At 38.1% G+C, this 57,243-nt stretch carries 61 protein-coding genes and 1 pseudogene (2 of these 62 running past the window's edge); 33 read left to right on the top strand and 29 right to left on the bottom strand.

The window, feature by feature from the left end; all coding sequences use genetic code 11:
* On the bottom strand, positions 1-577 hold the 5' portion of the coding sequence (locus TH67_RS06215) for an outer membrane protein assembly factor BamD (RefSeq protein ID WP_072594822.1). Its footprint begins 71 nt before the window's first position; 577 of the gene's 648 nt are visible here — the first part of the coding sequence; its start codon is at positions 575-577; the stop codon falls past the left edge of the window.
* Positions 578-689: 112 nt separating this feature from the next.
* On the opposite strand from TH67_RS06215, the gene fliW reads away from it, so the two are divergent.
* From fliW to hpf, 6 genes are all read left to right on the top strand, one after another.
* Positions 690-1,073: a flagellar assembly protein FliW gene (fliW, locus tag TH67_RS06210; RefSeq protein ID WP_054196362.1), complete on the top strand. Its 384-nt coding sequence runs from the start codon at positions 690-692 to the stop codon at positions 1,071-1,073.
* A 60-nt stretch (positions 1,074-1,133) separates the two neighbouring features.
* The gene (locus TH67_RS06205) at positions 1,134-5,351 is read left to right on the top strand and encodes a hypothetical protein (protein WP_072594821.1); all 4,218 of its coding nucleotides are present in this window, start codon (positions 1,134-1,136) and stop codon (positions 5,349-5,351) included.
* Complete coding sequence (locus TH67_RS06200; protein ID WP_072594820.1) at positions 5,345-6,040, top strand: type II secretion system protein; 696 nt, start codon at positions 5,345-5,347, stop codon at positions 6,038-6,040. The genes TH67_RS06205 and TH67_RS06200 overlap by 7 nt, the downstream gene beginning before the upstream one ends.
* Positions 6,037-7,053: a type II secretion system protein gene (locus TH67_RS06195; protein WP_257638055.1), complete on the top strand. Its 1,017-nt coding sequence runs from the start codon at positions 6,037-6,039 to the stop codon at positions 7,051-7,053. The genes TH67_RS06200 and TH67_RS06195 overlap by 4 nt, the downstream gene beginning before the upstream one ends.
* The gene (locus TH67_RS06190) at positions 7,053-7,475 is read left to right on the top strand and encodes a hypothetical protein (RefSeq protein WP_072594818.1); all 423 of its coding nucleotides are present in this window, start codon (positions 7,053-7,055) and stop codon (positions 7,473-7,475) included. The genes TH67_RS06195 and TH67_RS06190 overlap by 1 nt, the downstream gene beginning before the upstream one ends.
* Before the next feature lie 80 nt (positions 7,476-7,555).
* Entirely contained in the window at positions 7,556-8,083 is a 528-nt protein-coding gene (hpf, locus tag TH67_RS06185; RefSeq protein ID WP_072594817.1) for a ribosome hibernation-promoting factor, HPF/YfiA family, read from the top strand.
* 442 nt (positions 8,084-8,525) lie between these two features.
* On the opposite strand, the gene TH67_RS06180 is transcribed toward hpf, so the two are convergent.
* A complete protein-coding gene (locus tag TH67_RS06180) occupies positions 8,526-9,068 on the bottom strand; it encodes a DUF1523 family protein (protein WP_072594816.1) in 543 nt (180 codons plus the stop codon).
* 71 nt (positions 9,069-9,139) lie between these two features.
* On the bottom strand, positions 9,140-11,371 hold the full coding sequence (locus TH67_RS06175) for a nitric-oxide reductase large subunit (protein ID WP_021090748.1): 2,232 nt from the start codon (positions 11,369-11,371) through the stop codon (positions 9,140-9,142).
* Positions 11,372-11,588: 217 nt separating this feature from the next.
* On the opposite strand from TH67_RS06175, the gene TH67_RS06170 reads away from it, so the two are divergent.
* From TH67_RS06170 to TH67_RS06155, 4 genes are all read left to right on the top strand, one after another.
* A complete protein-coding gene (locus TH67_RS06170) occupies positions 11,589-12,644 on the top strand; it encodes an ABC transporter substrate-binding protein (protein ID WP_081370921.1) in 1,056 nt (351 codons plus the stop codon).
* 3 nt (positions 12,645-12,647) lie between these two features.
* Positions 12,648-13,655, top strand: a complete 1,008-nt coding sequence (locus TH67_RS06165) for a FecCD family ABC transporter permease (protein WP_072594815.1) — start codon at positions 12,648-12,650, stop codon at positions 13,653-13,655.
* Positions 13,655-14,428 (top strand): ABC transporter ATP-binding protein, encoded by a 774-nt coding sequence (locus TH67_RS06160; protein ID WP_072594814.1) that lies wholly within the window; start codon positions 13,655-13,657, stop codon positions 14,426-14,428. Before TH67_RS06165 ends, TH67_RS06160 begins: the two co-directional genes overlap by 1 nt.
* A gap of 79 nt (positions 14,429-14,507) precedes the next feature.
* Positions 14,508-14,714, top strand: a complete 207-nt coding sequence (locus TH67_RS06155) for an excalibur calcium-binding domain-containing protein (protein ID WP_072594813.1) — start codon at positions 14,508-14,510, stop codon at positions 14,712-14,714.
* 70 nt (positions 14,715-14,784) lie between these two features.
* Here TH67_RS06155 and recG read toward each other — a convergent pair whose 3' ends face one another.
* The 3 genes and pseudogenes from recG to TH67_RS06140 all read right to left on the bottom strand — a co-directional run bounded on the left by recG (position 14,785) and on the right by TH67_RS06140 (position 18,867).
* On the bottom strand, positions 14,785-16,602 hold the full coding sequence (gene recG, locus TH67_RS06150; protein ID WP_072594812.1) for an ATP-dependent DNA helicase RecG: 1,818 nt from the start codon (positions 16,600-16,602) through the stop codon (positions 14,785-14,787).
* A pseudogene (locus tag TH67_RS10820) lies at positions 16,592-17,754 on the bottom strand (M16 family metallopeptidase). Before TH67_RS10820 ends, recG begins: the two are co-directional and overlap by 11 nt.
* Positions 17,755-17,820: 66 nt before the next feature.
* Positions 17,821-18,867 carry a dehypoxanthine futalosine cyclase gene (locus TH67_RS06140; RefSeq protein WP_072594811.1) on the bottom strand — a complete coding sequence of 349 codons (1,047 nt, stop codon included), beginning with the start codon at positions 18,865-18,867 and terminating at the stop codon, positions 17,821-17,823.
* Between the two features lie 132 nt (positions 18,868-18,999).
* Here TH67_RS06140 and TH67_RS06135 point away from each other — a divergent pair, with 132 nt between their 5' ends.
* The gene (locus TH67_RS06135; protein ID WP_021084729.1) at positions 19,000-19,212 is read left to right on the top strand and encodes a hypothetical protein; all 213 of its coding nucleotides are present in this window, start codon (positions 19,000-19,002) and stop codon (positions 19,210-19,212) included.
* Positions 19,213-19,233: 21 nt separating this feature from the next.
* On the opposite strand, the gene TH67_RS06130 is transcribed toward TH67_RS06135, so the two are convergent.
* On the bottom strand, positions 19,234-19,626 hold the full coding sequence (locus TH67_RS06130) for an NfeD family protein (RefSeq protein WP_072594810.1): 393 nt from the start codon (positions 19,624-19,626) through the stop codon (positions 19,234-19,236).
* A complete protein-coding gene (locus TH67_RS06125) occupies positions 19,623-20,537 on the bottom strand; it encodes an SPFH domain-containing protein (protein ID WP_072594809.1) in 915 nt (304 codons plus the stop codon). The genes TH67_RS06130 and TH67_RS06125 overlap by 4 nt, the downstream gene beginning before the upstream one ends.
* Positions 20,538-20,617: 80 nt before the next feature.
* Between TH67_RS06125 and TH67_RS06120 the strand changes: the two genes are divergently transcribed.
* Genes TH67_RS06120 through TH67_RS06110 form a run of 4 tightly spaced genes read left to right on the top strand, consistent with a single transcriptional unit; the run spans position 20,618 to position 23,494 of the window.
* Positions 20,618-21,046 (top strand): copper resistance protein NlpE, encoded by a 429-nt coding sequence (locus tag TH67_RS06120; protein ID WP_072594808.1) that lies wholly within the window; start codon positions 20,618-20,620, stop codon positions 21,044-21,046.
* A gap of 48 nt (positions 21,047-21,094) precedes the next feature.
* Positions 21,095-21,328 carry a hypothetical protein gene (locus tag TH67_RS10350; protein ID WP_180371735.1) on the top strand — a complete coding sequence of 78 codons (234 nt, stop codon included), beginning with the start codon at positions 21,095-21,097 and terminating at the stop codon, positions 21,326-21,328.
* Positions 21,329-21,363: 35 nt separating this feature from the next.
* Positions 21,364-22,296, top strand: a complete 933-nt coding sequence (locus TH67_RS06115; protein ID WP_257638052.1) for a hypothetical protein — start codon at positions 21,364-21,366, stop codon at positions 22,294-22,296.
* Between the two features lies 1 nt (position 22,297).
* Entirely contained in the window at positions 22,298-23,494 is a 1,197-nt protein-coding gene (locus TH67_RS06110; RefSeq protein ID WP_072594807.1) for an MFS transporter, read from the top strand.
* A gap of 48 nt (positions 23,495-23,542) precedes the next feature.
* Here TH67_RS06110 and TH67_RS06105 read toward each other — a convergent pair whose 3' ends face one another.
* The 9 genes from TH67_RS06105 to TH67_RS10815 form a co-directional block, all read right to left on the bottom strand.
* Positions 23,543-24,367 carry a CheR family methyltransferase gene (locus TH67_RS06105; protein ID WP_081370920.1) on the bottom strand — a complete coding sequence of 275 codons (825 nt, stop codon included), beginning with the start codon at positions 24,365-24,367 and terminating at the stop codon, positions 23,543-23,545.
* On the bottom strand, positions 24,354-24,923 hold the full coding sequence (locus tag TH67_RS06100) for a CheB methylesterase domain-containing protein (protein WP_021090732.1): 570 nt from the start codon (positions 24,921-24,923) through the stop codon (positions 24,354-24,356). The genes TH67_RS06105 and TH67_RS06100 overlap by 14 nt, the downstream gene beginning before the upstream one ends.
* 113 nt (positions 24,924-25,036) lie before the next feature.
* Entirely contained in the window at positions 25,037-25,297 is a 261-nt protein-coding gene (locus TH67_RS06095; protein WP_021090972.1) for a FlhB-like flagellar biosynthesis protein, read from the bottom strand.
* Positions 25,297-26,928, bottom strand: coding sequence for a flagellar hook-length control protein FliK (fliK, locus tag TH67_RS06090; RefSeq protein ID WP_180371733.1), 1,632 nt, complete (start codon positions 26,926-26,928; stop codon positions 25,297-25,299). Before fliK ends, TH67_RS06095 begins: the two co-directional genes overlap by 1 nt.
* A gap of 21 nt (positions 26,929-26,949) precedes the next feature.
* Positions 26,950-28,194 carry an MFS transporter gene (locus tag TH67_RS06085; RefSeq protein WP_072594805.1) on the bottom strand — a complete coding sequence of 415 codons (1,245 nt, stop codon included), beginning with the start codon at positions 28,192-28,194 and terminating at the stop codon, positions 26,950-26,952.
* Positions 28,184-28,702: a hypothetical protein gene (locus tag TH67_RS06080; RefSeq protein WP_257638051.1), complete on the bottom strand. Its 519-nt coding sequence runs from the start codon at positions 28,700-28,702 to the stop codon at positions 28,184-28,186. The genes TH67_RS06085 and TH67_RS06080 overlap by 11 nt, the downstream gene beginning before the upstream one ends.
* The gene (locus TH67_RS06075; RefSeq protein ID WP_072594803.1) at positions 28,689-28,967 is read right to left on the bottom strand and encodes an AtpZ/AtpI family protein; all 279 of its coding nucleotides are present in this window, start codon (positions 28,965-28,967) and stop codon (positions 28,689-28,691) included. The genes TH67_RS06080 and TH67_RS06075 overlap by 14 nt, the downstream gene beginning before the upstream one ends.
* Entirely contained in the window at positions 28,967-30,250 is a 1,284-nt protein-coding gene (gene hemL, locus TH67_RS06070; RefSeq protein WP_072594802.1) for a glutamate-1-semialdehyde 2,1-aminomutase, read from the bottom strand. Before hemL ends, TH67_RS06075 begins: the two co-directional genes overlap by 1 nt.
* Positions 30,247-30,852: a c-type cytochrome gene (locus TH67_RS10815; RefSeq protein WP_072594801.1), complete on the bottom strand. Its 606-nt coding sequence runs from the start codon at positions 30,850-30,852 to the stop codon at positions 30,247-30,249. Before TH67_RS10815 ends, hemL begins: the two co-directional genes overlap by 4 nt.
* Before the next feature lie 83 nt (positions 30,853-30,935).
* Between TH67_RS10815 and folD the strand changes: the two genes are divergently transcribed.
* From folD to TH67_RS06050, 3 genes are read left to right on the top strand one after another with little or no spacing between them, the layout of a single operon-like run.
* Positions 30,936-31,796, top strand: a complete 861-nt coding sequence (gene folD, locus TH67_RS06060) for a bifunctional methylenetetrahydrofolate dehydrogenase/methenyltetrahydrofolate cyclohydrolase FolD (RefSeq protein WP_072594800.1) — start codon at positions 30,936-30,938, stop codon at positions 31,794-31,796.
* Between the two features lie 2 nt (positions 31,797-31,798).
* On the top strand, positions 31,799-32,704 hold the full coding sequence (lepB, locus tag TH67_RS06055) for a signal peptidase I (RefSeq protein WP_072594799.1): 906 nt from the start codon (positions 31,799-31,801) through the stop codon (positions 32,702-32,704).
* Entirely contained in the window at positions 32,691-33,350 is a 660-nt protein-coding gene (locus tag TH67_RS06050; protein WP_072594798.1) for a site-2 protease family protein, read from the top strand. The genes lepB and TH67_RS06050 overlap by 14 nt, the downstream gene beginning before the upstream one ends.
* An 18-nt stretch (positions 33,351-33,368) precedes the next feature.
* On the opposite strand, the gene TH67_RS06045 is transcribed toward TH67_RS06050, so the two are convergent.
* Positions 33,369-34,754: a DUF4139 domain-containing protein gene (locus tag TH67_RS06045; protein ID WP_072594797.1), complete on the bottom strand. Its 1,386-nt coding sequence runs from the start codon at positions 34,752-34,754 to the stop codon at positions 33,369-33,371.
* A gap of 110 nt (positions 34,755-34,864) precedes the next feature.
* Between TH67_RS06045 and rpiB the strand changes: the two genes are divergently transcribed.
* From rpiB to ychF, 6 genes are read left to right on the top strand one after another with little or no spacing between them, the layout of a single operon-like run.
* Positions 34,865-35,308: a ribose 5-phosphate isomerase B gene (rpiB, locus tag TH67_RS06040; RefSeq protein WP_072594987.1), complete on the top strand. Its 444-nt coding sequence runs from the start codon at positions 34,865-34,867 to the stop codon at positions 35,306-35,308.
* A complete protein-coding gene (locus tag TH67_RS06035) occupies positions 35,305-35,637 on the top strand; it encodes a hypothetical protein (protein ID WP_002939538.1) in 333 nt (110 codons plus the stop codon). Before rpiB ends, TH67_RS06035 begins: the two co-directional genes overlap by 4 nt.
* 20 nt (positions 35,638-35,657) lie before the next feature.
* Positions 35,658-36,206, top strand: coding sequence for an adenine phosphoribosyltransferase (gene apt, locus TH67_RS06030; RefSeq protein ID WP_002939787.1), 549 nt, complete (start codon positions 35,658-35,660; stop codon positions 36,204-36,206).
* A 1-nt stretch (position 36,207) separates the two neighbouring features.
* Positions 36,208-36,813, top strand: a complete 606-nt coding sequence (locus TH67_RS06025) for a DedA family protein (RefSeq protein WP_021083652.1) — start codon at positions 36,208-36,210, stop codon at positions 36,811-36,813.
* Positions 36,794-38,245: a leucyl aminopeptidase gene (locus tag TH67_RS06020; protein ID WP_072594796.1), complete on the top strand. Its 1,452-nt coding sequence runs from the start codon at positions 36,794-36,796 to the stop codon at positions 38,243-38,245. Before TH67_RS06025 ends, TH67_RS06020 begins: the two co-directional genes overlap by 20 nt.
* Positions 38,245-39,348 (top strand): redox-regulated ATPase YchF, encoded by a 1,104-nt coding sequence (ychF, locus tag TH67_RS06015; protein WP_072594795.1) that lies wholly within the window; start codon positions 38,245-38,247, stop codon positions 39,346-39,348. The genes TH67_RS06020 and ychF overlap by 1 nt, the downstream gene beginning before the upstream one ends.
* A 426-nt stretch (positions 39,349-39,774) precedes the next feature.
* Here ychF and TH67_RS06010 read toward each other — a convergent pair whose 3' ends face one another.
* From TH67_RS06010 to mscL, 6 genes are all read right to left on the bottom strand, one after another.
* Entirely contained in the window at positions 39,775-40,569 is a 795-nt protein-coding gene (locus tag TH67_RS06010; RefSeq protein WP_072594794.1) for a phosphatidylserine decarboxylase, read from the bottom strand.
* Between the two features lie 18 nt (positions 40,570-40,587).
* Positions 40,588-41,682, bottom strand: a complete 1,095-nt coding sequence (locus TH67_RS06005; protein WP_257638050.1) for a metallophosphoesterase — start codon at positions 41,680-41,682, stop codon at positions 40,588-40,590.
* 221 nt (positions 41,683-41,903) lie between these two features.
* Positions 41,904-43,271: a multiheme c-type cytochrome gene (locus TH67_RS06000; protein ID WP_072594793.1), complete on the bottom strand. Its 1,368-nt coding sequence runs from the start codon at positions 43,269-43,271 to the stop codon at positions 41,904-41,906.
* A gap of 9 nt (positions 43,272-43,280) precedes the next feature.
* Positions 43,281-43,853, bottom strand: a complete 573-nt coding sequence (locus TH67_RS05995) for a cytochrome c3 family protein (RefSeq protein WP_009294580.1) — start codon at positions 43,851-43,853, stop codon at positions 43,281-43,283.
* Positions 43,854-43,973: 120 nt separating this feature from the next.
* On the bottom strand, positions 43,974-44,612 hold the full coding sequence (locus TH67_RS05990) for a Crp/Fnr family transcriptional regulator (protein WP_012001401.1): 639 nt from the start codon (positions 44,610-44,612) through the stop codon (positions 43,974-43,976).
* A gap of 98 nt (positions 44,613-44,710) precedes the next feature.
* On the bottom strand, positions 44,711-45,118 hold the full coding sequence (gene mscL / locus TH67_RS05985; RefSeq protein ID WP_021086457.1) for a large-conductance mechanosensitive channel protein MscL: 408 nt from the start codon (positions 45,116-45,118) through the stop codon (positions 44,711-44,713).
* A gap of 146 nt (positions 45,119-45,264) precedes the next feature.
* Here mscL and gltX point away from each other — a divergent pair, with 146 nt between their 5' ends.
* The 3 genes from gltX to TH67_RS05970 are packed head-to-tail and all read left to right on the top strand — an operon-like array spanning position 45,265 to position 48,477.
* A complete protein-coding gene (gltX, locus tag TH67_RS05980) occupies positions 45,265-46,560 on the top strand; it encodes a glutamate--tRNA ligase (protein WP_072594792.1) in 1,296 nt (431 codons plus the stop codon).
* An 8-nt stretch (positions 46,561-46,568) separates the two neighbouring features.
* Positions 46,569-46,862, top strand: a complete 294-nt coding sequence (locus TH67_RS05975; RefSeq protein WP_072594791.1) for a YggT family protein — start codon at positions 46,569-46,571, stop codon at positions 46,860-46,862.
* A complete protein-coding gene (locus tag TH67_RS05970; RefSeq protein WP_072594790.1) occupies positions 46,840-48,477 on the top strand; it encodes a lytic transglycosylase domain-containing protein in 1,638 nt (545 codons plus the stop codon). Before TH67_RS05975 ends, TH67_RS05970 begins: the two co-directional genes overlap by 23 nt.
* On the opposite strand, the gene TH67_RS05965 is transcribed toward TH67_RS05970, so the two are convergent.
* Positions 48,398-48,877, bottom strand: coding sequence for a hypothetical protein (locus tag TH67_RS05965; RefSeq protein WP_072594789.1), 480 nt, complete (start codon positions 48,875-48,877; stop codon positions 48,398-48,400). The genes TH67_RS05970 and TH67_RS05965 overlap by 80 nt on opposite strands.
* 121 nt (positions 48,878-48,998) lie before the next feature.
* Between TH67_RS05965 and mobB the strand changes: the two genes are divergently transcribed.
* The 5 genes from mobB to TH67_RS05940 are packed head-to-tail and all read left to right on the top strand — an operon-like array spanning position 48,999 to position 53,490.
* Positions 48,999-49,478 (top strand): molybdopterin-guanine dinucleotide biosynthesis protein B, encoded by a 480-nt coding sequence (gene mobB, locus TH67_RS05960; protein ID WP_072594788.1) that lies wholly within the window; start codon positions 48,999-49,001, stop codon positions 49,476-49,478.
* Complete coding sequence (locus TH67_RS05955) at positions 49,478-50,341, top strand: class 1 fructose-bisphosphatase (RefSeq protein WP_257638049.1); 864 nt, start codon at positions 49,478-49,480, stop codon at positions 50,339-50,341. Before mobB ends, TH67_RS05955 begins: the two co-directional genes overlap by 1 nt.
* Positions 50,341-50,559: a hypothetical protein gene (locus TH67_RS05950; RefSeq protein ID WP_002940116.1), complete on the top strand. Its 219-nt coding sequence runs from the start codon at positions 50,341-50,343 to the stop codon at positions 50,557-50,559. The genes TH67_RS05955 and TH67_RS05950 overlap by 1 nt, the downstream gene beginning before the upstream one ends.
* A gap of 15 nt (positions 50,560-50,574) precedes the next feature.
* Complete coding sequence (gene metG, locus TH67_RS05945) at positions 50,575-52,506, top strand: methionine--tRNA ligase (protein ID WP_072594786.1); 1,932 nt, start codon at positions 50,575-50,577, stop codon at positions 52,504-52,506.
* Positions 52,507-53,490 carry a ferrochelatase gene (locus TH67_RS05940; protein ID WP_072594785.1) on the top strand — a complete coding sequence of 328 codons (984 nt, stop codon included), beginning with the start codon at positions 52,507-52,509 and terminating at the stop codon, positions 53,488-53,490.
* Here TH67_RS05940 and ybeY read toward each other — a convergent pair.
* Positions 53,479-53,925, bottom strand: coding sequence for an rRNA maturation RNase YbeY (gene ybeY / locus TH67_RS05935; RefSeq protein WP_072594784.1), 447 nt, complete (start codon positions 53,923-53,925; stop codon positions 53,479-53,481). The two genes, TH67_RS05940 and ybeY, sit on opposite strands and share 12 nt — an antisense overlap.
* Positions 53,926-53,950: 25 nt before the next feature.
* Here ybeY and queC point away from each other — a divergent pair, with 25 nt between their 5' ends.
* Positions 53,951-54,664 (top strand): 7-cyano-7-deazaguanine synthase QueC, encoded by a 714-nt coding sequence (queC, locus tag TH67_RS05930; RefSeq protein ID WP_257638048.1) that lies wholly within the window; start codon positions 53,951-53,953, stop codon positions 54,662-54,664.
* Positions 54,665-54,860: 196 nt separating this feature from the next.
* Here queC and mrdA read toward each other — a convergent pair whose 3' ends face one another.
* The 3 genes in view from mrdA to yihA are tightly spaced (at most 1 nt apart) and all read right to left on the bottom strand, a layout consistent with a single transcriptional unit that may run on beyond the window.
* On the bottom strand, positions 54,861-56,699 hold the full coding sequence (mrdA, locus tag TH67_RS05925) for a penicillin-binding protein 2 (RefSeq protein WP_072594782.1): 1,839 nt from the start codon (positions 56,697-56,699) through the stop codon (positions 54,861-54,863).
* Positions 56,696-57,187 (bottom strand): hypothetical protein, encoded by a 492-nt coding sequence (locus TH67_RS05920; RefSeq protein ID WP_072594986.1) that lies wholly within the window; start codon positions 57,185-57,187, stop codon positions 56,696-56,698. The genes mrdA and TH67_RS05920 overlap by 4 nt, the downstream gene beginning before the upstream one ends.
* A gap of 1 nt (position 57,188) precedes the next feature.
* A protein-coding gene (yihA, locus tag TH67_RS05915; RefSeq protein WP_072594781.1) for a ribosome biogenesis GTP-binding protein YihA/YsxC crosses the window boundary here: on the bottom strand, positions 57,189-57,243 show its 3' portion. It continues 560 nt past the right edge of the window; 55 of the gene's 615 nt are visible here — the last part of the coding sequence; its start codon lies beyond the right edge, outside the window; its stop codon occupies positions 57,189-57,191.

Below are 57,243 nucleotides of genomic sequence, written 5' to 3'. Positions count from 1 at the left end.
CAAGTTTTTGCTCATAAATTTTAGCCGATACATCCCTGCCCGTTCTATTATAAAGATCGGCTATTTGCATATCTAGGAAGTAAAGCGCGAGCTTAAATTTAATAAGCATAGTCTCGATAAGTGGCTTATATTCAGTATTTGGATACATATAAAGAAATTTCTCGATCTCAGTTACGCTATCTTCCATGAGCTTTTGGTTGCGGTTTGGCTGAGTAAATGAGTCAAAATTTGCTTTTATCTTTAGATACTGAGCAAACTCTGTTTTTGGGCCGTTATCGCCGTATCTTTTAATATACTCGTCAAGATAGTGATTTGCCATTAGATACTCTTCATCATTTGCGTGAGCTTGGGCAAGGATAAGTAAAATTTGCTCCAAAAGCGGGCTTGCTACGTGTTCGCTTGCCATTGAGACATAGTGTTTATCGGCCGCTTCAAGATCGCCATCTTTTATATCAGCTATAACCTGAGCATACCACTCATCAGGAGTTAGATTATAAAGCTCGGTATATTTTTCAGCACAACCACTAAAAAGCCCCAAAAGAGCCACAACTGCTAGAAATTTAGAAAATCTTTTCATGCTTTTCCTTAAAAAGTTTAAATCCTCGTATTCTACATTTTTTGCTATTATTTTTGTATAAATTTTTTAAAACTATGATAAAATACGGCAACTTTACAAAATAGGAGTTAGTATGATTTTTAGTGTTAAAAGCCCTATTTTAGGCTTTGAGCATATCAAAACGATGGAGTTAATTGAACTTGATAAATTTTTTGTTAAGCTAGCAAGCAAAGATGATGAGACATCTTTTACAATGATAAATCCTTTTGCATTAAGAAGCTACGAATTCGACATTCCAAGCTATTATGAAGATCTTATGGAGATTAAAGAAAGCTCTCAACTTAGAATTTATAACATTATCGTTGTTGCACTCCCGCTTGAAAAATCAACTGTAAATTTTATAGCTCCTATCGTTTGCAATATGGACAATATGACCTTATCCCAAGTCGTTTTAGACATTGCCAAATATCCTCAGTACGGGCAAGCTGAAATGATAGAAAATTTTATACAAAAATAGTAGCTAAAAGCTTTTAAAAATCTAAGGAGAGATTTTTTATTGTTATTTAGAGGATTTGTTGTGAAGATAGCATACTTACTCTGTTTTATTGTAACGTTTGGTTTTTGTGCACCCAGAGCTTGTACGACAGCAGAAGCAGCATCTATTGGTTGTAGTGGAGCAAACTATTCTTGCTTTATAGACGCTGAAGAGTACCAAGACAACTCTTCTAAAAATATCCCACATTGCATAAGAAAATCTGATAGAACTTGGACGATAGATACCAATAGCTTTTCTTCAGGCTTAGCACAAGACCACTATCATATTTATGTTGAGCAATTTTCTCCATGGAATCAACGATCATTAATAGGTATGTGGGATGATCACTCTAAAGGCTTAAGACAAAGATCAATAAATGGAAATCTAAATACCAGAGTAAATGGAGATATAGCTACCATTGGTGCTACTATTATGATTCCACAATACGCTGGATATAATTTTGTTCCAGATCCATCTAACGTAACAAGAACATCATCTACAGCCGATAGAATATTTTTAGATACTGGTAGTTTTACGTCTAGTAATTACACACTTTGTCAAACAACATATATTTATAATCCTAGCAAGCATCCTTATTGTAAAAATTCATCCTCTTCCACATTTGATTTTAGTGAGAAAAATACCTTTATACAAAATAATTTAAAAGGTAAAAACGTAGTCTATGCCAGGCTTTATTGGGGTGGCTCTCTTTATCAAAACTGGGCAATAAAAAATCTTGGGTCAAATTTATATGTAAATGCCTTAAATTACATAAAAGGATATAGCAGGATTGATTTTAAAGCTCCTGGAAAAAATGTAATCACAATAGATGCTGATCCAAAAGATGTTTTTTGGTTTGGCTCATTTAGTGAGTATAAACCAAAATCAATGACTCTTGAATCATATAATCAAAACGAGTCTAATAGCTACTATGTAAAGGCTGGAATAAACTACCAATATGTAGCAAGCGCTGATGTAACAGATATAGTTAGAGATTCTCTTGGTACTAGTGAGTCAGATAGGACATTTTATGCTGGCAATATCAGATCAACTACGATTCCCTTTAGTGATGAATTTATAGACCCAAATGATGGCATATATAAGGTAAACAACTCTACTAATAGAAAACTAAAAAAAACATACGGCACGCTACTATTCTCACCAGTTCAAGGGCAAAATGGTTACTGGATACAATCCATCGCACCACAATTTGCGGCTTGGAGTTTAGTCATCATTTATGACTTTGATGATAAAACCGCTGCAGCAAACAATATAGAGCCAAAGCTTGTTAGTATATTTGATGGACTAGAAAGACTTGCAGCAGACTGGATGAAGTCAAGCGATCCATTTGGTACTGTAAAGAGCTCAACCGTAGATGTAAAATTTGAGAATATCTATACACCAAAAGCAGGCGATATAAATGCTACGCTTACAATGTTTTCTTTTGGCGGAAAGCCAGAAACAAAAGGTGAGAATATTGAAATAGAAAACGAAGGTAGCTATCTGAGTATAACCAGCAAATACAATGCAAAAGGTGATCAATTTAACTCAACCATGACAAAATTTGGACAACCTATAAATCCAGGCAAAAAATTTCACTCTCAAGCAGACTTAGATATATTTGATATATCAGACAAAATGTCACATTCCCAAAAAGAAGCAGATATAAAATTTACAGTTACAACGATTAAAAATTCAGGCAGTGCTAATGTTGTAAGCGCTGACCGTATAAATTTGGCCATGGTAGGCTTTTCTACCCGTATATATAAACCAGATGTTTGCTATATGGAATATATTTATGCAAAAAAACCTAGCGATAGTACTTTTACAAAGGTGCAAGAAAATACCCCAACAGTAGTGCCAGCAAATACTATTTTAAAAACTTTCGTTGAAGTTACAAACAATACTAATGAAGCCGCCCAAGACTTTGCACTAAAAGCTACAATAGATCCAAGCCAAATTTATAATCCAAACTCAACTTACATATACGCAGATAAAGCATCACAAGGACCTAGTGATCTGCTTACTATGTCAGGACAGGTACACTATAACGACAACACAGGCCTGCAGCAATTAAGCGGAAATGACTTAACTTTTTATTTAGGACAAGGTGCTGCTGCAAATAAGGGTGGAGAAATGCTAATTCATCAAGGCAACTACGCTTATGCCATATATGAAACTACCCTTAAGTCTAAATTTGAGTCAAATAGTTACAAAGCCACGGTTGCAAATGCTGATATAAATTTACAGCCCTATGACACATACATAAGAAGATGTAGCAATCAAAACTACAACATTACTTTAGGCGTTAGTGCCAGTCCAAATAATTTCGTCGCAAGCAATAGACAAGACGATGGCTCAGCAACTTTTAAAGCTAAATTTAAAAATAGACTTCTAACTAAAATCGTTTCTACGCCATTTAATGTCTATATCACGAACTATGATACAGATGGCAATAAAAAAGTACCAGATGCCCCAGTAGATGTAAAAGTAGAGTTGGTCGAGTCTTGCAATGCTCCAACAAATTTATATGAACAAGATATAACATTTAATGGCGTAACTGATATTTTGTTGTCAGGCATTAGTATTGATAGAGCCTATAAAAGCGTAAAATTTAGAATTTCTCATCTTGATCCAGTGACAAATACTACAAAGGTTGAATGCGAAAAATTAGATGATTTTGCTATAAGACCAAGTCACTTTAGACTATGGGATACTGACAAGAATACGATCAATAATAACAATGTTTTAATAGGCGGCAAAGTTTATAATAACATTGCTCTTGCAGCTATGAAACCTCTTGATAGTGGCTTAGCAAATGGTTATATAAATAACATAAGTGGCTCAAATGGAGAGATAAAACTTGTACCAGCATATAGTGCGACTTGCGATCCTAGCATTATAGAAAGTGAAAACAAACTAAGCGTAGATTTTAACGATCCAAATAAAGCATTGGGTAAAATTTTCCGTCACACATCAAGTGGACCTGTTGGCTTTTCTTACTCAGATATAGGTGATACATATTTTTATGTATTAGACAAAGACTATACAATAACTGATCAACATACGCCATCAAGAGCTGATGATTGTGTAAAAAACTCAATTAGCAACGATCCATCACAAGATACTGCTCAAGAAGGAAGGATCGGATGTAGTATAAAGCTGGAAGGTAATAGAGATTATCTATTTAGGCCAAAAGATATACAAATAAGCAAGTTAAAGATAACAAAAGATAGCGATATAACATACCTTGATAATGAAGGCATACAAAAAGCAAAGCTTGACTTTGAAGTAACTGCCAGGTTATTTAACGATGACCCTGCAAAACTTTATAATGAAGATTGCTATGCAAAGAATATGAACTTTGACATAAAGTTAGACAGAGTTCCTTTAAATTTTACAGATAACGATGGCAATGCCGGTACATTAGCAAAAGCAAATGAAGAAATTTTATTTTTTGAAATTCCTGGCTCAAATACTAGAAAAGCAATAGATCCAAGTGCTACAAAATCAACATTTTATGTAGAAAAAAATACTTTTGTAAATGGCGTAGGCAAAGGTGAAGTATATTTTAATTTTGAAAGAAAAGTAAATCATGCTAAAAATCCTTTTACTATTTCAAGTAATGATTTTAGCTTTAGCGGAATGTCAGATAGCACCGATACAGTAAAAAAATATGAAAAACCAGCAACAGAAACGACAGCAAAATTTTACTTTGGTAGGGTTTATGCACCATTTTATGAAGGGCTTTATAGCGGCTTTTACGCCAAAATTTATTATGGTGCCTACTGCGATGGGTGCGATAAAAATGCCTACATGAAAAATGATGGTAAATTATGGCAAGACTTTCCAGCTGCACCATTTTGGGCCACCAATCCAAAACATAGCGCAGGAGTACTTAACTATCATGACTTTAGCTTTACAAACACTTATAGCGGCACTGTTTTAAGAAATGATGTAAGCAGCATAAGTAATGGTGAGCAAATAATTTTTATAAGAAATCCTTCAGCGGTTACTGATGTGGCTAAAATGAGAGCACCTAGCTGGCTTCTTTATAGCGAATTTGATGAGAAACCTGAAACAAATAATTTCAATCTAAATTTTCTAGTACCAAATGGCGAATGGGCTGGTAAAGTCCTAAAGAGCAATAACATAGAAGATAAGACAAGCGGTGCAGTTGGAGGTTTTATAGGAGTAAAATCTAATAGTGATAGTAACCTAGATATAAGTGACAAGACAAACAGGAGAATAGAGTGGTGAAAAGGGGTGGCTTTTCATTGATAGAGCTTATCTTGTCAGTGCTTGTAGTAGCCATAGTAAGTGCAAGCTTGCCACTAGCGGTAAGAACTACTTCAAATTTAAGTGAGCAGTCCTTAATGCAAGAAGGACTAATGAATGCTAAAACCTATATGTCATTAATATTAAAAGCACCATTTAGCGATCAAGTCTTAATAGCCGGTAAAAATACCATGCCATCTTCTATAACGACTCAAGAGGCTATAATTTTTCCTCTTATTATCTGCGATCAAGGGGCAAATCCGGATTTTTATGAAAAAAGTGGAGTAAAAGGTGAAGGACATAGGATACTTGCATATCCGGTGCAAAATTCATCTGCATGTGCCACAAGGCCTAATGATTCAAAGCTTCCAGAATCAATCAAAAGCGTAAATTTTAAAGTAAAATCTATCAAAAATTTCAATACTCAAAAATCCATCTCACTAACTGCTAGCACTACTAAACGCGACTTTATCATAGATACAGAGACGACTCCAACTATAACAAATGGAGCTGATAAATTTGTAGTTAGCACTCCTTTAAATGATAGTGACGTTTTACAGATAAAGCTAGATACGACTATGAAAACTACAAAAGAGAGCAAAAGCGTACTTTATGGATATGCCTTTAATATAGGTGAAAGCAGTACTCTAAGTGTAAAAGAATGGAAATGAAAAAAACAAAAAAAGCTTTTACATTAATTGAGCTAATAATAGTCATCACCGTACTTGGTGTTATCTCACTTATGAGCTTTAACACGCTTATGAATTTATATCAAAACTATTTTCAAAGCAAAGTAATAAACGAACTAGAAACACAAAGCGAAATCGCTCTAGAGCAAATTTCAATGCTACTTAGCCACAGAATCAAACAAAGCGTTATCGCTAGAAAAAAAAATGGAGATTACCTAGCTCTAAATGATAGTGGCGTAAATTTAAGCAGCGACTTTGAAATTTTAGAATTTATCCCAGCTGCTTATGAGCTATTTGATGGCATAAACGAATATAAAGGAGACGATACTAACGGAGATCCGATCATCGAAGAAGGCATATATAGCGGATATGTAGATCTTGCAAATAGCTCTGTTGCAAATGGATTAAAAAGCCCTGGAAGCAAATTTAATGATGCTTTTAGAAATGGCGTAATGGACTTGACCTGCGAAAATGATAGCAATGAAGAAGATGTAAATAGCGGCTCTAGGTGTATAAACGCCGATAATGAAAATGGCGGTTTAGTAGCGATATTTTCTAGCATACTTTATAGAGTTGGTAGCAGCTTTGGCTATCAAGAAAATTTAGACCAAAGGCACTTAGATATCGCAAAAGTTGGCATACAATCAATCGACACGCTTAAAATTTCAAGTGATTTTAAAAATAAAAAAATTTCAGAGCAGTATAAACTAGCTTACACAGCCATTGCCATAGCGCCAGCTGAGCAAAATGCCGAGGATATACAAAATGGCTCTTTTGACCTTAAAATTTACTACAACTATAGGCCATGGCTAAATGAAAGCTTTAAAAAATTTAGCTCAACATCTACAAAGGATATCAAAGCCGAAAGTGCGACACTAGCTAAACATGTAACAAGATTTGTCTTTACAGAAAAAAATGGAGTCATCGCATTAAAGCTTTGCCTTAAAGCAGAAAAGTCAGAAATAACCATTTGCAAATCAAAGGCGGTTTATTGATGAGAAAAGGATTTACATTAATAGCGGCGATATTTTTTCTAGTTGTGGCAGCTTCTATCAGCACTCTTGCTCTTTCGATAGCTAGCACATCAGCCAGACAAAGCAGTGAAATTTATCTAAGAGAGCAAGCACAACTCGTTGCTCAAGCAGCAGCAGAGTATGCAATGTTTGAAATTTTTAGAACTGATTTCTCAAACAAATGCTTAGATAAAGTAAATGGGGAATTTAACGATATGTTCGACTTTAAAGTAAAAATAACTTACTTTGGCGATATCGGTATATGCACTCCACCGACCATCATGCCAGGAACAAACGGAGTCGCAAGTACTGGCAACATGATCTTTGATGTTTTTGTAACATCAAAAGATAAAAAAACGCCAAATCCTATAAATTTTCACAAACGAACTCTTCAGAAACTTTAAAATTTTATAAAGATTTTAGTTTAATTTGTTTTTAGTTTTAGCGTGTTATAATCATCTTAATTTCTATAAAGGAGATTACGATGAACATAAGCATTGTAGGAAAACAATTTGAGCTAACAGAGCCAATCAAAAACTATATCCAAGACGCTTTTGATACGCTTGGTAAATACAATCTCGACATCATCTCAGTAAGATGTGTTGTAGCAGCTGATGAAAAACAAGGAAAAAAAGGCTTTAATGCAGAATTTTCTCTAAATATGGCCCATAAAGATACGATAGTCGTTCGCCAAAAAGATAAAGATCTTTACGCTGCGATCGATCTTGCTATCGAAAAAGCATCAAAAGTTTTAAGAAGAGAGCATGATAAGAAATTTACTGTTAAAGGCAAGGCTGACGACAAAGAATTCCGCTCAAGAATAGGTGAAGAAAAGATCGAAGGCGTTGAAGAGATCGTGCCTATGGAGCTTGAAATTTATAAACCACTTGAGGTCGAAGAAGCACTTGAAAAACTAAAATCAAGTGATAAACAATTTTACGTATTTAACGATGTTGACGCAAAAATGCGTGTGATCTACAAAAGAACAGACGGAACTTTCGGTCTTTACTAAAAATAGGGGCAGCTTTGCCCCTAAAATTTAAGCTAATTCACTATAAATTTTCTTTCTAAAATCTAAAAAACCTGTTGCAAAAACTACTGTGCCAGCAAATGGCTTTAAATTTTCAAAAATAGAATAGAGATATCCTTGTGTGATATAGACGTAGATACAAGGTGGCTTTCGTGCGAGTCATTTTAGAAGATCTTGGCGAACTAAACTAGGTCACAACTGATGAATGGCAAGGCAAAGAATTACATGCCATAAAAAAGCGGGTGATTTTCTTAAAAATAATCTAGATGTAGAATTTTATTTTATAGACTGAGAAAGCGTAGAGGAGCATAGCAGAGCAAACGAGCTAAAAATGCTTGATAGTACTAGAAATTTTTAAAGATAAAAGAGAAACGAAGTTCTCTTTTTGATTTTTAAAATATCAAATAGCTAAAACAGATACTATCTATTTCTCTAAATTTTCACTAGTTTTTGGTCTAAAGGCCTTATTTATCTTTCTTATCCAAATGATTAGCGAGATAAACAAGATAAAATAAAATACATAGCTAGCTACCGGCCAACTAGTATCTGTGCCACTTTCTTTTAGTGAGATGACATTTCTAAACTCTTGAAGCATAGAAATTCTATATCCATAATATTTTACAGTTACGTTTTTATCGCTATTTGCAAAGCCCTGGGCCTTGGCTTGTACATCAGCTGAGTTAAATTTAAAATAAAACGGAAATCCCCATGCAGTATCTTCATTTCTATAAGCCATGACTTTATTTGAATTATTAGAATCTTTAGTGTAGAGAAAATAAACATCTCTGGTAGGGCCATCAGCCGGATTTTTAGCATCGATGATACCATCTTTGTCCATACGTTTGACATCGCCACCTGTGATTTGCACATTTGCATAGTGTGGAAACGAATAATCAACTACAAGAGCCAAAAAAGAGTGTAAAAGCACGATAAAAATAACGCAAATTCTTTTAAAAAATGTAATCATTTCTTTCCTTTTAAATTTGCGTTATTTTATGAAAAGATAGCTTAATAAAGGGGCAAAATACCCCTTTAATTTTAAGCTTTTTTATTAAGCATAAATTTTAGAAGTTGTGCAAGGAAGCTGATTCCACCGATTATTAAAATCGTATCGCCAATCATTCTTACCCATCTTAAATTTTGCAAGTGTGATTGTTGTAAAAGCTCAGCGCTTCTTGCATACCACATACCATGCTCTAGGCTTGCAAATGCTTGATAAATTCCTATTGGAAGTAGTGAAAGTACGATCATTAGCATAAGGCCTATATTTAAGCCCCAAAAGCCTACTTTCATAAGTTTCTCGTCAAATTCTTGACCTTTGAATAGATAAGTAGCCACTAGCCAAACAAATCCAAGTGCCAAAAATCCATAAACACCAAATAGTGCAGCATGTCCGTGGACTGGAGTCGTATTTAGACCTTGGATATAAAATAGTGAAATTGGAGGATTGATTAAAAATCCGAATACACCAGCACCTAGCATATTCCAGAAAGCAACTGCGATAAAGCAGTAAAGTGGCCATTTTAATGTCTTAGCCCAAGTTTGAGCAAACTGAAGTCTGTAGTGCTCATAAGCTTCAGCGCCAAGTAATACAAGAGGAACTACCTCAAGTGCTGAGAAGCTAGCGCCAACTGCCATTATAGGTGTTGTAGTGCCCGCAAAATATAAGTGGTGGAAAGTTCCTGGAATTCCGCCCACTAAGAAAAGTGATGCACTCGCAAGTGTTGAAAACGTAGCAAATCTCTTTGAAACAAGACCAAGACTAACAAATACAAAAGCAAGTGAAGCGGTAGCAAAGACTTCAAAAAAGCCTTCAACCCAAAGGTGTACAACCCACCAGCGCCAGTATTCCATCACTGGAAGTGGGCTTCTTTGGCCGTAAAATAATCCTGCTCCGTAAAATAATCCAACTGCAACAGCAGAAGCTGCAAAGATAGCAAGTAAATTTTTGTCACCTTTATTCTTAAATCCGCCGATAAATCCACGAAGTAAAAGTAGCATCCAAATGACAAGACCAACAAATAAAATAATTTGCCAAACACGTCCAAGCTCGATATATTCATATCCTTGGTGTCCAAACCAGAAGCTTAAATTTATAGGCATAATATTTGCGATCGCTAAATACTCACCAGCAAAACTGCCAACTACAAGGATTAGTAGTGCGTAAAATAATAAATCTACGCCAAGCTTTTGGAATTTTGGATCTTTACCGCCATTTATAATAGGTGCTAGGAAAAGACCGCCTGCTAAAAATCCTGTCGCAATCCAGAAAATACTAGCCTGAATGTGCCATGTTCTAGCAAGTGAATAAGGAATATAAGCTGATAAGTTTATACCGTAAAATTCTTGTCCTTCGACTGTATAGTGAGCTGTAAAGCCACCTATTAAAATTTGGAAAGCAAAAAGAGCCAAAGTTACAAAAAGATATTTTTTAAGAGCTTTTTGAGATGGAGTTAGGCTTAATTTACTAAGTGGATCTTCGCTAATAGCTTCTAATTTTTCATCATCTTTTTTACCATAAAAAGAGCTAAACCAAACAAGAAATCCAATACCAGCAATAAGTATTACAACACTTGCGATTGACCAAAATATATTCTCGCTTGTTGGTACATTATCTATTAGTGGCTCGTGTGGCCAGTTGTTTGTGTATGTAGCATCGCTATTAGGTCTGTTTGCTGCGGTTGCCCAGGCTGACCAGAAGAAAAAGTTATTAAGATCATCTCTATCAGAAGCATTTGGAAGAGTATTTTCTTTCATCGCATAAGCTTCTCTTAAAGATTTAAACTTAGGGTCATTTCCAAAAAGTGATGAATACTCTTGGCTTACTTGTTTCATAGCCTTTAATCTATCGCTGCTAAGTACGATTTTATCGTCTTTTACGCCATTTTCTCGGTACTCTTTTTTAAGTAGAACTTTTAGATTTGCCTTTTGCTCATCATTTAAGTCAGCATATTTTGAGTGGTAAATTTCATCTGCTTTTAACTCTAAAAATATAACCAACTCTTTGTGAAGCCAGTCCGCACTCCAATCAGGTGCTTGATATGCACCGTGTCCCCAAACAGAGCCAACTTGCATACCTCCTATGCTTTGCCAGGCCTCTTGACCTTTATAGATGCTCTCTTTGTCGATCACGACATTGCCATTCTCATCTGTAAAATTTACAACTGGTGGCGAGCTTCTATAAACCTCAACGCCGTAGTAGCCTAAAATACTAAAGCAAATTACTAGTACTGCAACAAGTGCTAGCCAATACTTTTTGTATTCACGCATTGATTCTCCTTTTTTTAAAAATTTTAAGGCGAAGTTTATCTCATTTTAAAAAAGCAGCTAATGATATATGTCAATAAAAGGAGAGAATTTATCCCATTAGTTTTATAAGAATTTACAATATATGCAAATTCTTCATAATGTATATGCAAAATTTACATAGAATTAATATAAATATTATTAATATACATGTTTATACTTCAAAAATAAAGGAAAAAATATGCAAACAAATTTTATGCATAAAGTAACCAAATTTAGCCTTGTTGCTTCACTATTTATGGCTCTTAGTCTAAACGCAGCTGAGTCTGCAAGAAGCATCACCGATATGCAAGGCGTCAAAGTAAGCGTACCTGAAAAGGTAGAAAAGATCGCTGCACTTTGGCATGCAAACAACGAAATCATCCTAGCACTTGGTGGCATGGATAAAGTGATCACCACTACAGATCTCATCAAGAAAAATAAGTGGTTTATACACGTATATCCAAAAGTAAAAGACCTCCCAGCTGCGCTAAATGGCAAAGATATCCAGGTAGAAGAGCTAGTTAAGCTAGCACCTGATGTTGTCATAGTTTCTAGCAAAAATTACCAAGAAGAGCTTACTAAAAATGGCTTTAGCGCGGTAAATATGATATATAGAGACTATCCAGATATGGAGAAAAGTATCTATGCAACAGCTGAAGTTATCGGCACTGACAAGGCTAGAGCTTTGGCTGAAAAGCTTTCAAACAAGATCCATGAGAACTCAAAATTTGTAGAAGCCAAAACAAAAAATATCCCAGCTGATAAGCGTCCAAAAGTACTTCACCTTCTTGGCGGAGCAAATTTATTAAAAGTTGATGGTACAAACACTATTCAAAACACTTGGATAAATTTAGCTGGCGGCAAAAACGCAGTATCAAAAGAGGGATCTATGATCGAGCTAACAGCTGAAGAGATCATCAACGCAAACCCTGATATTATCATCGTTGGTGGCAACGACACAGACGCTTTGATCAAAAATGTCAAAGAGCACCCTGCGTTTTCAGGCTCAAACGCTGTGAAAAACGGCAAAATTTATGGCAACCCAAAAGGTGCATTTGCTTGGGATAGATATGGCGCTGAGAGCGTACTTCAAATTTTATGGGCAGCAAAAACTATCCAGCCTGATCTTTTCAAAGACCTAGACATGAAAGCAAAAACAAAAGAGTTTTATAAAGAGTTTCTAGGCCACGAGCTTACCGACACAGAGTATGACTACATATTAAAAGGTCTAAACCCTGACGGCAGCAGCAAATAATATATGAAAAACGCAAATTTTTCATTAGTTGCTATATTTTTAGCCCTACTAACGCTTATTTGCGCCTTTGTTGCACTTGGCGTTGGTAGGTTTTACATACCTTTTAGCGACGTCTTTAGCGTGCTAGCTCACAACTTTGGCTATGGTGAGGGCGCAGCTAGCAACATCACAAATGTGATAGAAAATTTACGTATTCCGCGCATTATAGCCGCCATCCTTGTTGGTGCTGCTCTTAGCGTGAGTGGTGCAGCCTATCAAGGCGTCTTTAAAAACCAGCTAGTTAGCCCCGATCTTCTTGGTGTTTCTGCAGGTGCCTGCGTGGGAGCTGCCACCGCGATCATCTTTGATCTATCGCTATTTTGGGTGCAGGCTTTTGCATTTGGCTTTGGTCTAGCAGCTGTTGCTATCACTCTAGCCATACCAAAGATGATGGGACGCACTAGCACGCTTATGCTAGTTCTTTCTGGTATCATCGTAAGTGGTCTCATGGGCTCTATAATCGGTTTTTTAAAATATGTCGCTGATCCTGAAACAAAGCTACCTGACATCGTCTACTGGCAGCTTGGAAGTCTAGCAAAGCTTGATAGTGAGAATTTAAAATTTATAGCCCCAGTGATGATCATCTGCGCCATTTTACTAATCGCCATGAGCTGGCGTATAAATTTGCTTTCCCTTGGCGACGAGAGTGCAGCGAGACTTGGCGTAAACGTAGCTTTTGAACGCGCTATTGTCATCATATGCGCTACGCTTCTTACAGCGTGCAGCGTCTGCATAAGCGGTATAGTCGCTTGGGTGGGACTTCTCATGCCACATCTGGCTCGTATGCTAGTTGGTGCAAACAACATAAAAAGCATGCCAGCAAGCATATTTATGGGTGCGATGTTTTTACTATTTGTAGATACATTAGCTCGTAGCATAAGCGTGAGCGAAGTGCCTCTTGGCGTGCTTACTGGCTTTATCGGCACGGTATTTTTCGTCTGGGTCTTGTGGCGAAATAAAAAGGTTGCGTGATGCTTGAAGTTAGAAATTTAAACTTTAGCTACCCAAATGGGGCTGGCAAACTAGAAAATGTAAATTTAAAGATAGGCGCAGGTGAAATTTTAACCATTCTTGGTCGAAATGGTGCTGGCAAATCAACCACTCTTGGGCTAATAAGTGGCTCGCTAAAGCCAGTTTCGGGAGAAATTTTTCTTAATGGCAAAAATGTTGATAGCCTAAGCAACAAGGAGCGCGCTAAGATCATGGCGTATGTCGCTCAAAGCGAGGTTACCGAGTATGAATACACCGGGCTTGAGTTCATCACGATGGGACGCGCGGCACACCTTGGCATCTTTGCAAGACCTAGCAAGGAGGACGAAGAGATCGCTAAAATTTACACCAAAAAGCTTGAGATCGAGTATCTTGAAGAGCGTTTTATTACGCAGATGAGTGGCGGTCAAAAGCAGATGTGTATGATCGCACGCGCGATGGCCGCGCAGCCAAAGATGATCATTTTTGATGAGCCAACGAGCGCGCTTGATTTTGGCAACCAGTATAAATTTTTACGCACGCTCAAGTGGCTAAAAGAGCTTGGCTACTCGGTCGTGCTAACTACTCATAACCCTGACTTTGCCGTACTTCTTGGCGGATATGTCGCACTTGTAAAAGGTGATGGAAATGTTGAGTTTGGCTCAGTTAGTGAGATCATCAGAAGCGAAAATTTAAGCAAACTTTACGGATTAAGCTTAAATGTAAGCTACATCGACGAAGTAAAAAGAGAGTGTTGCTTAACATATCCTCTTTAAATTTATACTCTCAAAAGAGAAATTCTTTTGAGAGCTTTTTGTATTATTTTTCTTATTTAATACTGCCTTTGGAGTAAAAATGAAAAAAGTAGTTTTGATTTTATTTTTTGCATTGATGGCAAACGCGGCGGATAAATTTGATTGTTCTAAACGCTACTGCAAAGAGATGAAAAGTTGCGAAGAAGCATATCACTATCTAAGAAAATGCGGACGCAGTGGGTTTGATCGTGATCGTGACGGCATACCATGCGAGAATGTATGCAAAGAGCGAAGAGTAGAAAAATAATTTTATTAAAATTTACTCCGCTAAATTTTAAAGCCAATAAAATCAAAAATTTAGATTAAGCTAAAAGCAACTAGGCATTATTTTTAGCAAGTGCCGCCACTCTAGTCTTTGCAGCCTGTGTGATATCATCCTCGTAGTCGTAGAAGTTAAAGGTCGCTCCATGCTGAAAAAAGCCATTTAGTATATCGCCGCTTTGGCGGTTTTTCAGATCAAGCTCCGCCACCTTAAAGCCGTCATTTGTCGCACAAAATTCCTTTAGTCTTGCTGGTGCCTCTTTTAGCTTGGTAAATAAAAAGCAGTATCCATCGCCGCCGTTTCGCCCAACTCTACCGCGCAGCTGATGAAGCGTAGCAAGCCCTAGCCGCTCAGCGCCCACGATCACTATCGTATTTAGCCTTGGTAGCGAGATACCCACCTCAACAACGGTGGTTGAGAGCAAAATTTCGCCCTCTTCTCTAAACCGCCTTAAAATTTCTTCTTTTTCTTTATCTTTGCCATGCGTGACGAAGACATTTTTGAAATTCTTTAGCCAAAAGCCCTGCGCCTCGCTTAGACTTTGGTAGTTTGAGCTCTCGCTGCTCTCAACTAGCGGATAGATGATAGCCACTTGAAAGCCTCCCTCAAGCTGCTTTTTGATGTGAGTTAGCAAAAAGCCAAACTCGCTAGCGCCTAAAATTTGGCTCATTATATTTTTCTTAAATGGCATCTGCTTTAAAAAGCTAAAATTTACGATCTCAGACTGGATTAAACTTAGCGTCCTAGGTATTGGCGTAGCTGAAAACTGCACGAAATTTGCTCGCTCGTCCTCGTTTGAGGCAAGTTCCTCTATCTTTTTACGCTGATTTGAGCCAAAGCGGTGCTGCTCATCTACCATGACAAGTGGCGAGTTTGGCAGCTCGTGAAATAGAAGCGCATGCGTGCCAACGATCAAATTTACCCCGCTAAAGTCTATCTTTTTCTCCCCGCTTCGCACCAGCATCACGTTCATAAAAGTAGGTAGCAACCTCTTTGCTTCGTTATAAATTTGCTCGCTTAAGATGCTTGTTGGCGCCATCAAAATGGCACTTTGCGGATAGACGCTAAGTGCGGCTGCTAGGATCACTAGCGTCTTGCCACTTCCCACGTCGCCCATTATGACGCGCCTTTTTGCCTGCACGGTGCTAAGGTCGTCTCTGATGTCGTTTATCGCTTTTATCTGGTCATTTGTCGGCGTAAATGGCAGGCTCTTAAGCCAAGAGCTTATATCAAAAAGCTTGATTTTTGGGCTTTTAAAGTAGGTTTTTTTAGCACTTAGCTTTTTTATGTAGTTAAAAATTTCTACAAATTTTAAGATTTCCACGCCCTCGCCCTCGTTTTTTAGGCGGTATAAAATTTGCACGCTTTGTTCATCTAGCCTTTGCAGGTCAGCTAGAAATTTAGCCTCTCGTTCACTCAAGCCCTCGGCTAATAAATTTTGTAAATTTATATATTTTAAAACGAGTTTTTTGACTTCATCATCTTTTAGCTCGGTCTTAAATTTAGGCACTATCTGGCCTATTTTTGTGGTGATTTTTGGATTTACGATCTGCCATGAGCCAAAGGCGTAGGAGCAAAGCCCATATATCGCCATCTCTTTGCCCTTTTTAAAGGCGCCGTAGTGCCAGGACTTTGCGTTAAAAATGATGATCTTTACATTACTTTGCCACTGCTCGCAAAAGGCAAGCGCCGTTAGCATTCCAGGGCGCGAGGCGAGTGAGGTGATCTTTACATTTATGCAGACCTGCCCCTCTCTTGGGCTTTTAGCGATTGTCGTATCCTCAAAGCCCTTTGGTAGCACAAGAGCAAGGTCAAGCAGGCTAAGCACGCCTATCTTTAGAAGTTTTGCCCTGTCGCTTACTTCAAATTTCATTTTTTAAGACGCAAAAACTTAGCTGATTGATCTCTGCGTGGGCTTTTATGAAGCTATTTAGCTCGCTTAGCGAAAGGGCTGAAATTTTATCCAGATCCTTCAAAAATGCCCCAAGCTCGCCATGCTCATAAAACTCGCTTTGCGCGATATCAAGGCGTTTAAATAGCGTTTCAAGTCTAAGTGGCAACGAGCCAAGTAAGAATTTCTTTGCCTGCTCAAGCTCGGCCTCACTAACTCCTTTTTTACTAAATTTTAAAATTTCCTCTTTTATAACGGCGATAGCCTCATCTTTTTTCTCATTTTTTGTCTGCATGTAGCCATAAATCTGGCTGTAAGAGAGATTTAGCAAATTTCTAGCGTAGGCGCTGTATGCAAGCCCTCTTTTCACGCGGATTTCCTCCATAAGCCTCGAGCCAAAGCCACCCTCACCCAAGATAAATGTCGCCACTGCGGCCTTGTATTTCTCCTCAGGTTTTACATTAAACGCGCGCCAAAGTAGATGTATGCCTGCTCGCTTTGCCTGATGATCTCGCTGTTTTCGCACTTGTCGCTTGGGTTAAAGTGCTCTAGCTTTCGCACCTTGCCAGGCTTTAAAATTTCTAAAACGCTAGCAAGCTCTTTTGCCTGCTTCTCGTCGATGTCGCCACCTAGCACGCAAAGCAAATTTGAAAGGTCTAAATGCTCGTTTAAAAATTTCCTCACATCTTCAAGCGTGATCGCTTTTACGCTCTTTTTGGTACCGATGCTTGGCTGAGCAAGCACGCTTTTTGGGTACAAAAGCTCAAAGAGACCCTGCCTTGCCACGTAGTCAAAGTCGTTTTCGTTTGCTGCGATCTCGCCAAGTGTGACGGTTTTGCACCTATTTAGGATCTCATCTGTCAAATTTGGAGCGCTTATAAGCTCTTTTAGCTTGCCACACGCAAAGGCAAAGTGCTCTTTTAGGCAGTTTAGATCGATGCAAAATGTCTCAAAGCCGCAGCTTGCATTTAGGCTGATCGCCCTTACTTCAAGCTCTTTAGCAAATTTAGCCGAGCCTAGCTTCATATCGCCCTCGTTTAGCAAATTTGCACTTAGTCTTGCAAGTCCTGCTAGCTTGCCATTTTGTGAGCTGCCAGCTGCTTTGAAAACTAGTTTTAGGCTCACTACTGGCATCGCTTTTGAGCTTTCAAAAACGACTGGGATTTTTACATTTTTTACATTGATATCTAAAATTTTCATCTAAAATTTCTCCAAAATATCGTAGTTTGTGTTGCGCTTAGCTGGAATTTCTCCGACATCTTTTATAAGCTCGATCATCTGGTCTTGATTCATCCTAAAGCTAGCCCCTGCAGCCTTTACGACGTTTTCTTCCATCATTGTGCTACCAAGGTCGTTTGCACCAAAAAGAAGTGCAAGCTGACCTACGTAGCTGCCCTGCGTGACCCAGCTGCTTTGGATATTTTTAAAGTTATCCAAAAAGAGCCTTGAAACCGCAAGAAGCCTTAGATAGACGTTTGAGCTTTGCTTTTTGATCTCTGGGAATTCTTGCATGAGCTTTGTATTTAGCCCTTGAAAGCTCCAAAGTATAAATGCCCTAAATCCAGCCGTTTCATCTTGTAAATTTCTGATATGCTTCCAGTGCTCCACGATCTCGCGAGTGCTCTCAACCGTGCCAAACATCATCGTCGCAGTCGTCTTCATGCCAAGCTCGTGCGCCTCTTTGTGTATGCGAAGCCAGTCTGCGGTGTCGCACTTTTTAGGGGCGATGATGTCACGCACTCTATCGCTTAAAATCTCCGCTCCAGCGCCTGGCATCGAGTATAAGCCCTTTTCGTTTAGGCGTTTTAAGACCTCTTTTGTAGAAATTTTTGAAATTCTTGCGATGTAGTCGATCTCAACGGCAGAAAAGCCATGTATCGTGATGCTTGGATAGTGCTTGCTGATGTAGCCGACAAGCTCCTCGTACCACTCGATCTTTAGCTTTGGATGCACGCCACCTTGAAATAAAATTTGCGTGCCGCCAATGGCGATAAGCTCCTCTATCTTCTTACCGATCTCCTCAAAACTTAGCACATAAGCGTCTTCTTCTTTTGCGTGGCGGTAAAATGCGCAAAATTTACAATCCACCCAGCAGACGTTTGTATAGTTAATGTTGCGATCTACGATGAAGGTCGTAATGTTATCTGGATGAAGCTCTTTTTTTCTAGCTAACGCCATCTTGCCAAGCTCGTGAAGCGGTGCATTTTCTATAAGATCGATGGCCTCATTTACACTAAGTCTTTTCAAATTTAACCTTTTATTTTGCTTATTTTTGGGCGAGAGTTTAGCCAAAAATGCTTTTAAATATGATAAATCAGGCGTTATGAAAAATTAATTTTTAAAGGCTAAAATGTGAGAAATTCTTTAAAGGAGCGAGTTATGAAAAAGGTGATATTTGCCGTTATCTGCGGGCTATTTTTAGTTGGTTGTGCTAAAAATGAGCCAAAGCCAGCCAAGCCTCAAGGAGCAAGTTGCGGATGCGCTCATCATCAAAAAATGATGCAAGAAAATATGCCAAGCTGCCCACATCATGGCATGCAAGGAGCAATGCATGAGCAAATGCCAGCAGGCTGCCCAGCTCACGCAAAATAGTAAAAGTGCCAAATGGCACTTTTATTTTAATATCACCTTGTCACCTTTGGTGCCAAGAACCGTCACTTTTTCTCCGTTAGCTAAATTTCCATCATATTTCCAAAGAGTGCCTTTAAAATAGACCATATTTTCTCTGATCTCACCAACTCCGGCTTCGTCTAAAAATTCCTCGTTAAAACTCTCTTTTCTAGACATAAATTTGCTCTTTAGCGGTGCTTTTAAAAGCGCAAGAAACACGATCGCAATCGCTGCCGTAATTAAAATTTGATAGCTCCAAGCAAAACTAAAACCAAAATTTATAGCTCCAACTACTATAAAAGCTATGCCAAAAAATAGCAAATAAAACGAGAAAAAGATAAACTCGGTGATGCACAAAACCACACCGATTGCTATCATTATAAAAGGGCTGATCACGCCTTATCCTTAGCTAGGAAATTTTTCAAAACGCTAAGGGAGCCAATAAGCTCAGTCACCTCATAAGGGACTAAAATTTTATCTTTTGAGCTATTTTTAGCTAGCTCGCTAAATGCCCCGACTCTATCGCGCGCGAGCAAAAATTCAGCCGCATTTGCGTTTTTGCTCATGCTATCATTTATCATATCCATAGCCTCTTTTTGAGCCGTTGCAATGGCGATTTGCTCGTATTTTTTTGCATCAGCCATACGCTCGATCGCCTCTGCTTGAAGCACTTTTTCTTGTTTTAGCGCTTCGGCGTTGCGTATTAAAGCCTCTTTTTCAGCCAAGGCTTTTAGCTCAATCGCACGTTTTTCACGCTCAGCTTTCATCTGCATATTCATCGCCTCTTCGATGCCAAGTGGGACAGAAATTTCAGAAATTTCTACACGCATGATCTTTACGCCCCAGTTGCCAGCAGCGTCGCCAAGAGCCACTTGAAGTGCGGCATTTAGGCGGTCACGTGAGCTTAGTGTATCGTCAAGATTCATCGCGCCGATCTCGCCACGAAGCGTAGTCATGGCTAAATTTGCTATAGCACGCTTGTAGTTATCGACATTATAAACCGCCATTTTTGCATCAAAGACCTTTAAAAAGACGATGCCATCGACACTTATGTTTACGTTATCTTTTGTGATGACTTGCTGTTTTGTGATATCAACAAGTTGTTCTTTTACGGTGATTATCGCTCTTATTTGATCAACAAATGGGATGATTATGTGAAATCCACCATCAAGCACTTTGTGAAATTTACCAAGTCGCTCGATGAGTAGATTATCAGCTTGTGATACGATCTTGATGCCAGCCTTTAAAAACAAGAACGCAAAGATAACCAGAACTACGACTAAAACGCCAAATGCTTCGATTTGCATTTTTACTCCTTTAATTTATAATTTGTTATTTTCTTAAGTATTATAATACATTTTAAATTTTATTTTCAAAAAGGATTAGCATGAAAAATTTTATATTTGCACTAAGTGCGGCCCTACTTTTGGCAGGTTGTGCCTCATCTAGCCAAAACGCAAACGTCCCACAAGGCAAATGTGAAGTAAAAAGTAGCTGCGAAGCTCCAATTAGTAGCATCGAGGGCACTTATAAAGCATTTTTACCTTGCGCTAGCTGCATGGGTGTTGATTCACGCTTAACATTAAAAAAAGATGGTATATTTGAAAGTGTGATGGACTACAAGTCAAAAGACAACTACAAAGCCGTTAGCAAAGGCAAGTACTCAATAGAAAATGGTGTGATAACAACGATTGATGAGTATAAAGAAAAGAGCTTTTATAAAATAGAAGGCGAGAACCTAAAAATGCTAGATATGGATCAAAAAGAGGTCACTGGCGAGTTAAAAGATAAATACATCTTTAAACGCGTAAAATAAATTTTAAAGGCAAAATGATATAATTTTGCAATTTTTAAGGAGTTGCAAATGAAATATCTTTTTGCCATAATTATCTCATTTTTCATCCTTGGCTGCGCAAAAAATGAAAATTTAGAGCCAAATCAAAACACACAAAATACAGTAAAAGAAGACAAGCCGTTAGTTCAGGTAAATACACCCAAAAAGCCAGAAAAGCTAATACTTCCAAACTCAATTTATAGTAGTTTTCACACTATTTTGCCTTGCCCAAATTGCGAAGGCATAAAACTATCATTACGTTAAATAAAGACAAAACCTACACAAAAACAATGCTTACTATGGATAAAAAAGTAAGCTTGATTGAAAAAAATGGCACATTTGATGTTGATGATAGTGCTATCATTTTAAAAGATGAAAATGGCAATCTTAACTACTTTACACCAAATAAAAACTCACTTCTTCAACTTGATGACAAGAAAAATAAGCGAGTTGGCGTGCTAGCTCAAATTTATAATTTTGAACCGGTAAATAAAGCTTACAAAGATAGTTTTTTCGCTAAATTTTATAAATTTAAAAACAAAGATAACTTTTTAGACATTGTAATCGTACCAAGTAAAAATGGCGCGAAAATAAGTTTTTATTCATCATTAAAAAATGGCTCGCCACTTTGCGAGTTTAGCTCTGAACTACTTTACGACAAGGGAATTTTTTACCTTTTAGATGAAAAAGGAATTGCTTTAAGCATACACAGGATAAATAATGCAATTTTTCTAGTAGCAAATGACAAAATTTGTAAAAATGCTCACATAAGCGGACGATATAAAAAAGATAAAGATCAAAAAAACCTCTTTGGCAAAGGCTTTTTTGCAGAGCTGACAAACGAATCAGCAAATAGAGATGTGATAAAAATTTATGGCTCAAAAAACATAAAACGAGATAACACAAAAAAAGAAAGCAACTATATCGTAACAAACAAAAATGAAAGAATTTTTGAATACACCTTGCTAAATGGCATTATCACAAGTATTGAAATTTACTCTAACGAATTTAAAACTCCAGAAAATATCAGCCTTAAATCAAATTTCAAAGATATAAAAAATTCTCTTGTTATTTCTAAATTTAGTAGTGACAAAAACAATATCTATCTAAAAATAGATAGCCACGATATGTTAATCACACTAAAAAATCCACTTGCCAAAGAGATAACAAGCCTAAACGATATACCAGATGAAACAAAGATAGAGCAAATAACGCTAATGTGGAATCAATAAGTTGAAAGAATATCTTAAACTTTTAAAAGAAGAGAAAAATTTTCGCCTCTTAAGCATCATTCAGCTTATATGCTATTTTGGCGTATGGTTTTCGCACACAGGTATTTTTACCCTTCTTATCAAGCTTGACGCTCCTGTTTGGGCGATCACGCTAAGTGCGGCGATGGCATTTATCCCAGGTGTTGTCATAGCTCCTTTTAGTGGAATTTTAGTTGATAAATTTAGCCCAAAACCGATGCTTGTCATCATGATGGCAGTTGAGACGATAAGCGTTTTTATGCTTCTTTTTATAGACTCGCTTGATTTTTTATGGCTACTTTTACTCATCATTTTTGTTAGAAATGGCACTGGCGGAATGTATTTTCAAGTAGAGATGAGCGTACTGCCAAAAATTTTAAGCAAAGAAAATCTCAAACTCGCAAACGAGATCCACTCTATCATCTGGGCGGTCTCATACACTGCTGGCATGGGGCTAGCGGGAGTTTATATACACTTCTTTGGGATAAAAAGCGCCTTTTTGCTTGATGGCATACTATATATTTTTAGCTTTGGATTTTTATATTTTTTAAATTTACAAGGTCTAAAGCCAGAATTTATAGAAAAACCACTAAAAATGCTAAAAAATGGCCTTGTGTATTTAAAAGAAAATAGACTCATCGTGCATCTTATATTTTTGCACGCCTTTGTTGGCATTACCGCTTATGACGCATTGATCGCACTTTTGGCTGATTACAAATATGCAAATTTACTCTCGACATCATTAATTATAGGACTATTAAATACTTCAAGATCCATTTCACTTATGTTTGCTCCAGCCATACTTAGTAAATTTATAAATAAAAATACGCTTATTTTCGTATATATCGGTCAAGGCCTTGGTATCATTATTTGGGCTTTATCGCTTTGGAATTTTTATCTATCGCTTATTGGCATTATCTTTGCTGGATTTTGCACATCAAGTCTTTGGAGCTACACCTATACAATGCTTCAGCAAAACTGCAAAAAAGAATTTTATGGCCGAGTGATTGCATATAACGATATGATTTTTCTTGGCTTTAGTGCTCTCATTTCATTTATCATTGGCCTACTTTATGATATTGGACTTAGCGTTGAGATGATTGCAAGTTTTATGGGAAGCCTCTTTTTTGTAGGAGCTTTTTACTATCACATAGTATTAAAAAGCTACAAAATAAGGTGATTGTTTTTAAATTAAGTCGCCCAAATTAAAAGGCGACTTGGCAAATTTTTATTTTTTTAGATAGTAGGTAGTTCCATTTGAAAAGCGTTTTTCATAAGCTGGAGTGTAAGGCACAAGATCAGCGTGTCCAGCGTAAAGCCTACCATCTGGCTTAAGCAATTTATGAAGCCTCTCAACACATTTTAATCTAAAATCATCATCAAAATAGATCATCATATTTCTTGAAAGTACGATATCAAATTTCCCTAGATTAAAAATAGCATCATCAAAAACATTTAAAATTTTAAACTCACACCTTGGTAAAATTTCTTTTTTTATCTTAAATTTATCATCGACTTTTGTAAAAAATCTCTCTTTTTGAAAATCACTTAATCTGTGCAAGCTCCTCTCACTAAAAATACCATTTTGACAGCTTGCTATGGCTTCTGAGTTTATGTCTATACCTACGATTGAAATTTCATGCTGTTTAAATCCCATCTCATAAGCAAGCATCGCAAGCGAATACGACTCATCTCCAGTAGAGCAAGGAGCACACAAAATTCTAGCTCCTCCAAGCTCCTTTGCGTAATAGATCACATCTTTAAGTTGAGGCAACTCTCTATAAAAATAGGTCTCATTTACAGTTACTAGATTTAAAATGTCTTGTCGCAAGCTTGAGTTATATCTTATCATCGAAACAAGATCTTTAAAGCTTTTTATTTGACGATCTCTAATAAAAATGGTAATTCGCTGCAACGTAATATCTCTTTTTGGCTCTAGATCAACTCCGCAAAGGGTTTTGATAACGTTCATAAATTCATTAAAACTATCCATATCTTGTGGAGTATTTGTTTGCATTGTTTTTGTATCTTTTGCGTCATTAGTTAATAGCATTTAAAAAATCCTCCAGCTCTTTTTTTATCATAGTTAGATTTAATGATTTTAAGCTTTGATTTAGCTCTTTTGCACGTTTTGGCATACCATAAACTATCGCGCTCTCTTCATTTTCAGCTATACATTTTGCTCCAGCCTTATAAAGCTTATCAAGCCCAGATGCACCATCATCTCCGATGCCAGTTAGCAAGATAGCTAAGACATTTGCGCTTTTGCAAATTCCAACTCCAGATTTAAACAACACATCAACATTTGGCGTATATATAGTCTTTTCTTCCGTATTTGGCTTTGCACTGATTGGTAAATTTGGCGACACCACTACATTTTGCTCGCAGACATATACGGTATTTTCTTTTAAAATTTTCCTCTCATTTAAAATTTCAACATCCAAGCCACACTCTTTTCCTATTTGCATAGCAAAAGAATTTATAAACATTTTATTCATGTGCTGGGCTATCACGATGATAGCTCCATTTAGTTTTACGTTTTTTAATAACTTTTTTAAATGTCCAGGCCCGCCAGTAGATGCCCCTATTAATATTAATTTTTGTGCCACAAATAGCCTTTAAAATTTTAATTTAATATTTAGCTTACGCCACTTTTTTTGTATATCGTCAATATCCCTGCCACTCTTTATATGCCTTGCTAATTTTTAAGCAAATTTATAGATCATTTCTTTGTGATCTTATATAAAAAGCTAAAAATTTCAGCAACAGCTTTATATAAATTTGGTGGAATTTCTTGATCAACTTCAACCTTGCTTAAAATTTCAATAAGATCAGGATCCTCTTTGATCGGTATATCATGTTCTTTTGCAAGATCAATTATTCTATTTGCTATCTCACCAGCGCCACTAGCCAGCACTCTTGGAGCATTATCTTTAGATCTGTTGTAGCCAAGAGCTACTGCTTTTTTCTTATTTACTTGCATTAAATTTTCTTATCAAAGCCCACATCAAGGCCACCAAATTTTTTAAATCTATCATTTAGCTTCACTTTTGACAAAGTTTTTATATTAAAGTTTGAAACTATAAGTCCAAGCTTTGATATTGCTTGTTTTAATTCGCTAGAGTTTGAGAGGATTAGCTCCTTAAACTCATTTGTTTGCGTAGCTACCGAGAGATCAATGTACCTTTTATCAATAAGTCCAACCATCACATTTATCTGTCCAAATTTCTTAAAATTTAGATCGATCTGAGCGTAAAATTTATCCTTTTTGCCTTGCTTAAATGCGATATTTCCACCCTCAACGCCGTCCCAAATATAAGGCATATAAGTTTGGATCCCGCCTTGAAGGCTTGATATCATTTGATGCATCTCGATCTGCGAAATCATCTTATTTGCAGCATTTACGCTTTGCGGATTTTGACTCTTTTCACTGATATTTAAAAGTGTACTTTTTATATCTTGGCTTAGCACCTTTGAAATTTCGTTGCTATTTTTAGTCGTAATATTATTTATATCGTTTGTAGCGAGATTTAGTTGTTTTAAAAGCGCCTTGCTCTCACTTAGTTCATTTTTAGCCAAACTTGCCTTAGCATCAGCAAGACTTAGGCTATGAGCAAGACGCCTCGCCGCGCTTTGGAGCTTATCTTGCAAGCTACCATCCTTTGAAACATCGCTCATCTCATTAAATGCCTTTACAAGCCCTGCTTCATCGCCTATATTATTTAGCGTTTTTAGATCGTTTTTTATGCTATCAAGGATAGTTTTTAGCTCTTTGTGATTTTGGCTAAAACCAAAATTTTGATTTAGCTTTTCATTTGCTAGGCTTGCGACTTTCTCGCTTAAATTTGAGATGAAATTTTGCATTTTGCCTATTTGATTTTTTACTAGCTCGCCATTTTGATCTTTTGAAAAATTTTTATCTAAAAATTTAACCACACTATCAAGCTTATCAACATCTTTTAAAAGGGTTTTTATGCTTGAGTTATCAAGGATGTTTTTTGCGTCATTGCTCGCTTTTTCAAGTATAGAAGCAAGTTTTGAAAAAGAATTTTGATTGTCTAATTTTTCATCACTTAGGGTTAAAATTTGATTTAGTAAATTCCCGCTTGAGAGATTTTTTATATCGCTTAGTAGCTTCTGAACCGAGCTTGGAAGCTTCTCTGGGCTAAGTGCGTGTTTTAAATTTGCTTCAAGCATTACGCCTGAGTTTTTGATCTGATCATTTAGTGAGCCGGCTTTTAGATCGGCTATTGGTTTTAGAAATTCTTTTAGCTTTAGTGCAAGGCTCTTTATCTCACTATTTTCATTTTGCGCTGCTTCTGCTTCTAAACTTTTTGCAAGGTCTGATAGCTCGCTGGCTAAATTTGGAGAGATTTTCGTGTCTTTTGCCTGAGATAAAATTTGTTCAGCCTTGCTAAGACTTGAAGCGCTTTTTAGATCATCAAGCACTCTTGCAACGAGTTTCCCAACATTATCAAGTGTCTCTGAAATGCTTTGCTCACTAGGCGTTTGTACGCTTGGCTGATTTTTAAAAAGCGAGCCTTCATTTTTACGAACTGGCACATTTTGAGCAGTATTTTGTCCAGTTTGAACCGAAGTATTTGATATATTCAAAGAATTTCCTACGTTCATTTTTTACTTTTTATTTTTTCTATCGACAAAATTTCCATTTTGCTCAATAGTAGCGATACCAGCCGTCCTTGCAACGAGCCTGTCGTTATACTCTTTTCTCATGTGCTGTGGTATTGTCTTTTGCGTTAGTGCAAATAAAATAAGCCCAGCAAAAAGCACCAAATAAACATAGATAAAGCCAAATGCTCCAAAAATTTTCATCGCATAGCTCATAAGAAGCGGCGAAAAAAGCGAAGCCAAAGAGTAGCTAAATAACAAAGCACGTGCGACTTGCACACTTTTAGTTTTATCTGTGATCTCATCATTTGCCCTAGCCAGAGAAAGTCCATAGGTGCAAAAAATTCCAGCCCCAAAAAAGAATGAAAGCAGATATTCAATCGTTAAATTTTTGCCATTTAGTAAAAACAAAACCGCACTTATTAAAGCCACACTGCTACAAAGCAAAATAGCTGGCCTTCTGCCATATCTATCAGAGAAACTACCGATAAAAACTTGAGCTAAAAAGCCTCCGATCATCGCAACAGTCATAAAAAATGACGCCTCTTTTGTGCCGTATCCTTGAAGCAAAACAAAAAGGCTTGCCATCGAAAAAAAGCCGTTTATTGCTAAGCCTGCAATGAGCGCGCCAACAAGAGCGAGCGGAACGATACCAAAAATTTTTGGGATATTTATGGGCTGACGCTCTGGGATTTGAGGCTGATTTATACGGATCAAATTTAATGGAATGCTTGAGAGCATGATAAAAGCTGCACTGATGATGAAAATTTCAAAGGTATTAAGGTTAAGCGCTAAGATCAAAATGCCAAGTCCAAAACTCGTGTAAAAAACGCCTTCATAAAAGGCTATCACGCGAGATCTTATTTTGTTTGGAATTTTTGCATTTAGCCAGCTTTCTATAACCATCAAAAGCGCGTAGTAGCAATATCCCAAAAATGCACGCAATATCGCCCAGAATGCTAAATTTTGATTTACCGCATGAAGCATAGCTGAGACTGCAAAAATGGCTGAAAAGATGGCAAAGGCTCTTATGTGGCCAGTAATTGAGATGACTCTGTGAGCTGTAATGGTGCTAATTAACGCACCCACAAAAAAGCCTGTATTGATTAATCCGATCTCTAGCTCGCCCACTCCATTTTGCTTAAGAAGTGCGCTGCAAGATGCGATGACTAGGCCATTTCCGATAAAAAGTAAACTCATGCCCAAAAATAGCGGTCCCATCGAGCGGATGATCCTAAAGCTACTTGCCATCAGTGTCCTTTGCAGTATTAAATTTATTCTCCATAAGCCCAAAAACAAATGCACCAATAGGCATCGGAGCAAGCCCAACTAAAAAAGCAGACACATTTAGTAAATTTTCATTTTTTAAAAAAATAAATCCAAAAAAAAGTATCGCATAAGCCACCAAGCGGTAAGGCATAAAGGCTGCTACAAAACTCTTATCTTTAAACGAAAATTTCTGCTTTTTTAGCCTTGCTTTCTCATCCTTTAGGCTAAATTCTTTTGCCTCATTTTGTGCCAAATTTTCGTCATCTTCATCATCTTCTTCTATCTTGGCTAAAATTTCATCTCTAGCACTCTCTAGCCTTGAATTTATGCGGTTTTTATATGCAAAAAAACTAGCCGTTAGGATGACAAGCGAGGCAAAAAATGAAATTTGTGAGCTTATAAAAAATTGATTTGATATAAATTTGCCAACCGCGCTAAGAGCCAGCCAAAGCACAAAATAGCAAATCAAAAGCCTACTAATCGTCCTCATCATCGTCTTTTATGTAGCCTCTGTATCTGCTTTCATCCTTTAGCTCATCTAGGCTTTTTATCTGTGCTTTGTAAGCTTTATAGACATTTAAAATAGCAGCTGCGATGCCAATAGCAAAGCCTATCCAAAGAGCTGGCGTGAAATTTGTAGCCTTTTTTACAAAATACCCAAGTCCGGTACCAAGCAAAATCGCGACTACGATTGAAACGCCAAGGCTTAGCTGCTCAGCACCTGCTACGATATCTTTTATCTTAAATTTTGCCATTAGGCTTTTATCTCCAAAAACGCCTCTTTAGCTGCGCTTACCGCTAGATCGATATCCGCTTCACTCATCGCATCGCAGACAAATCCAGTCTCAAACTGACTTGGCGCTAGATAAATTCCACGCTTAAGCATAGCTTGGTGGAATTTAGCAAAGAGTTTTGTATCGCTCTTTAGTGCATCGTCATAGTTTTTCACGGCATGGTCTGTAAAAAAGTAGCCAAACATAGAGCCACGAACATCAGTTTGGATAGTGATGCCAGCACTCTTTGCAGCCTCTTTAAAGCCAGCCATTAGTTTTAGGGCAAGCTTTTCGAGTCTAGCGTATAAATTTGGATCACTATTTATCTTTGAAATCGCCGCTATACCAGCACTCATCGCTACTGGGTTGCCACTTAGCGTGCCTGCTTGATAGACAGCGCCATCAGGACTTAAGCAGTCCATTATCTCGGCCTTGCCACCAAATGCAGCGACGTTCATGCCTCCGCCTATAACCTTGCCAAATGTGATGAGATCAGCGTCCACCTCATGAAATGAATATGAGCCAAGGCGTGACGCTCTAAAACCGCTCATAACCTCATCAAGGATAAGCACAGCGCCAAATTTATCGCAAAGTGTTCTAAGCTCCTCTAAAAATTTCTTATCAGCTGGCACAAGCCCCATATTTCCTGCGATTGGCTCGATTATGACGACGCCAATTTTGTCTTTATTATTTTCAAAAATGGCTTTTACGCTTTCTATATCGTTATAAACTGCCAAATAGGTGTTTTTCACAACATCTTGTGGTACGCCGCTGCTTGAAGCGTTGCCGTATGTCGTTGCACCGCTTCCTGCTTTGATAAGAAGTGCGTCGCTGTGTCCGTGGTAGCAGCCTTCAAATTTTATTAGACCATCTTTTTTAGCATATCCTCTAGCCACTCTTATCGCGCTCATAGTGGCCTCTGTGCCAGAGCTAACGAAGCGAATTTTATCTATTTGTTTAAACTCATCGCATATTAGCTTTGCAAGAGCTGTCTCTTTTGGAGATGGCGCGCCGTAAGATACGCCTTGTTTTACAGCAGAGATGATCGCCTCTTCTATATCTTTGTCGCAGTGGCCAAATATGAGCGGTCCCCAGCTTTGGATAAAGTCAAGATATTTTTTACCCTCGACGTCGTATAGATAAGCTCCCTTTGCGTGATCCATCATCACAGGCTCACCACCAACACTTCCAAATGCACGTACTGGCGAATTTACGCCGCCTGGGATATATTTTTTGGCTTCGCTAAATGCCTCTTTATTTGTCATTTTTTATCCTTTTGATTTTGTGTTTTTAAATTTGTCTTTTGATTATCTTTTTGATTTGTTACTGGTTTTACTGGCGACTTTGGTGCTTGCGTAGTAGCGGTTTTTGCTGACTCAGCTGGCTTAGCTGTGGTAGTTTTAGCTGGTTCTGCTGGTTTTGTAGCAGGGGCGGCTTTGGCAGATTGCTCTGGCTGTTTTTGCGTCGTATCAGCAGCAACTGGCTTGCTTAAATTTTGCGCTTTTGCTGCTTTTGAAGGAGTATTTATCTTATTCGTAATATATTCATAAAGAATCGTAGTCTCCTCGTCTGTCAAAAAATAGCTTGGCATGACGCCTTTTGGCTTAGTTAGAGCGGCTTTAAAGCTTTCAAATTCTATATCATTTATCTTTGGTGCTCTAAGCTCATCGTCAACCGTTTTGTTTGCTTTTTTGTCAAAGTGCTTGTATTTAGAGATTAGACTGCCCTCGCCCTTTGTACCGTGACATTTATCGCATCCTATGCCGCGTGGATTTAGGTAGAGCATCTTGGCGTATTCGGTCTTTGTGATAAAATCAGCACCAAAAATCGCCACACAAAAAAGCAAAAACAAAAAAACAGACCGCATAAACCTCTCTTTAAAAATTTTAATTTAATTTTAGGTATGATACCACCCTTGTGATTAAAAAAGCTTTTAAATAAGGATCCAATATGAAAATTTTAGACGGCAAAGCCGTATCTTTAAAGGTCAAAGAAAGCGTAAAAGTAAGAGCTGAAGAACTAAAAAAATTTGGCGTAGAACCAACCCTAGCTGTTATCTTAGTAGGCGAAGACAAAGCATCTCAAACATACGTTAGAGCCAAAGAAAAAGCTTGCAACGAATACGGCATAAAAAGCGTAGCTCACCGTCTAAGCGAAAATACAACCCAAGCAGAGCTTCTAGCGCTTATAAATGTGCTAAATTTAGACGATAGCATCCATGGAATTTTAGTACAGTTGCCACTTCCAAAACATATAGATACAAACACCGTTTTAGCAACGATCGATCCAGCAAAAGACGTAGATGGCTTTCACGCTGTAAATGTCGGCAAACTTGTTAGCGGCCTTGATGGCTTTGTGCCTTGCACACCGCTTGGCGTGATGGAAATTTTAAAAGAGTATGACATAGAAGTAGCTGGGCTAAACGCGGTTGTTATAGGTAGAAGTAATATCGTTGGCAAACCTATGGCAAATTTGCTTTTAAACGCTTCAGCAACAGTTACGATCACTCATAGCAAGACTAAAAATTTAAAAGAAATTTGCAAAAATGCCGACCTCATCGTCGCGGCCATTGGCAAGCCATTTTTCTTAAAGGCTGACATGGTAAAAGATGGCGCAGTAGTCGTTGATGTGGGTATAAACAGACTTGATGATGGCAGACTTGTAGGCGATGTGGACTTTGATGAAGTCGCACCAAAATGCTCATACATCACGCCTGTTCCTGGTGGCGTGGGTCCGATGACCATAGCCATGCTTTTAAATAATACAATCCTTGCAGCCCAAGCTAAGATAGCTAGCCAAAAAAGAGCCTAATAATGAAAAAATTTTTTACTAAATTTTATGACTTTTGCTCGAGCTGGACAGGCACTGTCATCATCGTGCTTTTTGTTATATTTTTCATAGCTCAAGCCTTTGTTATCCCGTCTGGTTCGATGAAAAATACGCTTTTGGTTGGTGATTTTTTATTTGCAAAAAAATTTGTTTATGGTATACCAACACCAAGAATTCCGTGGCTTGAGGTAAAAATTTTACCTGAGCTAAATAACAATGGGCATCTTATCACAGGCGATGGTCCGGCAAGAGGCGATATAGTCGTCTTTCGTTATCCAAAAGATGAAAAGACCCACTTTGTAAAACGCTGCTTTGCCACAAGCGAAGATGAGATAGTATTTACCGAAAAAGCCTTGTATTTGCGTCCAAAAGAGGGAGATGATTTTATAAAAGCAAACTGCCGTGAAAATTTAAATGGTAAAGAGAGTAAATTTGGCTACTCATGTAGCGATATAGCCGAACTTGATGGTAAGCTTTTCATAAAAGAGCCATATAGATTTAGCGGCATCCACTACGACGAAAATGTAAATTTATTTGAGCAGATGATTTTCATGCTAAATACAAACAAAGATAGTGTTTTTATGAAGCCAGTGCTAATTGGCTCACTACCGCAAAATCCAAATTTTAACCTTAATGCATTTTACGTCAAAGTACCAAAAGATGAATACTTCATGATAGGCGACAACCGCGATCACTCAAACGATAGCCGTTTTTGGGGAAGCGTGGCTTACAAGGACATAGTCGGACAGCCTTGGTTTATATATTTTAGCTGGGATAGCAACTACAATGTGCGCTGGGAGCGTATCGGACGCTTTGTGGATACGATAGAAAATGACGAATTTTTCACTAACAAAGCTCTAAAAGAAGGCGAAGTAGATGGGCTTCATTGATAACATAGACATAGTCAAAGTCGCCACTATCGTCATCTCTTTAATAATCGCCATCGTCGGCCACGAGATCGCTCACGGATATGTCGCTTATAAATTTGGCGACAACACCGCAAAAAATCTTGGTAGGCTTAGCATAAATCCTATAAAACATATTGACCCAGTTGGCACCATCATCGTACCGCTGGTACTTTACCTAAGCACTGGTATGATGTTTGGCTGGGCAAAACCAGTGCCTGTAAATACCTACACAGTAGTGCGAAATGGCGGCTACAAAGCAGCTATCTACGTAAGTCTAGCTGGCATTTGCTACAACGTCATCCTAGGCATTTTGTCGCTTTTTGTGCTAAAGGCTTTATTAAATATAGAAACCTTTGAAATTTTACTTCAGTTTTTATTTACGCTTGCGCTTTTAAATTTGATGTTAGCCATCTTTAATCTCTATCCGATCCCGCCACTTGATGGCTTTCACGCGCTCGAGTATGCGCTTAGAAATTTTGGTTTTCACGCACTAGCTGAAAAGCTTGAGGGCATCTCGCGATATGGCTTTGTCATCCTTATCATCATCCTCATCTCGCCTTTAAAAGATACTATCTTTTATCCGACAAGATACGTTTTAGATATCGCAAGTGCATTTATAAACGGCTAAATTTAGAGCAAATTTGCTCTAAATTTTTGGCTTTTTGATCTTATAAGAGTACTCTTTTTTAAATTCCTCTTTTGGTGCAAGGCTAAATTTAAGCTCCACCTTGCCATCTTTGCTGATATCTTTTTTATCAAAGCCCTTTATCTCGACCTTTACCGCCTCATCGGCAGACACTGGTACACGATCGACCAAAGTAACATCAACGCTCTTGCTTGAGTTATTTTTGATACTTATCTCATAGCCCTCTTCGCTTAAGCGCTCTTTGCCAAGAAACGAGCTCTTTTTAAATTTATTTAATCGCTCTTTTTTAAGCTCGATTAGCTCGTTTTGTCCTAAAAATAATTGCACTGGCTCATCTTTAGCTTTCATCTCAAACTCGCTTGGACTGCCAACACTCACACCATTAACGTAAAACTGCGTTTTGGCTGGCGTTAGATCATCATTTAGCTTAAAGCTAGCTACGTTATATGCCTTTAGCGAGCCGTAAAAATCAGCAAAAACGCTAAAATTTGCGTCCATTTTTTGCGTGTCGTAAGTTATATATTTGCTCTCGCCTTTTGCTAAATTTATCCCATCTATCTTCCAAATTTTGGCAAACTCATTCTCATCTCTTTGCACACGCATATCAGCGACCTCAGCGGCGACTTTCGCGGCTCTTAGCATATCTTTCGAAGCGCCGTAACCATCAGCCTCCGCCTCGCTCTCCTCGTACCAAGGGTAAAATTTACTTGGAGCAAGCGCCTTTTGATATCTGGTTGGATAGATGGCGAGCTTTAAATTTTTAACATCGCTTACAAAAGGGTTGGTGAGCAAAATTTCTTGTTTTATCAAGATATTTTTGTTTTTTGTGTCTGCATAAATTTCATTTAGCGTCTTTGGCGCCTCATCATCCATGTATGAAAGCGTCGCCTCTTTTGGGTCGCAAGCAAATTTCATATCAAGCTGCAAAAATCCAGCCATCTCGCTCTTTGGCTCATTTTTATTAAGCGCTTCAAGCTCACTTTTAGCAGCTGAAATTTTCTCAATATTTTCTAGGCTAAATTTATAAAACTCATCAGCTCTTTTTGTCACATCGTTACTTTTGTTTTCTTCTACTAAAGCCTGCTCTATAAATCTACCTCTTGCATTTAGCGCCTCAAGCTTGTTATTTAAATTTGCAACTTCTTGCTTCCATTTTATGTAACTTGGGCTATTTTCTTCGCTGATCTTTTTTAGATAAGCATTCGCGTCACAATCCCCATTTATCGTGATGTTCTCACTCTCCACACCCTCTGGCACAAAGGCGCTAAAAGAGCTATTTGCGTCATTAAATTTTTGAGTGATGATGGTTTGATCTGTGTAGATCTCTATTAGATTTTCATTTGCAAAGGCTAGCGTAGAAGCCGCTAAAAAGAGTGCTTTTTTCATATTTTTCCCTTTTAAGAATTTCACAAATTATAGCCTTTTCTCACATGCAAGCAAAATTTTATTTTAATGCAACTTTGACTATAATCTGCAAAAAATTTATTGGATTTTTCATGAAAATAGATAAAATTTTTATCGCTTGCGATCATGCTGGAGTAGAGCTTAAAGCAGAGCTAAAGGAAGTCATAAAAAAGCTTGGACATGAAGTCATTGACCTTGGCACGAATGACAAAAATAGCGTTGATTACCCTGATTATGCGCACTTACTAGCAAGCAAGCTTGAGCCTGACTGCTACGGCGTGCTCATTTGTGGCACAGGTATCGGCATCTCAATCGCTGCAAACAGGCATGAAAACGTAAGGTGTGCCCTTTGTCACGACGAATTTACCGCTAGACTTGCGAGAGAACATAACGATGCAAATGTTATCGCTTTTGGCGCAAGAGTGATCGGTGCTGGCGTTGCCACAGCAGCACTTGAAACATTTTTAAAGACAGAGTTTGCAGGCGGTAGACACGAAAGAAGAGTCAAAAAAATAGAGATTGAGGCAGACAAATGATAGGCGAGTGGATCGTTTTTACTGCTCTTGTTTGTGCTGCGATCTACCTAACTGTTATGGTTTTTTACTTCAAAACGCTTCTAAAAAAAGAGCGTGCAACAAAAGATTTTATGAAAAATAACCTCCAAGACACCGAGGTCGTCATAAGAAAATTTCAGATCCAACTCCAACGAAGTCTAGGCAACATCGACATCTTAACAGACGAGCTAAACAAAACTAAAAACGACGTGACCTCGCTTCGCACAAGAAATTCCCAGTACCGCTTAGAAAACGACAAGCTAAGACAACGCATACGTGAGCTTGAAGGCAAGATCGAAGCGCTACTATAACCTCAAATTTAAGGAAATTTATGAAGATTTTAGATCAAAAAGGCAAAGAATTTTTACTAAACTCTATTCGCTGCATAAACGACTTCCCAAAGCCTGGCATAGTCTTTCGCGACATCACGACGCTACTAAATAACAAAGAAGCATTTAACTTTTTGATAGATCATTTGGTGGCTAGATATGAGGATGCAAATATCGACTATATCGCTGGCATAGAGTCTCGTGGCTTCATCTTTGGCGCAGCGCTTGCAGCAAGACTAAGGCTGCCTTTTGTGCCTATTCGTAAGCCAAAAAAACTACCTTTTATCACGCTTTCTCAAAAGTATAGCCTAGAATACGGTGTCGATGAAGTGCAAATTCACATCGATGCTTTTGGCGAAAAAGCAGGTGCTAGAGTGCTTTTGATGGACGATCTCATAGCCACAGGAGGCACTGCAAAGGCTTCAGTTGAGCTTATCAATCAAACTAACGCAACCTGCGTAGAAGCGTGCTTTCTCATAGATCTAGTCGATCTAAAAGGTAGCGAAAAGCTAAAGTCGCTTACTAAAATTTACAGCGTTTTAGAGGTTTAGAATGGAAGAGTTTTTTATAGAACTGCTTAAAGAGTACGGCTACATCATACTTTTTGTCTGGTGTATCATGGAGGGCGAGATGGCCTTAATAATGGCTGGAATTCTCGCTCACACCACGCACATGCATATCGCTCTTGCTATCTTTGTTGCTGGACTTGGAGGCTTTGTGGGAGATCAAATTTACTTCTACCTTGGCCGTTACAATAAAAAATACATCGCAAAAAGGCTTCACACGCAGCGGAGAAAATTTGCAGTGGCGCACATAATGCTGAAAAAATACGGCTGGCCGATCATCTTTTTGCAACGCTATATGTATGGCTTTCGTGTCATCATACCGCTTTGCATAGGACTTACCGGCTATGACGCCAAAAAATATGCCTTTATAAATTTGATCAGCGCTTGGTGCTGGGCGGCGATCACCACCATACCTGCTTGGATACTTGGCGAGCATATATTAGTGCTACTTCAAAAAGCAAAAGAGCACTGGTATGTCGCTATCCCAGTGGTTGCCATATTTATGGGGCTTTTGATCTACACATTTAAGCGCATCGAAAATAAAATTTTAAACGAAAGGAGAGACAGAAGACATGCAGTTTCAAATAGTTGATAAAAAATTAAAAGATATAAAAGCTGATATTGAACTAATTTTCGTAGTAGATAAGGACTTAAAACATAAATTTATAGGCGATAAAGAGGCTATTAAATTTAACAATTACAAAGGCGATAGCGTCCTCATCCTAAGCGAGGCAAAAAGAGCTTACGTGCCACTTTCTAAGCTTGATCTTGACGAGCTTAGAGTTGCAGCCGCTAAAGCTTATAACGCGCTAAAATCGCTAAACATCAAGAGTATAAAGCTAGCTTCTTACGTAGCGGAGTGCCAAAAACTAAGCTTTGAAGCGCTAGCTGAGGGTTTTTTGCTTGGAAGCTATGAATTTAACAAATATAAAGAGAAAAAAGAGAAATACACCCTTAAAGAGGTCATCTTTTCTACTGAAGAATTTGCTGGCAAAAAGGTCGATCTAAAAGCTGCAAATGAGGGCTTTAAAGAGGCAGAGATAGTAGCAAATGCTACAAATTTTGCAAAAGATATCGTAAATGAAATCCCAGAAATTTATACACCACAAAAGATGGCCGAGGATGCGCAAAATTTAGCCAAAAGCATCACAAGCATAAAGTGCGAGGTCTATGACGAGAAATTTCTAGCAAAAGAGAATATGAACGCATTTTTGGCGGTAAATCGCGCAAGTGTGCATAAACCAAGGCTCATCCATCTAACATACAAGCCTAAAAAATCTAAAAAACGCATCATCTTTGTCGGCAAAGGCCTAACATACGATAGCGGTGGCCTTAGCTTGAAACCGGCTGATTATATGCTTACTATGAAATCAGACAAAAGCGGCGCAGCAGCAGCACTTGGCATCATAAAAGGCGCAGCAGAGCTAAATTTACCATTTGAAATTCACGCCATTTTGGGCGCCACTGAAAATATGATCGGAGGCAACGCCTACAAGCCTGATGACGTGCTTATTTCAAGAAGTGGCGTTAGCATAGAGGTAAGAAACACCGATGCAGAGGGACGTTTGGTCTTGGCTGATTGCCTAAGCTACGCACAAGACTTTAAGCCAGACATCCTAATCGACATGGCAACCCTAACTGGCGCTTGCGTCGTGGGGCTTGGCGAGTACACAACAGGCATCATGGGCAACAGCGAGAGCCTAAAAAGCGAGTTTAAAAACAAGATAGAAGATAGCGGCGAACTAGCGACTACGCTTGATTTTAACCCTTATCTTAGCGAACTTATTAAAAGCCAGATCGCAGACGTTAGCAACTGCGCCTCAAGCAGATATGGCGGCGCGATCACAGCTGGCATGTTTTTGGCCAAATTTATCAAAGATGAGTATAAAGATAAGTGGCTACACCTTGATATCGCAGGTCCAGCGTACCGCGAAAAGGCTTGGGGATATAACCAAGCAGGTGCGAGTGGAGCTGGCGTTAGGATGAATTTATACTTTTTACAAGCACTTAGCAAGGAGAATTGATGGGACTTTCAGTTGGAATCGTAGGCCTACCAAATGTGGGCAAATCAACGACATTTAATGCACTTACAAAGGCGCAAAATGCCGAGAGTGCAAACTATCCGTTTTGCACTATCGAGCCAAATAAAGCCATCGTACCAGTACCTGATAAACGCCTAAATGAGCTTGCAAAGATAGTAAGTCCTAATAAAATTCAATATTCAACCATCGAATTCGTAGATATCGCAGGTCTTGTAAAAGGGGCGAGCTCTGGTGAGGGACTTGGCAATAAATTTTTATCAAACATTAGAGAGACCGAGCTTATTTTACACATAGTTCGCTGCTTTGAGGACGAAAACATCACTCACGTCGAGGGCAGCGTCGATCCAGTAAGAGACATCGAGATCATCCAAACCGAGCTCATACTAGCTGATATCGAGCAGCTAAACAAAAAGATAGAAAAGCTCACAAGAGAGGCGAAGGCAAATGCAAAAGGTGCTAAAGAGGCACTTGAGATAGCAAATTTACTTTTGGCTCATCTAAATGAGGGCAAAAGCGCAAGTAGCTTTGAGCAAAGAGATAGTGAGGCGTTTTTGTCACTCAATAGAGAGCTAAGACTTTTAAGCGCCAAAGAGGTAGTTTATGGTGCGAACGTCGATGAAGAAGGACTTAGTGAAGATAATAAATTTGTAAAAGCACTAAAAGAGTACGCAAAAGCCTCAGACCACGAGGTGATCAAGCTTTGCGCCAAAGTAGAAGAGGAGCTAATCGGACTAAGCGACGAAGAAGCGCACGAGTTTTTAGCCTCTCTTGGCACGAGCGAGAGCGGACTTGAAAAGATCATCAAAACGTCTTTTGCAAAGCTAAATTTGATAAGCTATTTCACCGCTGGCGTCGTGGAAGTAAGGGCTTGGACGATTACAAAAGGTTGGAAAGCGCCAAAAGCAGCAAGCGTCATTCATAATGACTTTGAGAGGGGCTTCATCAGGGCTGAAGTGATATGTTACGAGGACTACATCGCACATGGCGGCGAAAACGGAGCCAAAGAGGCTGGCAAGATGAGACTTGAGGGCAAAGACTACGTCGTGCAAGATGGCGACGTGATGCACTTTAGGTTTAATGTCTAAATTTAGCCCTCTTTTGGGCTAAATAGTCAAAATTTACACATAAAAATATTTAAGTCTTGGGTTGTAAGACGATTTTAAACTTCCTTATTATAGTTAATAAAAATTCTTTTAAAAAATATACTAAGTTATCTTATGCCTTATTAATATCTTTATTGATACATAAGCTTCTCTATACAAGCAATGATGTAAATGCTATCAGCTCTGTGATATCAATATGGATTTTATGGGTAAGCCAATTAAATCTTAGGACAAAGTACTAAGTCGAGAGAAATTTCGATAGATAAAATAATGTATTCATCATCTTTTACAAACTTTTAAATCTATAATATTTTTTTAAAGACCATATAGAACTTACCACTAAAATCTAAGCAAATAGGACACCAACCAAGTAAGGTATAAAAAATTTTACTTATATGCCTAGCGTATTTATTTTATTATTCCGATAGTCTCAGCAAATTTAAGCTCTTTGTTTTCAAAGAGGTTGTACTCGATCGCATCTTTTTCACTAAGTATGACAATGGTTGAGCCAAGCTCGAAATTTCCAAGGTGCTCGCTCTTTTTGATGTGTAAATTTTCATACTCATAAATTTGCGTAAAATTTGCCATCGCATTTGTCTGGATGCGCTCATCAAAGCTAAATTTCATCTTTCCGACATTTAGCGCACCCACGAAAACTAGCCAAAGTTTTTTACCATTTTTCATCTCGCAAAGTAGCGCCACACGCTCGTTTTTAGTGTATAGACTTTCTACCTTGCCAAGCCATTTTACCGCCACACTGTAAAGCTTGCCTGGGATATAGACCGCTTTTTTTATTGTGATATCGCAAGGTGCATGATAATGATGATAGTCTTTTGGGCTAAGATAGATGTTGGCAAAGTCAAACTCGCCCTCAAGCTCGCCCTGCCCCAAAAGCTCCTTCACGCCGTAGCTCATGCCCTTTATACTAAAGGCTTTTAGCTCATTTGTGCTGCCAAAACTAAGGCAGGTGCCATCAACCGGACTTATAAATATCTCATCTGCTACGTCAAATTCTCTTGGCTTTAAGAGCTCTCTGGTAAAAAGTTCGTTTAAATTTTTATACTCATTTGATGGCTTAAACTCGCTCATGTCGATCTTAAATAGCTTTACATAAAATGAGTTGATGAGCTCTTGAAGCGGTTTGAAAAAGTTTAATTTTGCTATCTTGCCAAAAATTTGAGAAAAGAGATTGTCCTTGTTCATTTTATTCCTTGCTTAAATTTAATATAGCGATCTCGCTGGGGGCAAAGATCCTAACTGGAGGCCCCCAAAATCCTGCGCCACTACTAACATAAGCTTGCATTTTATCATTAATCTTATAAAGCCCATGTAAAAACCTTGATCAAGTAAAACCAAAAGGCCAAAAGGGAAAATTTGTCCAGCATGCGTGTGACCACAAAGGACTAGATCGACATCTTTTTGCATAGTTTTTATAAATTTTGGCTGATGAGAGAGCAAGATGGTAGGTAGCGATGGGTCACGTCCTGTCAATGCCTCATCTAAATTTGGCTCTAAATGTTTAAACCTAATGCCAGCCAAATCGTAAACGCCAGCTAGATTTATACTCGCAATTTTTTTGTTTTTATTACCTAAAATTTCTATGCCAAGAGAACTGATCTTTTCTAAAATGCCATCTATTCCGTGATAATATTCATGATTGCCAGGTACATAAAAAGTCCCATAAGTACTTTTAAGACTTTTTAATGGCTCTAGAAAATCTTCTATAAAAGCGGCATTTACATCAACTAAGTCACCCACTATCACTACGATGTCAGGATTTGCCAAATTTATGTCATTGACGAGTTTTTTAATAAAGTCTTTCTGTAAAAATTCTCCTATATGCACGTCCGTTATCATGGCTATTTTTAGGCTGCTTTGTAAATTTTTTATTTTTATATCTACTTGCCTTATCTTTGGTGGCATTAAAGCATTGAAAATACCTTTTAAAAAACAAGCAATTACAAAAATGACAAATGTCACATCAAAGCAAAATTTAATAAATTTTCGTCTTGTGGGATTAAAATGAGCTTTTGAGCAAATAGATCTAACAACATCATAAAACAAACTAACACCAAATAAAAATAGAGAAAAACCAATGAGCGTCCCTGCTATCAGATAGAGTTCTATATTTAAAAAAGAAAATCTTAGTTGAAGAACAAATACAAACTCAAGCACACTAATAATATAGAAAAATATGCGAATTTTTTTAAGATGCGGTGTAAAAAACGATACCTTTTTGATAAAACGTTTGTATGAGTATAAATTTGTAAGAACACTAAAGATAAATGCCCCGATAATGATCCGAAAAAGTCCCAAAATATCTCCTTGAAAACAAAGATTATATTTTATATTTTTAAATTTGCATTATAAATTTTATTAATTATTTAGAACAATTTGTAGTGCTAAGCCGTATGATTTTATGATTTAAATTTACAAAAATAATTATTAAAAGGTATTTACATTAGGATAATAACTAAAAGATAAAATTTTGGAATTTAAAAATAAAAAGGTGGGAAAAACTCCCACCTTAAAAAGAATTACTGGACTTTGCCAGACTCAATTCTTTCTTTATAGATTTTGCGAAGTTTTCTAATGTCGTTCTTAACTTCGAATACACCATGCCAGTGTGAATAGTCAGGACCACCCATTAGAGCGCCTTGTCTCATACGACGACCTTCATGGTGCCACATATGATAATAGACATCTTGGAATTCATCTGACCAAGCATCTTCTAGTAGTAGGTTTTTAGCTTTCAACTCTTCAAGCATCTTAGTTGCTTCAGCACTGTAAACGTTATAAAGCTCTACTTGCTTATCACCCATAATGAAGAAGTTATCTGTATGAGTTGATGTATGGCAAACTTTACAAACTAGCTTCATCTCAGCTCTTGCTGCTTCTGGTCCATTTGGATGACCTGCTAGAGGTGTTCCTATGGTTAGTTTGCCAGTTTTTTCGTAAACAACAGCAGCTTGTTCATCACCAGCTGTTCTTAGCTTACTGCTGATGCCCCATAGGTTCCATTTTAGTCTTCTTGAAACGTTGTGAGTTGTTGTTGTTTCACCAACACCACTCATGTGGCAAGCTGCACAAGTTGGAGCTCTAAAGTCTGGTACATCCCATGTATCAGGAGCAGCATCAAAATTCCATTTGTGAGCTTCGCTATTATAGATATGTCCGTGCATTGAGTTGTTAAAGATCTCAATATCTGGGTGATCAGGTCCAAGGTGGCAAGATGCACAAGCAGCTGGTTTTCTAGCTTCAGCTATGCTAAATGTGTGCGCGCTGTGACATGATTTACAGTTACCTACGCCACCATCTGGATAAACATTGCCTATACCATAGTTTGGCCAAGTCTCTTTTGTAGGTTTGTGATCAGCGTCTAGTTTGATGACGGTTCCGTGGCACTGTGTACAACCAGTAGCGTCTGGAGCCATTTTGTATTCTGGATGATCCATACCTTCATAGTGATACATTAGTTTTACCATCGCAGGGTTAGCATACATTTGCATAGCACCTCTTGCGTGACCACTCTTAACAGATTCTTCAACCTCATTTTCGTGACACTTAGCACAAGTTTTTGGGCTAACTAGCATTGAAACATGGTTGTTAGAATCTTTTGGATGCACCTTAACTGAAGCCATAGGATTATCTGCATTTACAGAGTGGCAATCCATACAACTTACGCCAACGTGAGCGTGGCGACTATTTTTCCAATCGGCAACTATGCCGGGTGTCTCTTTAGCGTGGCACTCAACACAGCTTTTTGATAAGTCTGACATTTTGTGAGCAACTTTAATGTTTTTTACAACATTAAGGTTTAAAGCGTCAGATTTATTTGCATCCATGTTTGCGGCAAAGCCAAAAGACATTAGACAGGCTAATAACATTAGCGACTTTTTAAACATCTCTCCTCCTTACTTGGTTTTATTGTTTTCTTGTTTTTTAATTGCTTCAAATTTATCGATTTGTAGTCCTAAATTCTTGTGACCAACATGCTCGTGGCAGTCAACACATGATTTTTTATTAGGATTTCCAAGAACGAAATAATCTCTATGTGGCAAGAATGATTTACCAGCTTGAATAACATTTTTTAAATTTGAGTGACAAGTTAAACACCCACTATCATAGACAAAGTGAGATGCATGCTCGCGTTTTTTACGCCAGTCGATCTTGTCAGTATCTGTAAAAAATGTCTTATAACCGTCATTTATAGATACTTTAAGTTTTGTAAGTACATAGGTATAGGCACTTGTATGATTTAGGTGACAGGCTGAACATTCAGCTTTTATGCCAAGCTTGTTATTGCCGCCGTGTACATCTTCATGATATGCAGCATTCATAGGATCCATCGTGTGACAAATGGTACAGATGTAGCCGCTACCAGTCGCGTGAAGTGCATCAGCTATGCCCATAGAAGCGATAAGGCCGATTACGATGCCTATTATCACAGATGACCAAACAAAAAATTTCTTCTTAACTTCAGCCAAAATTTCCTCCTGAATTTATCAATATATCGTAAATTTTTACGAAAATTTTAGACGAATACTATCCAAAAATATATAAATTTTTTCTTTAAGTAAATGAAAATATTTATTTGATATTAACTTTCAATAAGAATAAATTTCTTGTAGCCCACCTACATCTTTTTCCAGGATTTGGTTCTTCTCATCAAGTTTGACCAAACCATTTGTTTTAAATTTATTTAAAATTCTCGAAAAAGTTTCTGGAGTCATATTGAGTATTGATGAAATTTTTGTATGTTTTAGTTCATTAAATAGATCTTCATGATTTAAAATGAACCTAGCCACCTTCTCTTCAGAGCTTAGTATTAGTTCTTGGTGGAGTAAATTTGTTGTTATTCTTATCTTTTGTGCCATTGATTTTAGAAATTTCATGCAAATTTCTGGCTTTGTTAAAAATTGTGCTTCAAATTTTTCATAATTTATCTTTAAAACCTCGCCAGAAATAGTAAAAATGGCGCTTGCTGGATAAGGGATATTTTCAAAATTTACAACTTCAGCCACAAAATTCATAGGTGCAAGCTGATGGATAAAAATTTCCTTGCCATTTGCCGTAGTTTTATAAAGTTTAACCGAGCCAGTTATCAAAAATGTAAGCCACTTTGGCTCCTCGCCCTCTATAAATAAAAACTCGCCTTTTTTGTATTTTTTAACAACGCTTATTGCTTCAAGTTTGGCTAGGTCATCGGCGCTAAGACCTTGAAAAAATGGAATTTGTTCTATCATATTTCACTCGCTTTTAAGATAAAAAAGCATTTTAGCATAAAAAATAGGACAAAATTTAACGGATTTCAAAGGGAGCTTTCTCCCTTTGAATTAAGAATTTATTTTTTAAGAAGATCTCTGATCTCAGTTAGAAGTGCTATATCAGCTGGAGTTTCAGGCTCTGCAGGAGCTGCCTCTTCTTCTTTTGGTAGTTTATTTTTAAGTGTATTTAAGGCTTTGATGACGCAAAAAATACAAAATGCGATGATTAAAAAATCAACCATTGTTTGTATAAATGAGCCATAGTTTATCGTAACAGCTGGCGCACCTTCTGCTGCTTCTTTTAGTGTTAGTTTAAGATCAGTGAAATTTACACCGCCTGTTATAGCGCCAACAACTGGCATGATAATATCACCAACTAGCGATGAAACGATCTTTCCAAATGCCCCACCGATAACAACACCAACTGCCATATCTATGACATTTCCGCGCATCGCAAATTCTTTAAATTCGCTGATAAAACTCATTCTTTCTCCTATATATAGTTAAATTTTCGTGCGGATTTTATAAAAAATATGCTTTGCTTAGCCTAAAAATTTAAAATTACATAACTTTAAATTTATCAAGCGAGTGTTATAATCCAAACTTCAAATTTAACGTAAGGAATAAGCTTATGTATCGTTTTGCACCCTCTCCAACAGGAGATATGCACATAGGAAATTTACGTGCTGCTATTTTCAACTATATTTGTTCTTTGCAAGATAAAAGTGGCTTTATTTTACGCATAGAAGATACCGACAAAGAGCGAAATATCGAGGGAAAAGAGAAAGATATCTTAGAAATTTTGAGCAAATTTGGCATAAAACCAGAGCAAATTTACATCCAAAGTGAAAATTTAAAATTCCACAGACAGCTTGCTTCAAAGCTTCTCATCGATAAAAAGGCCTTTGCCTGCTTTTGCACCGAAGAAGAGCTTGAGGCAAAAAAACAAAAAGCAAAAGAGCAAGGCGTGGCATATAGATATGACGGCACCTGCGAGAGACTAAGCGACGCTGAAGTTTTAAACTGTGAGAAGCCATTTGTCATCCGCATGAAAAAACCAACACGCACGATGAGCTTTACAGATGCGATCAAAGGTGAGCTAAGTTTCGAGCCAGACGCAGTTGATAGCTTTGTCATCATGAGAGCAGACAAAACTCCAACCTACAACTTTGCCTGCGCGGTTGATGATATGCTTGAGGGCGTAACCTTTGTCATACGCGGCGAGGATCACGTGAGCAACACGCCAAAGCAAGACCTCATACGAGAGGGCCTTGGCTACACTGGCAAGATGAACTATGCGCATTTGCCTATTCTTTTAAATATAGAGGGTAAAAAAATGAGCAAACGCGAGAACGAATCAAGCGTAAAATGGCTCTTTGAGCAGGGATTTTTACCTGAGGCGATCGCAAACTATCTGATACTTCTTGGCAACAAAACTCCAACTGAAATTTTTACCATCGAAGATGCGGTAAAGTGGTTTGATATAACTAAAATTTCACGCTCACCTGCTAGATTTGACGTGAAAAAACTTGAGCAGATAAATAGAGAACACATCAAACTTGCTTCAAAAGAGCGCATAAAAGAGATATTTGGCGTGGATGATAGCAAGGTTGAGCTAGTTAAATTTTACACTCAAGAGAGCTCACTAGTGCCTGAGATAAAGGCAAAAGTAGAGGCTATATACTCGCCGAAAATAGCTCCAGATGAGTACAAAAATGAATTTGAGATCATCAAAAAAGCAGCTCTAAATTTAAAACCGTGCGAAACATTTGATGAGTTTAAAAAAGAGCTTATGAGCGCTACAAATTTAAAAGGTAAAAACTTTTTCATGCCGCTACGTGCGCTGCTTACAAACGACCTTCATGGCCCTGAGCTAAGCGAGCTCTATCCGCTCATCAAAGATGATCTAGGCAAAATTTTAATCTAGGAGCAAAAATGATACTTTCCACCCTATTTTCAGCGATTGCGAACATTTTGCACCTTATCATCACGGTCTATACGTGGATCGTCATCGCAGCGGCTCTGATTAGCTGGGTCAAGCCTGATCCTAGCTCGCCAGTCGTGCAGCTACTTTATAGGCTGACCGATCCTGTTTATAGCTTCCTCAGACGCTACATCAAAACAGAATTTAACGGCATAGACTTTGCCCCAATCATCGTGCTTTTAGCACTTCAACTCATAGATCAATTTTTAATAAGGCTTTTATTTGTTTTTGCTGCGTCACTTTAGTATCCTCTCTTTAGCCTGCGTTGCTCTTTTAGCTAAAATTTACACTTACGAGGAGCTAAAAAACGAGCCAAAAAGCCTTGCAAAAGACTACTACATAAACCGCCTTATAAACGAGGGCAGCTACACAAAGGAGCAGATAGCAGAGCTTTCACGCGACGTTTTTAGAAAAAGTGGCTTAGTTCAAAAATCAATCAATAAAATTTTACCTCCAAAAGCAGCCCCTAGCAAGTGCCCTGGTATAAGTGTAAGCAACATCACAAGTACTAGCTTGGCTTGCCAAAATTTACTAACAACGATGAGCTTTTCTCTAAAACTTGATAGCAAAACTCGTGAAATTTTAGCGGCAAATCTTGCAAGCACAAATCCAGAAAAAGCTAGAATTTTACGCACTTTAAACGAGCCAAACCCAGCTCTTAGCTTTGCAAATGCAAACGATACAAAGAGCTTTTTGGAGCTTTTTAACGCTTCAAACCCGCAAAGCAAAAGTGCTCTTTTTAGTGTAAATTTTGAAGCGAATTTTATGAACAAGCTCTACATGCAAAAGGGCTTTACAAATTTATTAAACGATGTCGTATTTAATAAAAAATACGAAAGCTTTAGAAGAAATTTAATTAGCATAGATCCAGCTGTCACCGAAAAAGGCGACGCATTTATACTTGGGCTAAACGCCATCTTGCTTGGTCAAAATGACGTTGCATTTAGTTTTTTCACAAGAGCTAAAAACACCTTTGATAGGGCTTGGCAAAGGGATAATGCTACATTTTGGCAGTATGAGCTAAGCGGCGATGAGAGCTTTTTAAAAGAGCTAAGCGCTAGCAAAGATGCAAATATCTACTCACTTTACGCAAGAGATTTGGTCGGTGGCGAGCCGCTTGAGGTGATCGTGCCAAGACCAAGCAAGCAAAATATCGAAAATTTTGACGTGAGCGATCCATTTTTATGGAACAAAACCGCTGCCCTTGCAAAGGATATGAACGCCACGCAAGCAAGCGAATTTGCAATGAGATTTTACACAAACGAGAGCATCGGCGCATACGCATACTTCATGCAAAAGGCGCATGGCTGGGAGAAGCAGTACTTTTTGATGCCAAGCTCGCCTGAGCTTGAGGGCATCAGCACTGAGCGAAAGTCGATGATCTACGCACTTGCTAGGCAAGAGAGCCTCTTTATCCCAAGCGTCGTTTCTACATCTTACGCTCTTGGTATGATGCAGTTTATGCCATTTCTTGCAAATGCGATCGGCAAAAAAGAGCTAAAAATTCCAAATTTTGACCAAGACGATCTTTTTAAAACCGATGTTGCATTTAAATTTGCAAATCACCACCTAAACTACCTTGATAAATTTCTCTATCATCCGCTATTTACAGCCTACGCGTATAACGGCGGTATCGGTTTTACCAAAAAAGTCATCACAAGAGATGATATGTTTAAAGAGGGGAAATTTGAGCCGTTTTTATCGATCGAGCTAGTCCCAGTGGCTGAAACTAGAAACTACGGCAAGAAGGTGCTTGCAAACTACGTGATCTATATGGCGCTTAATGGTTCCAGTATAAAGATTTCGCAACTTTTCGAAAATTTAACAAAACCTGCTTTGACTGATAAATTTCGAAACTAAGCGCGAGATCGTCGCTTTGCTTACTTGGTGCGGTCACTTCGTAATAGACCGCCCAAGGCATAGAAAATCCAGCAAATTTAAGCATCTCGTCACTTTCATCAAGCAGCCTTGCATTTGTGGCATTTGAGTCGCCATTTACCTTTATATTACTCAAATTTTGCGCATGCTCTTTTGGGTTTATGGCTACTAAAAAGTGCTCTTTGCTCTCGTCTAAATTTGAGTTATATATAGGATTTAGATAGGTTGCGATTATAAGCGTTCTATCGGTGCCATCGATGATCTCGCTCTTGCTTGTGTAGGCTAAAAGCTCATTTTTTAGTGGCTCATGCACGATCACTTTTTGATCAGCACAACCAAATATCATCAAAATAAATATAAAAAATAGTGTAAATTTTCTCATAAAAAACTCTTAAAATATTAAATTTTTTCGCATTTTAGCATTTTATTTTTTAAATTTCACTCATAAATTTTAAAGCCAATATGAGCTATAATCGCAAGAAATTTTAACAAAAAAGGCTCTTATGAAAAGACTTGCCATTGCTTTTTCTGGCCCTTCAAATAGCGGAAAAACGACGCTTATCTTAAAAGTCGCAAAAAAATTTATAGATGATGGGCTAAAGGTCGTTGTAGTCAAGCACGACCCAGGCGACAAGGCCAAATTTGACGTTGAAGGCAAGGATAGCTTTAAATTTTCTCAGGCAGGAGCTGACGTAGTCGTGATGAGTCCGACTAGAACGACTTACTTTTCGCAAAGCTCGCAAGGCATAGACGAGGTCATAAGGATGATCGGCGAATTTGACATGCTCTTAGTCGAGGGGCTAAAGACACTGCCACTGCCAAGACTAAGCGTCTTTAGAAGCGAGATCGATGAAGCTTATCTTAGCTTTTCAGATGCGATCGCCACTTATAAAAAGCAGATCCCCTACGAGATCACAAATCTAAATTTAGACGATATAGACGCCATTTGTGCGTGGATAATCAAAAATGCAAAGGCTGTATAATGCAAGAACTAAACCAAATTTTTAACACCATTAAAGATATCGCAAAAGAGATAAGCGAGATCATAAAATACGCCGATCTTGGCTACACAACTCACGAAAACGCAACTGGCGACACCCAGCTAAAGCTTGATGTCAAAAGCGATGAGATCATCACGGCTAAATTTAAGCAGCTTTCATGCGTAAAAGCACTAATTAGCGAAGAGAAAGAGGACGAGCTTGAGATAAATAAAAATGCTAAATTTATCATCGCTTACGATCCACTCGATGGCTCAAGCTTAGTTGATGTAAATTTCGCCGTTGGCTCGATCTTTGGCATCTACGAAGACGAGGTAAAACCAGAAAATTTAATAGCCGCAGCTTACAGCATCTATGGTCCAAGACTTGAGCTAGTAATTGCCGAGAAAAAGGGCACTTTGCCTAAATTTTATAGACTTGGCAAAGATGGCGAGTTTAAATTTGTAAAAGAGCTTGAGCTAAAAGAAAAAGGCAAGCTAAACGCCACGGGAGCTACACAAAAAGGCTGGAGCCAAACGCATAGAAATTTCATAAACGAGCTATTTAACCAGGGCTACAGACTAAGATACTCAGGCGCTATGGTGAGCGACTTGCATCAAATTTTACTAAAAGGCGGCGGTCTTTTTAGCTACCCAGCAACGAGCGATCATCCAAATGGCAAGCTAAGGGTTGTCTTTGAAGTGTTGCCATTTGCCTTTATATATGAAAACGCAAAGGGCGCAACGACAGATGGCAAAAACCAAACACTCTTTGATATAAAAATAGAAAAAATTCACCAAACTACGCCATGCTTTTTTGGCTCACGTGATGAAATTTCTCTTTTGCATAAATTTTACGAGCAAAAATAATGCAAGAAGCACAAGCAAACGAGCCACTTGACGCATTTGAGCTAGCCCTAAAACAAAAGGCTAAAATCATGCAAGAGTGTCAAGAGCAAAAAGGGCGCAAAAGCTGTTTTAACTGCGAGGCATTTTTTGACTGCGAGACGAGGATAGAGTATGTAAATAGCTGCTACAACTCGATGTCAAAAGGCAACACCGGCAGTGACGGCGGATTTGATTTTTAAATTTAAAGGAAAAATATGAAAGAAAAAGCTTATATAACCACTCCGATTTATTACGTAAATGACGTGCCACACATCGGCCACGCCTACACGACTATCATCGCTGATACACTTGCTAGATTTAACCGCTTGCAAGGCAAAGAGACCTACTTCATGACTGGCACAGACGAGCATGGTCAAAAGATCGAGCAGGCAGCTCGCGCTAGAGGCAAAACTCCAAAAGAGTATGCAGACGAGATCAGTGGCAAATTTAGATCGCTTTGGGATGAATTTGAGATAAGCTACGACCACTTCATAAGGACGACCGACGAAGAGCACAAGCAAACCGTGCAAAATGTTTTTGAAAAGATGCAAGCAAACGGCGATATCTACAAGGGCGAGTACGAGGGCTTTTACTGCGTTAGCTGTGAGACATTTTTTAATCAAAGAGACCTACTTGAGGACAACCGCTGTCCAGACTGCGGCCGCGTGACATCTTTAGTTAAAGAAGAGAGCTACTTTTTTAAGCTTTCAAAATACGAAGACGCGCTTTTAAAATGGTACGAAAATGATGAACTTTGCGTCATCCCAAAGGGTAAGAAAAACGAGGTCGTAAGCTTTGTAAAAGGCGGGCTAAAAGACCTTTCAGTGACAAGGACGAGCTTTGACTGGGGCATAAAGCTACCAAAGAGCGCAAACGACGACAAGCACGTTATGTATGTCTGGCTTGATGCGCTCATAAACTACCTAACAACGCTAGGATACTCAAGAGATAACGCTAGAATGGACTTTTGGCCGCATACGACGCATATCGTCGGCAAGGATATTTTGCGTTTTCACGCAGTTTATTGGCCGGCATTTTTGATGAGCCTTGGCTTGCCACTGCCAAAACACGTCGCAGCGCACGGCTGGTGGACGATAGATGGCGAGAAGATGAGCAAAAGCAAGGGCAACGTCATAAACCCAAGAGAGGTCGCAAACGCTTATGGACTTGAAAATTTCAGATACTTTTTGCTTAGAGAGGTGCCTTTTGGACAAGATGGCGACTACAGCCAAAAGGCCTTGATTGAGCGCATAAACTCAGAGCTTGGCAACGGACTTGGCAACCTGCTAAGCCGAATTGTTGGCATGAGCGCAAAGTATAGCGACTACAAGATCGACTCAAAAGATGTGATCAAATTTCATAAAGCCGAGCTTGATGAGGCGAAGGGCTATCTTGATGAGGCTATTAAAAATTTAGAAAATTTAGCGACAAACCGCTATTTAGAGGATCTTTGGAAGGTCGTAACGCTTGCAAACGCAGCCGTTGCGAAGTATGAGCCATGGTCGCTTGTAAAAGCTGGCAAAAGTGACGAAGCAAACGCACTTGTGGCACTTTGCGCAAATTTACTTGCAAAAGTGGCGATACTGCTTAGCCCAGCTATGCCAAAAACTTGCGCTAAGATAGCTGATACGCTTGGCTTTAGCATAGATACGGCTTCTTATGAGAGCCTTGTATTGAAAAATGAAATTTCAAATTTTACTGCAAAAGCTACTGAGCCACTCTTCCCAAGGATAGAAAAAGAGCTAATGGGCGAGGCAAGAGACCTAAAAGAAGAGCCAAAAGTAGAAGCAAAGGCTGAGCCAAAAGAGGAGAAAAAAGAGGAAATCATTAGCATAGATGATTTTGCCAAAATTGTGATAAAAGTAGGCGAAGTGCTCGAGTGCGAGAGGGTTGAGGGTAGCGAGAAACTGCTTAAATTTAAGATAGATCTTGGCGAGGAGCAGCCACGTCAAATTTTATCTGGCATCGCCAAATACTACGAGCCTAGCTCACTTGTGGGCAAGCAAGTTTGCGTTTTAGCAAATTTAAAAGAGCGAACGATGATGAAAAAATATGTCTCGCAAGGCATGATCCTAAGCGCATCAGACGGCTCTCTAACGCTTCTTGGCACGCAGAGCAAGGTCAAAAACGGCGCGATCGTTGGCTAAATGACAATAGAAAATTTAACACGCCTAATAAATGCCGAGGCTCTAAACGCGCCGACGATAACTAGCGTAAGCGAGTTTGTTTTCGAGCTAAAACATGTAAGACGTGGCTTTGCGTATATTTGCTTAAACGCAAACGATAGCGACATAGAAACAGCGATTAAACAAGGCGCATACGCCATAATTAGCGAAGACAATGTGCCAATTATTGACAAAGAGATCGCTTTTTTAAAAGTTAGTAGCTTACAGACCGCCATGATAAAACTCATGAGATTTGAGGCTACTCATAAAGATTTAAAATTTTGCGCCGTAAATCCTTTTATAAATGATTTTTTAGAAAAATCAAAACTTGGCTCTAACGCACACGTCATGTCAAAAAATATTACTGAGCTTTTTAATCAAATTTTTCACGCAAAGGTCTTTGATATCTTTTTCGGCGATGACACAAGAACACTTCAGCGAATATCGCCTCTTTTTGAGACCATTTACACAGATACTACTATGCACGAGATAAATCCAAGCTCGATCTTTTTTACAAACACGGTCTTTAAGCAAACATACTATCAAAACTTAAACATACCACGAGTTTTTGCTGGAATGTTTTATGGGCTTTTAAAATTTTTTGATAGCAATAAAATTTCATTTAAGCCTTACGAAGGTAGGATTCACGGGCATTTTGACCCGATTTTTATAGATAAAAATTTTATTCCTACTAGTTTTGGAAATAGCTTTAGAGCCATAATTACTGAAAGCGATGAAGATTTATTCATAAGCCAAAGTATATTTTTAAATAAAAAATTTAGCCCTGATGAGATAAAAATTTGCTTGCCAGAAGGCTCGTTATTAAAAGTACAAAACGCAATCTACTTTAAAAATTTAAGCGAGATAAAAAAGCTTAAAAATTTTATCTATATATTGATTTTATGCCAAAAAGAGGAGCTTTTAGAAGAGCTTCACAAAACATCTGAAGAAAATCTACTCTTTTAAGTTTTTATTATTTATAAGATCAATTAGCCTAACGTCCTCGCTTCTTACGATTAGACTTTTAGGTAGCTCAAATTTCTTGATAACCTCGCACTCTTTTTCTCTCATTTCGCCATCATCTTTTTCATGATCAAATCCTAATATATGAAGTAATCCATGTGTAAAAAGTAGTGCAGTTTCGGCTTCTTCGCTATGATTTAGCTCAGTTGCTTTCTCTTTTACCATATCTTTGTTTATAACGATTGAGCCAAGTGGGGCATGAATGACAAGCTCAAGCGGAAAGCTTAAAACATCTGTCGTTTTATCAATGCCTCGCTCGGTTTTATTTAGTTCTCTCATCTCTTCTTTATCGACAAAAACTAGCTCGATTTCTCCTAGCGTCAAATACTCACAAATTTCATCTAAAATTTTTGGATAGCTCTCTTCGCAAAGTATCATTTTAGACTCTTTCCTTAGTAACTTTTTGTATAATTCTAGCAAAAATAAAAGGCAAAATATGAAAAAAGCGGTTTGTATAATGAGTGGCGGCATGGATAGTACGCTTTGTGCTGTAATGGCAAAAAAGGCTGGATATGATATTGTAGCGCTTCATTTTGACTATCGCCAAAGGACGATGAAACGCGAAAAACGTGCATTTAACGAAATTTGCGAAAGACTAGGCATTACAAAAAAGATGAGTTTGGATGTTAGCTTTATTGCCCAAATAGGCGGAAATTCTTTAACCGATGGAAGCTTGCAAATAAGAAAAGACGGAGTGGAAAAAGATGTGCCAAATACTTACGTACCTTTTCGAAATGGTATTTTTATCTCGGTCGCTGCCGCACTTGCTGAAAAAGAAAATGCACAAGCTATCTATATCGGAGTCGTAGAAGAAGATAGTTCAGGCTATCCTGACTGCAAAGAAAGCTTCATAAAAAGCATAAACGAGGCTATAATTTTAGGCACATCACCTAGTTTTTCGTGTGAGATAATTACTCCACTTGTAAATTTAAGCAAGGCTGACATCGTAGCAAAGTCGCTTGAGCTTGGCTCGCCATTAGAGCTTACTTGGAGCTGCTACGAGAGCGATGACGAGGCATGCGGACTTTGCGATAGCTGCAGACTAAGGCTAAATGGCTTTAAAAAGGCAAACGCCACTGATAAAATCGCATATAAAAATCAAAAATTTTCCTTATGAGTCTCTAAAACAAGGGCATTTAGTAAATTTAAAGATATATCAACGTTTAGACTCTTGCTAGCTACCAAAAACATAAATTCTCAGTCAAACTTACCAAAATTTAATAAAGAAGATTAAAAAGTAGTTAATAAATTTAGCCAAGGGTACAGTAAAAATTTCTAAGTAAGCGGTCACTACCACGGCTTTTTAGTGATCTTTATTTTTTCTTGTTGTCTTGTTTTTTATTTTGATCACTTTGGATTTTTTCTAAATTTATATATCCCATTTCAACGAGTTTATTATAAATTTGAGCGATTTTTGGTCCAGCCGCACTTCCGCCATGGCCACCATGCTCGATAACCATTGTGATGACATATTGCGGATCTTCATAAGGCGCATATGTAGTCATCCATGCATGAGATCTTTGCAAATACGCCATATCCTCCTCTTTCATACGTTTCTTTTCAGTTTGAGAAATTCCAACGACCTGGGCAGTACCTGTTTTTGCAGCAACTTTAACTAGGCTTCCAACAAAATGCCTATTTGCCGTTCCTCTTGGGTGATTTGCCACTTCATACATTGCATGCCTAATAGCTGGTAGTTGTGATTTTTCAAACGGCGTGAAAGCATCATCTGTTGGCGTAAAATCAACATCCTTGTCATCAATGCTCTTTAAAAAATGTGGAGTCACATTTAGCCCAGTTGCAAGGCCTGCTGTATATTTTGCCACTTGCATAGGCGTGACCAAGAAATTTCCCTGGCCGATAGAGGTGATGAGGGTCTCGCCTTGAAACCATGCCTTTCCATACTTCCTCATCTTCCACTCTCTGCTTGGCAAAGTTCCCACAAATTCATTTGGTAAATCAACCTCGGTTTTTCTACCAAAACCCATACGTTCAAGTATCGGCACAATAGCGTCGATCCCTATCTTTTGACTACCTTTATAAAAATAATCATCACAGCTCTCTCTAATTGCCGTATTCATATTAACATTTCCATGTCCGTGAGAGTTCCAGCAGCGGAATTTACGTCCTCCAAGCTCATACGAGCCGCTACAAAAAAAGCTATCGTATTTACTCATGCCATTATCCAAAAACGCTAGCGCCATACCCATTTTTACGACAGATCCTGGCGGATAAAGGCCGTTTATTAGCTTGTTTGTAAAAGGATGATCGACGTTTTTTACAAGCTCTTCCCATTCAGGCTGAGAAATTCCAAGCACAAATGGGTTTAGGTCATACTCTGGAAAACTACCAGCAGCTATGATAGCACCATCTTTTAGACTCATAACTATGACGCTTCCTGCATCTTTGCCAAAGACATCGGCCACAAACTGCTGAAGCTCAAGATCGACTGCAAGCTTGATGTTTTGACTTTGTGACGCTTGATAGCTTATCTGCTCTATCTCTTCATTTAAGGCATTTACTTTTATCTTTTTAAACCCTTGAATTCCTTGTAAGATCGGATTATAAAACCGCTCCACGCCACTTCTTCCGATATAATTTGTAAGCTTTGTCAAAGGATCATTATCCATATCTTTTTGATTTGCCCTACCGACATAGCCGATGATGTGAGAAGCTAGATCGTTATACGGATAGTGGCGTTTTGAAGCGGGCCTTATTTCTAAATTTTCACGCAAAGAAAGTGATGCAAAAAATGGTAAAAATTTATCATAATCAATAAATTCGACCACATTTATAAAATCCTGGTTGTAAGCTGAGTCATTTTTTATGTATTCATTTTTAAGCTTTGTGACATTTAGATCACTAAATAGTGAGCCAATGTAAGCTAGCTCATCATCTAAAATTTTTACCTTTTTATTAGCACTTAAATGAGGTCTAATGGATACTGAAAAGCCAAGACGATTAACAGCCATTGGCTTATCATGTGCGTCAAAAATAATACCCCTAACTGGCGGAATATAAATAGTCTTTATCGCGTTTTGTTCTGCGATCTCGTTGTAGTAGGTATTTGAGTTTATGCTTAGGTGATAAATTCGTCCCAAAAGTATAATCCAAAAAAGAGCGATCACACTAAAGACGATGCGCATCCTCATAGCACTTTATCCCTAAAAAGAACGATAGCAAGGATACTTTCAAATGCTATAAAAAATAGATATTCAGACGAAAATGTTAAATTTTGCTCATTCAAAACGTAAGCAAATAGATTATTTACAAGAAATGTTAAAGTATATCCAGCTGCTACAAAGATGATAAGTAGGCAGTTTCGCCACTTCATCGTGGTATATAGCCAGTCTAGAATAAAATTATAAAAAAGCAAAAATGCAATAATCGTTGAAAAAAGATGAAATCCATGGATTTGCTCAGCAAATATTATAAAAATTATCGCAAAGTACCAATTGTGCTTAAACTCGTCGTATTGCTTTTGTTTTCTTGAATACTCCAAAATCATATAAGTAAAAAAAATACCAATGAGTGGTGGCAAGAAACCAAATTGCGTAGTTGCGATCTCGTGTGAGAATAAAAAAATAGCCCACCAAAATTCTTTAAAAATTTTAATATCTAAGCTGCTTATGGTTTGCATTTTATCTACCAAGAGCGTTATTTATGATAGCTTCTCTAGCCTTTTCGATACCGCTT

It is taken from the genome of Campylobacter concisus (genome assembly GCF_001891085.1).
In the GTDB taxonomy this organism is placed as follows: domain Bacteria; phylum Campylobacterota; class Campylobacteria; order Campylobacterales; family Campylobacteraceae; genus Campylobacter_A; species Campylobacter_A concisus_O.
The sequence above is the reverse complement of the archived record's forward strand: the minus strand, read 5'-3'. Positions and strand labels throughout refer to the sequence as shown.

Coding starts and splice junctions, on each gene's coding strand:
- fliW (WP_054196362.1), top strand. CDS start 690: ATGATTTTTAGTGTTAAAAGCCCTATTTTAGGCTTTGAGCATATCAAA.
- TH67_RS06195 (WP_257638055.1), top strand. CDS start 6,037: ATGAAAAAAACAAAAAAAGCTTTTACATTAATTGAGCTAATAATAGTC.
- TH67_RS06190 (WP_072594818.1), top strand. CDS start 7,053: ATGAGAAAAGGATTTACATTAATAGCGGCGATATTTTTTCTAGTTGTG.
- hpf (WP_072594817.1), top strand. CDS start 7,556: ATGAACATAAGCATTGTAGGAAAACAATTTGAGCTAACAGAGCCAATC.
- TH67_RS06180 (WP_072594816.1), bottom strand. CDS start 9,068: ATGATTACATTTTTTAAAAGAATTTGCGTTATTTTTATCGTGCTTTTA.
- TH67_RS06175 (WP_021090748.1), bottom strand. CDS start 11,371: ATGCGTGAATACAAAAAGTATTGGCTAGCACTTGTTGCAGTACTAGTA.
- TH67_RS06170 (WP_081370921.1), top strand. CDS start 11,589: ATGCAAACAAATTTTATGCATAAAGTAACCAAATTTAGCCTTGTTGCT.
- TH67_RS06165 (WP_072594815.1), top strand. CDS start 12,648: ATGAAAAACGCAAATTTTTCATTAGTTGCTATATTTTTAGCCCTACTA.
- TH67_RS06160 (WP_072594814.1), top strand. CDS start 13,655: ATGCTTGAAGTTAGAAATTTAAACTTTAGCTACCCAAATGGGGCTGGC.
- TH67_RS06155 (WP_072594813.1), top strand. CDS start 14,508: ATGAAAAAAGTAGTTTTGATTTTATTTTTTGCATTGATGGCAAACGCG.
- recG (WP_072594812.1), bottom strand. CDS start 16,602: ATGAAATTTGAAGTAAGCGACAGGGCAAAACTTCTAAAGATAGGCGTG.
- TH67_RS06135 (WP_021084729.1), top strand. CDS start 19,000: ATGAAAAAGGTGATATTTGCCGTTATCTGCGGGCTATTTTTAGTTGGT.
- TH67_RS06125 (WP_072594809.1), bottom strand. CDS start 20,537: ATGCAAATCGAAGCATTTGGCGTTTTAGTCGTAGTTCTGGTTATCTTT.
- TH67_RS06120 (WP_072594808.1), top strand. CDS start 20,618: ATGAAAAATTTTATATTTGCACTAAGTGCGGCCCTACTTTTGGCAGGT.
- TH67_RS10350 (WP_180371735.1), top strand. CDS start 21,095: ATGAAATATCTTTTTGCCATAATTATCTCATTTTTCATCCTTGGCTGC.
- TH67_RS06115 (WP_257638052.1), top strand. CDS start 21,364: ATGGATAAAAAAGTAAGCTTGATTGAAAAAAATGGCACATTTGATGTT.
- TH67_RS06105 (WP_081370920.1), bottom strand. CDS start 24,367: ATGCTATTAACTAATGACGCAAAAGATACAAAAACAATGCAAACAAAT.
- TH67_RS06095 (WP_021090972.1), bottom strand. CDS start 25,297: ATGCAAGTAAATAAGAAAAAAGCAGTAGCTCTTGGCTACAACAGATCT.
- TH67_RS06085 (WP_072594805.1), bottom strand. CDS start 28,194: ATGGCAAGTAGCTTTAGGATCATCCGCTCGATGGGACCGCTATTTTTG.
- TH67_RS06080 (WP_257638051.1), bottom strand. CDS start 28,702: ATGAGGACGATTAGTAGGCTTTTGATTTGCTATTTTGTGCTTTGGCTG.
- TH67_RS06075 (WP_072594803.1), bottom strand. CDS start 28,967: ATGGCAAAATTTAAGATAAAAGATATCGTAGCAGGTGCTGAGCAGCTA.
- hemL (WP_072594802.1), bottom strand. CDS start 30,250: ATGACAAATAAAGAGGCATTTAGCGAAGCCAAAAAATATATCCCAGGC.
- TH67_RS10815 (WP_072594801.1), bottom strand. CDS start 30,852: ATGCGGTCTGTTTTTTTGTTTTTGCTTTTTTGTGTGGCGATTTTTGGT.
- folD (WP_072594800.1), top strand. CDS start 30,936: ATGAAAATTTTAGACGGCAAAGCCGTATCTTTAAAGGTCAAAGAAAGC.
- lepB (WP_072594799.1), top strand. CDS start 31,799: ATGAAAAAATTTTTTACTAAATTTTATGACTTTTGCTCGAGCTGGACA.
- TH67_RS06050 (WP_072594798.1), top strand. CDS start 32,691: ATGGGCTTCATTGATAACATAGACATAGTCAAAGTCGCCACTATCGTC.
- TH67_RS06045 (WP_072594797.1), bottom strand. CDS start 34,754: ATGAAAAAAGCACTCTTTTTAGCGGCTTCTACGCTAGCCTTTGCAAAT.
- rpiB (WP_072594987.1), top strand. CDS start 34,865: ATGAAAATAGATAAAATTTTTATCGCTTGCGATCATGCTGGAGTAGAG.
- TH67_RS06035 (WP_002939538.1), top strand. CDS start 35,305: ATGATAGGCGAGTGGATCGTTTTTACTGCTCTTGTTTGTGCTGCGATC.
- apt (WP_002939787.1), top strand. CDS start 35,658: ATGAAGATTTTAGATCAAAAAGGCAAAGAATTTTTACTAAACTCTATT.
- TH67_RS06025 (WP_021083652.1), top strand. CDS start 36,208: ATGGAAGAGTTTTTTATAGAACTGCTTAAAGAGTACGGCTACATCATA.
- TH67_RS06020 (WP_072594796.1), top strand. CDS start 36,794: ATGCAGTTTCAAATAGTTGATAAAAAATTAAAAGATATAAAAGCTGAT.
- ychF (WP_072594795.1), top strand. CDS start 38,245: ATGGGACTTTCAGTTGGAATCGTAGGCCTACCAAATGTGGGCAAATCA.
- TH67_RS06010 (WP_072594794.1), bottom strand. CDS start 40,569: ATGAACAAGGACAATCTCTTTTCTCAAATTTTTGGCAAGATAGCAAAA.
- TH67_RS06000 (WP_072594793.1), bottom strand. CDS start 43,271: ATGTTTAAAAAGTCGCTAATGTTATTAGCCTGTCTAATGTCTTTTGGC.
- TH67_RS05990 (WP_012001401.1), bottom strand. CDS start 44,612: ATGATAGAACAAATTCCATTTTTTCAAGGTCTTAGCGCCGATGACCTA.
- mscL (WP_021086457.1), bottom strand. CDS start 45,118: ATGAGTTTTATCAGCGAATTTAAAGAATTTGCGATGCGCGGAAATGTC.
- gltX (WP_072594792.1), top strand. CDS start 45,265: ATGTATCGTTTTGCACCCTCTCCAACAGGAGATATGCACATAGGAAAT.
- TH67_RS05975 (WP_072594791.1), top strand. CDS start 46,569: ATGATACTTTCCACCCTATTTTCAGCGATTGCGAACATTTTGCACCTT.
- TH67_RS05965 (WP_072594789.1), bottom strand. CDS start 48,877: ATGAGAAAATTTACACTATTTTTTATATTTATTTTGATGATATTTGGT.
- mobB (WP_072594788.1), top strand. CDS start 48,999: ATGAAAAGACTTGCCATTGCTTTTTCTGGCCCTTCAAATAGCGGAAAA.
- TH67_RS05955 (WP_257638049.1), top strand. CDS start 49,478: ATGCAAGAACTAAACCAAATTTTTAACACCATTAAAGATATCGCAAAA.
- TH67_RS05950 (WP_002940116.1), top strand. CDS start 50,341: ATGCAAGAAGCACAAGCAAACGAGCCACTTGACGCATTTGAGCTAGCC.
- metG (WP_072594786.1), top strand. CDS start 50,575: ATGAAAGAAAAAGCTTATATAACCACTCCGATTTATTACGTAAATGAC.
- TH67_RS05940 (WP_072594785.1), top strand. CDS start 52,507: ATGACAATAGAAAATTTAACACGCCTAATAAATGCCGAGGCTCTAAAC.
- ybeY (WP_072594784.1), bottom strand. CDS start 53,925: ATGATACTTTGCGAAGAGAGCTATCCAAAAATTTTAGATGAAATTTGT.
- mrdA (WP_072594782.1), bottom strand. CDS start 56,699: ATGAGGATGCGCATCGTCTTTAGTGTGATCGCTCTTTTTTGGATTATA.
- TH67_RS05920 (WP_072594986.1), bottom strand. CDS start 57,187: ATGCAAACCATAAGCAGCTTAGATATTAAAATTTTTAAAGAATTTTGG.